Annotated in this window: 46 protein-coding genes, 3 pseudogenes and 1 CRISPR repeat array (1 of these 50 cut by a window edge); of the genes and pseudogenes, 22 read left to right on the forward strand and 27 right to left on the reverse strand. The window is 59.2% G+C overall.

Going from position 1 to position 56,796, the window contains the following annotated elements; genetic code table 11:
• On the reverse strand, window positions 1-414 hold the 5' end (the start) of the coding sequence (locus tag ACVWVQ_RS05005; RefSeq protein ID WP_457507219.1) for an aspartate carbamoyltransferase catalytic subunit. Its footprint begins 567 nt before the window's first position; 414 of the gene's 981 nt are visible here — the first part of the coding sequence; the start codon lies at window positions 412-414; its stop codon lies beyond the left edge, outside the window.
• Between the two features lie 10 nt (window positions 415-424).
• Window positions 425-1,720 carry an adenylosuccinate lyase gene (gene purB / locus ACVWVQ_RS05010; RefSeq protein WP_457507221.1) on the reverse strand — a complete coding sequence of 432 codons (1,296 nt, stop codon included), beginning with the start codon at window positions 1,718-1,720 and terminating at the stop codon, window positions 425-427.
• 134 nt (window positions 1,721-1,854) lie between these two features.
• Here purB and ACVWVQ_RS05015 point away from each other — a divergent pair, with 134 nt between their 5' ends.
• Together ACVWVQ_RS05015 and ACVWVQ_RS05020 are read left to right on the forward strand one after the other, a co-directional pair.
• On the forward strand, window positions 1,855-2,436 hold the full coding sequence (locus ACVWVQ_RS05015) for a Uma2 family endonuclease (protein ID WP_011430559.1): 582 nt from the start codon (window positions 1,855-1,857) through the stop codon (window positions 2,434-2,436).
• A 291-nt stretch (window positions 2,437-2,727) separates the two neighbouring features.
• Window positions 2,728-3,177 (forward strand): tetratricopeptide repeat protein, encoded by a 450-nt coding sequence (locus tag ACVWVQ_RS05020; protein ID WP_457507223.1) that lies wholly within the window; start codon window positions 2,728-2,730, stop codon window positions 3,175-3,177.
• Here the strand turns inward: ACVWVQ_RS05020 and lipB are convergent.
• Together lipB and trxA are read right to left on the reverse strand one after the other, a co-directional pair.
• Complete coding sequence (gene lipB / locus ACVWVQ_RS05025; RefSeq protein ID WP_457507225.1) at window positions 3,174-3,929, reverse strand: lipoyl(octanoyl) transferase LipB; 756 nt, start codon at window positions 3,927-3,929, stop codon at window positions 3,174-3,176. The two genes, ACVWVQ_RS05020 and lipB, sit on opposite strands and share 4 nt — an antisense overlap.
• A gap of 13 nt (window positions 3,930-3,942) precedes the next feature.
• Window positions 3,943-4,263 carry a thioredoxin gene (trxA, locus tag ACVWVQ_RS05030; protein ID WP_011433516.1) on the reverse strand — a complete coding sequence of 107 codons (321 nt, stop codon included), beginning with the start codon at window positions 4,261-4,263 and terminating at the stop codon, window positions 3,943-3,945.
• Window positions 4,264-4,498: 235 nt separating this feature from the next.
• Between trxA and ACVWVQ_RS05035 the strand changes: the two genes are divergently transcribed.
• The gene (locus tag ACVWVQ_RS05035; RefSeq protein ID WP_457507227.1) at window positions 4,499-5,758 is read left to right on the forward strand and encodes a hypothetical protein; all 1,260 of its coding nucleotides are present in this window, start codon (window positions 4,499-4,501) and stop codon (window positions 5,756-5,758) included.
• On the opposite strand, the gene ACVWVQ_RS05040 is transcribed toward ACVWVQ_RS05035, so the two are convergent.
• From ACVWVQ_RS05040 to ACVWVQ_RS05055, 4 genes are all read right to left on the reverse strand, one after another.
• Window positions 5,736-7,550 carry a SulP family inorganic anion transporter gene (locus tag ACVWVQ_RS05040; protein ID WP_457507229.1) on the reverse strand — a complete coding sequence of 605 codons (1,815 nt, stop codon included), beginning with the start codon at window positions 7,548-7,550 and terminating at the stop codon, window positions 5,736-5,738. The genes ACVWVQ_RS05035 and ACVWVQ_RS05040 overlap by 23 nt on opposite strands.
• Window positions 7,547-8,128 carry a rhodanese-like domain-containing protein gene (locus ACVWVQ_RS05045; RefSeq protein ID WP_457507231.1) on the reverse strand — a complete coding sequence of 194 codons (582 nt, stop codon included), beginning with the start codon at window positions 8,126-8,128 and terminating at the stop codon, window positions 7,547-7,549. The genes ACVWVQ_RS05040 and ACVWVQ_RS05045 overlap by 4 nt, the downstream gene beginning before the upstream one ends.
• 56 nt (window positions 8,129-8,184) lie before the next feature.
• On the reverse strand, window positions 8,185-8,667 hold the full coding sequence (locus ACVWVQ_RS05050; RefSeq protein ID WP_414352140.1) for a DUF29 domain-containing protein: 483 nt from the start codon (window positions 8,665-8,667) through the stop codon (window positions 8,185-8,187).
• A 139-nt stretch (window positions 8,668-8,806) separates the two neighbouring features.
• Window positions 8,807-9,523, reverse strand: coding sequence for an MBL fold metallo-hydrolase (locus tag ACVWVQ_RS05055; RefSeq protein WP_011433521.1), 717 nt, complete (start codon window positions 9,521-9,523; stop codon window positions 8,807-8,809).
• A gap of 128 nt (window positions 9,524-9,651) precedes the next feature.
• Here ACVWVQ_RS05055 and ACVWVQ_RS05060 point away from each other — a divergent pair, with 128 nt between their 5' ends.
• A complete protein-coding gene (locus ACVWVQ_RS05060) occupies window positions 9,652-10,032 on the forward strand; it encodes an ArsR/SmtB family transcription factor (protein WP_457385531.1) in 381 nt (126 codons plus the stop codon).
• 49 nt (window positions 10,033-10,081) lie between these two features.
• On the opposite strand, the gene ACVWVQ_RS05065 is transcribed toward ACVWVQ_RS05060, so the two are convergent.
• Both ACVWVQ_RS05065 and ACVWVQ_RS05070 read right to left on the reverse strand, forming a co-directional pair.
• The gene (locus tag ACVWVQ_RS05065) at window positions 10,082-11,029 is read right to left on the reverse strand and encodes a UDP-glucuronic acid decarboxylase family protein (protein ID WP_457507233.1); all 948 of its coding nucleotides are present in this window, start codon (window positions 11,027-11,029) and stop codon (window positions 10,082-10,084) included.
• Window positions 11,030-11,053: 24 nt separating this feature from the next.
• Window positions 11,054-12,460, reverse strand: a complete 1,407-nt coding sequence (locus ACVWVQ_RS05070) for a UDP-glucose dehydrogenase family protein (RefSeq protein WP_457507235.1) — start codon at window positions 12,458-12,460, stop codon at window positions 11,054-11,056.
• Between the two features lie 135 nt (window positions 12,461-12,595).
• Between ACVWVQ_RS05070 and ACVWVQ_RS05075 the strand changes: the two genes are divergently transcribed.
• On the forward strand, window positions 12,596-13,501 hold the full coding sequence (locus ACVWVQ_RS05075) for a cation diffusion facilitator family transporter (RefSeq protein ID WP_457507237.1): 906 nt from the start codon (window positions 12,596-12,598) through the stop codon (window positions 13,499-13,501).
• Window positions 13,502-13,772: 271 nt separating this feature from the next.
• Window positions 13,773-16,132: a CRISPR direct-repeat array (repeat unit 36 nt; unit sequence GTTCCCCCTTCGGGGGGATCCCTAGAAATTGGAAAC).
• 440 nt (window positions 16,133-16,572) lie between these two features.
• On the opposite strand, the pseudogene ACVWVQ_RS05080 reads toward ACVWVQ_RS05075, so the two are convergent.
• Window positions 16,573-17,226: pseudogene (locus ACVWVQ_RS05080) on the reverse strand (metallophosphoesterase family protein); the annotation flags it as partial.
• Window positions 17,227-17,340: 114 nt separating this feature from the next.
• Between ACVWVQ_RS05080 and upp the strand changes: the two are divergent.
• Entirely contained in the window at window positions 17,341-17,976 is a 636-nt protein-coding gene (upp, locus tag ACVWVQ_RS05085; RefSeq protein WP_457444820.1) for a uracil phosphoribosyltransferase, read from the forward strand.
• A gap of 351 nt (window positions 17,977-18,327) precedes the next feature.
• On the opposite strand, the gene ACVWVQ_RS05090 is transcribed toward upp, so the two are convergent.
• The 6 genes from ACVWVQ_RS05090 to ACVWVQ_RS05115 all read right to left on the reverse strand — a co-directional run bounded on the left by ACVWVQ_RS05090 (window position 18,328) and on the right by ACVWVQ_RS05115 (window position 29,448).
• On the reverse strand, window positions 18,328-23,742 hold the full coding sequence (locus tag ACVWVQ_RS05090) for a response regulator (protein ID WP_457507239.1): 5,415 nt from the start codon (window positions 23,740-23,742) through the stop codon (window positions 18,328-18,330).
• 188 nt (window positions 23,743-23,930) lie between these two features.
• Window positions 23,931-26,444, reverse strand: a complete 2,514-nt coding sequence (locus ACVWVQ_RS05095; RefSeq protein WP_457507241.1) for a methyl-accepting chemotaxis protein — start codon at window positions 26,442-26,444, stop codon at window positions 23,931-23,933.
• A gap of 302 nt (window positions 26,445-26,746) precedes the next feature.
• Window positions 26,747-27,265, reverse strand: coding sequence for a CheW domain-containing protein (locus tag ACVWVQ_RS05100; RefSeq protein WP_414375289.1), 519 nt, complete (start codon window positions 27,263-27,265; stop codon window positions 26,747-26,749).
• 112 nt (window positions 27,266-27,377) lie between these two features.
• Window positions 27,378-27,743, reverse strand: a complete 366-nt coding sequence (locus ACVWVQ_RS05105; protein WP_414375290.1) for a response regulator transcription factor — start codon at window positions 27,741-27,743, stop codon at window positions 27,378-27,380.
• A complete protein-coding gene (locus ACVWVQ_RS05110) occupies window positions 27,740-28,117 on the reverse strand; it encodes a response regulator (RefSeq protein WP_414375291.1) in 378 nt (125 codons plus the stop codon). Before ACVWVQ_RS05110 ends, ACVWVQ_RS05105 begins: the two co-directional genes overlap by 4 nt.
• 188 nt (window positions 28,118-28,305) lie before the next feature.
• Window positions 28,306-29,448 (reverse strand): response regulator, encoded by a 1,143-nt coding sequence (locus tag ACVWVQ_RS05115; RefSeq protein WP_414375292.1) that lies wholly within the window; start codon window positions 29,446-29,448, stop codon window positions 28,306-28,308.
• Between the two features lie 243 nt (window positions 29,449-29,691).
• On the opposite strand from ACVWVQ_RS05115, the gene ACVWVQ_RS05120 reads away from it, so the two are divergent.
• Window positions 29,692-29,976 (forward strand): YggT family protein, encoded by a 285-nt coding sequence (locus ACVWVQ_RS05120; protein ID WP_414355918.1) that lies wholly within the window; start codon window positions 29,692-29,694, stop codon window positions 29,974-29,976.
• Window positions 29,977-30,036: 60 nt separating this feature from the next.
• Here the strand turns inward: ACVWVQ_RS05120 and tnpA are convergent.
• Window positions 30,037-30,471, reverse strand: a pseudogene (gene tnpA, locus ACVWVQ_RS05125) (IS200/IS605 family transposase).
• 494 nt (window positions 30,472-30,965) lie between these two features.
• On the opposite strand from tnpA, the gene hisG reads away from it, so the two are divergent.
• The 3 genes from hisG (at window position 30,966) to ACVWVQ_RS05140 (ending at window position 33,503) form a co-directional block, all read left to right on the forward strand.
• The gene (hisG, locus tag ACVWVQ_RS05130) at window positions 30,966-31,673 is read left to right on the forward strand and encodes an ATP phosphoribosyltransferase (protein ID WP_457507243.1); all 708 of its coding nucleotides are present in this window, start codon (window positions 30,966-30,968) and stop codon (window positions 31,671-31,673) included.
• A 103-nt stretch (window positions 31,674-31,776) separates the two neighbouring features.
• Window positions 31,777-32,571 (forward strand): photosystem II manganese-stabilizing polypeptide, encoded by a 795-nt coding sequence (locus tag ACVWVQ_RS05135; RefSeq protein WP_457507245.1) that lies wholly within the window; start codon window positions 31,777-31,779, stop codon window positions 32,569-32,571.
• Window positions 32,572-32,660: 89 nt separating this feature from the next.
• Window positions 32,661-33,503, forward strand: a complete 843-nt coding sequence (locus ACVWVQ_RS05140) for a class I SAM-dependent methyltransferase (RefSeq protein WP_414358263.1) — start codon at window positions 32,661-32,663, stop codon at window positions 33,501-33,503.
• A 6-nt stretch (window positions 33,504-33,509) separates the two neighbouring features.
• Here ACVWVQ_RS05140 and ACVWVQ_RS05145 read toward each other — a convergent pair whose 3' ends face one another.
• Entirely contained in the window at window positions 33,510-34,388 is an 879-nt protein-coding gene (locus ACVWVQ_RS05145; RefSeq protein ID WP_457507247.1) for a mechanosensitive ion channel family protein, read from the reverse strand.
• 217 nt (window positions 34,389-34,605) lie between these two features.
• Here ACVWVQ_RS05145 and ACVWVQ_RS05150 point away from each other — a divergent pair, with 217 nt between their 5' ends.
• Window positions 34,606-35,790 carry an NAD(P)/FAD-dependent oxidoreductase gene (locus tag ACVWVQ_RS05150; RefSeq protein WP_457507249.1) on the forward strand — a complete coding sequence of 395 codons (1,185 nt, stop codon included), beginning with the start codon at window positions 34,606-34,608 and terminating at the stop codon, window positions 35,788-35,790.
• A 42-nt stretch (window positions 35,791-35,832) separates the two neighbouring features.
• Here ACVWVQ_RS05150 and ACVWVQ_RS05155 read toward each other — a convergent pair.
• A pseudogene (locus ACVWVQ_RS05155) lies at window positions 35,833-37,091 on the reverse strand (RNA-guided endonuclease InsQ/TnpB family protein).
• Between the two features lie 166 nt (window positions 37,092-37,257).
• On the opposite strand from ACVWVQ_RS05155, the gene ACVWVQ_RS05160 reads away from it, so the two are divergent.
• The 4 genes from ACVWVQ_RS05160 (at window position 37,258) to chlP (ending at window position 41,551) form a co-directional block, all read left to right on the forward strand.
• Window positions 37,258-38,637: a DUF3084 domain-containing protein gene (locus ACVWVQ_RS05160; RefSeq protein WP_457502945.1), complete on the forward strand. Its 1,380-nt coding sequence runs from the start codon at window positions 37,258-37,260 to the stop codon at window positions 38,635-38,637.
• On the forward strand, window positions 38,634-39,098 hold the full coding sequence (gene ruvX, locus ACVWVQ_RS05165) for a Holliday junction resolvase RuvX (RefSeq protein WP_457507251.1): 465 nt from the start codon (window positions 38,634-38,636) through the stop codon (window positions 39,096-39,098). Before ACVWVQ_RS05160 ends, ruvX (ACVWVQ_RS05165) begins: the two co-directional genes overlap by 4 nt.
• The gene (locus ACVWVQ_RS05170; RefSeq protein ID WP_457507253.1) at window positions 39,070-40,206 is read left to right on the forward strand and encodes an extracellular solute-binding protein; all 1,137 of its coding nucleotides are present in this window, start codon (window positions 39,070-39,072) and stop codon (window positions 40,204-40,206) included. The genes ruvX (ACVWVQ_RS05165) and ACVWVQ_RS05170 overlap by 29 nt, the downstream gene beginning before the upstream one ends.
• A 124-nt stretch (window positions 40,207-40,330) precedes the next feature.
• The gene (gene chlP / locus ACVWVQ_RS05175; RefSeq protein ID WP_457507255.1) at window positions 40,331-41,551 is read left to right on the forward strand and encodes a geranylgeranyl reductase; all 1,221 of its coding nucleotides are present in this window, start codon (window positions 40,331-40,333) and stop codon (window positions 41,549-41,551) included.
• Between the two features lie 7 nt (window positions 41,552-41,558).
• On the opposite strand, the gene ACVWVQ_RS05180 is transcribed toward chlP, so the two are convergent.
• Window positions 41,559-42,407 (reverse strand): hypothetical protein, encoded by an 849-nt coding sequence (locus ACVWVQ_RS05180; protein ID WP_457507257.1) that lies wholly within the window; start codon window positions 42,405-42,407, stop codon window positions 41,559-41,561.
• A gap of 139 nt (window positions 42,408-42,546) precedes the next feature.
• Here ACVWVQ_RS05180 and ACVWVQ_RS05185 point away from each other — a divergent pair, with 139 nt between their 5' ends.
• The 4 genes from ACVWVQ_RS05185 to secF all read left to right on the forward strand — a co-directional run bounded on the left by ACVWVQ_RS05185 (window position 42,547) and on the right by secF (window position 46,468).
• Window positions 42,547-42,705 (forward strand): hypothetical protein, encoded by a 159-nt coding sequence (locus ACVWVQ_RS05185; RefSeq protein ID WP_414421596.1) that lies wholly within the window; start codon window positions 42,547-42,549, stop codon window positions 42,703-42,705.
• A gap of 89 nt (window positions 42,706-42,794) precedes the next feature.
• Window positions 42,795-44,069: an RNA-guided endonuclease InsQ/TnpB family protein gene (locus ACVWVQ_RS05190; protein WP_457507259.1), complete on the forward strand. Its 1,275-nt coding sequence runs from the start codon at window positions 42,795-42,797 to the stop codon at window positions 44,067-44,069.
• A 51-nt stretch (window positions 44,070-44,120) separates the two neighbouring features.
• Window positions 44,121-45,467, forward strand: a complete 1,347-nt coding sequence (secD, locus tag ACVWVQ_RS05195) for a protein translocase subunit SecD (protein WP_457507261.1) — start codon at window positions 44,121-44,123, stop codon at window positions 45,465-45,467.
• Complete coding sequence (gene secF, locus ACVWVQ_RS05200) at window positions 45,464-46,468, forward strand: protein translocase subunit SecF (RefSeq protein ID WP_457507262.1); 1,005 nt, start codon at window positions 45,464-45,466, stop codon at window positions 46,466-46,468. The genes secD and secF overlap by 4 nt, the downstream gene beginning before the upstream one ends.
• 70 nt (window positions 46,469-46,538) lie before the next feature.
• Here secF and ACVWVQ_RS05205 read toward each other — a convergent pair whose 3' ends face one another.
• Window positions 46,539-48,371, reverse strand: a complete 1,833-nt coding sequence (locus ACVWVQ_RS05205) for an FAD-dependent oxidoreductase (protein WP_457507272.1) — start codon at window positions 48,369-48,371, stop codon at window positions 46,539-46,541.
• A gap of 236 nt (window positions 48,372-48,607) precedes the next feature.
• Here ACVWVQ_RS05205 and ACVWVQ_RS05210 point away from each other — a divergent pair, with 236 nt between their 5' ends.
• A complete protein-coding gene (locus ACVWVQ_RS05210) occupies window positions 48,608-49,810 on the forward strand; it encodes an argininosuccinate synthase (protein WP_457507263.1) in 1,203 nt (400 codons plus the stop codon).
• A gap of 92 nt (window positions 49,811-49,902) precedes the next feature.
• Here the strand turns inward: ACVWVQ_RS05210 and ahcY are convergent, their stop codons facing one another.
• Window positions 49,903-51,183 (reverse strand): adenosylhomocysteinase, encoded by a 1,281-nt coding sequence (gene ahcY / locus ACVWVQ_RS05215; RefSeq protein WP_011433351.1) that lies wholly within the window; start codon window positions 51,181-51,183, stop codon window positions 49,903-49,905.
• Between the two features lie 94 nt (window positions 51,184-51,277).
• Here ahcY and ruvX (ACVWVQ_RS05220) point away from each other — a divergent pair, with 94 nt between their 5' ends.
• On the forward strand, window positions 51,278-51,790 hold the full coding sequence (ruvX, locus tag ACVWVQ_RS05220; protein WP_457395477.1) for a Holliday junction resolvase RuvX: 513 nt from the start codon (window positions 51,278-51,280) through the stop codon (window positions 51,788-51,790).
• Between the two features lie 140 nt (window positions 51,791-51,930).
• Complete coding sequence (locus ACVWVQ_RS05225) at window positions 51,931-53,148, forward strand: NAD(P)/FAD-dependent oxidoreductase (protein ID WP_457507265.1); 1,218 nt, start codon at window positions 51,931-51,933, stop codon at window positions 53,146-53,148.
• Here the strand turns inward: ACVWVQ_RS05225 and proC are convergent.
• The 4 genes from proC to ACVWVQ_RS05245 form a co-directional block, all read right to left on the reverse strand.
• Entirely contained in the window at window positions 53,145-53,948 is an 804-nt protein-coding gene (proC, locus tag ACVWVQ_RS05230; RefSeq protein WP_011433348.1) for a pyrroline-5-carboxylate reductase, read from the reverse strand. The genes ACVWVQ_RS05225 and proC overlap by 4 nt on opposite strands.
• Before the next feature lie 5 nt (window positions 53,949-53,953).
• Window positions 53,954-54,529: a cell division protein SepF gene (locus ACVWVQ_RS05235; RefSeq protein ID WP_011433347.1), complete on the reverse strand. Its 576-nt coding sequence runs from the start codon at window positions 54,527-54,529 to the stop codon at window positions 53,954-53,956.
• Between the two features lie 578 nt (window positions 54,530-55,107).
• The gene (locus ACVWVQ_RS05240) at window positions 55,108-55,791 is read right to left on the reverse strand and encodes a YggS family pyridoxal phosphate-dependent enzyme (protein WP_457507267.1); all 684 of its coding nucleotides are present in this window, start codon (window positions 55,789-55,791) and stop codon (window positions 55,108-55,110) included.
• 103 nt (window positions 55,792-55,894) lie between these two features.
• A complete protein-coding gene (locus ACVWVQ_RS05245; RefSeq protein ID WP_011433345.1) occupies window positions 55,895-56,743 on the reverse strand; it encodes a prohibitin family protein in 849 nt (282 codons plus the stop codon).
• Window positions 56,744-56,796 lie beyond the last annotated feature (53 nt).

Raw genomic sequence — 56,796 nt, forward strand, 5'->3', positions numbered from 1 at the left:
CAGTCCATCCCCGGCATTGAGAACGCCCACAGGGGATCCACGGCGGTCGATCTCGGCAGCTAATTGTTGGGGCACTCCTGCCTGGGCATGGCGAACGATTAAGAGATCGGATCCCATGGCCAGAAAGGTGCGGGCCGTATCCAAGAGCGTCTCCCCTTTGCTCAAGGAAGAGGTGCCTGGGGAAAAGTTGAGCACATCTGCCGAAAGGCGCTTGGCCGCCAGCTCAAAACTGGTACGGGTGCGGGTGGAAGGCTCGAAGAACAGCGTCACCACCACCTTCCCCTGCAAGGTGGGCACCTTGGGCAACCGCCGCGTCAACACCTCCTGGAAACTGGCGCTGGTCTGCAAAACCATCTGGTATTCTTCGGGAGTAAAATCCGCCAAGCCCAAGACGTGCTGCCGCTGCCAAACCATAGGGGATCCCTCAAATGCCCAGGCGGGCAAAGATCTCGTCCAAATGGGTTAGGTGGCGCTGGGGATCAAAGCAGTCCTGCAGTTCTGCCTCGCTCAGGTGGGCCATCACTCGGGGATCCGCCAGCAGATTGGCGCGAAAGTCCCCCTGCGGCTGGTTCCAGGCGCGATGAGCATTTTCCTGCACCAGGCGGTAAGCTTCCTCCCGGCTCAAGCCCTTCTCCACCAAGGCTAGAAGCACCTGCTGGCTGAAGATGACGCCGCCGTAGAGGTTGAGATTGCGCTCCATGTTGCCGGTGTGAACCTGCAGGTGGCGCACCAGGTCGGCCATGTTCACCAGCAGGTAGTGGCAGAGAATGGAGGCATCGGGCAGGATAACCCGCTCCACCGAGCTGTGGGAGATGTCCCGCTCATGCCAAAGGGGGATGTTTTCCAGAGCCGGAAGGGCATACCCCCGCAGGAGGCGGGAAATCCCGGTCAGCTGTTCAGATTTGATGGGGTTGCGCTTGTGGGGCATAGCAGAGGATCCCTTTTGGCTGGGGGCAAAGTATTCTTCCACCTCCAGCACGTCCGTCCGCTGCAGATTGCGGATCTCGGTAGCAAAGCGCTCCAGCGAAGAGCCAATCAAAGCCAAAGTCTGCACATATTCCGCATGGCGATCCCGCGAGATTACCTGTGTCGAGGCTGTATCGGGCTTCAGGCCCAGGCGAGCGCAGGCCAACTGCTCCACCTGGGGAGGCACGTTGGCGTAGGTGCCCACGGCGCCAGAGATCTTGCCCACCGCCACCACTTCCCGCAGGCGAGCTAGGCGCTCTTGGTGGCGCAGGCACTCGGCCAGCCACCCTGCCAGCTTAAAGCCAAAGGTAATCGGCTCGGCGTGAACACCGTGGGTGCGGCCGATCATGAGGGTGTAGCGGTGCTGCCGAGCTTGGTCGCGGATAGCAGCGATGAGGTCGGCCAGGCGAGCTTGCAAGATCTCCACCGAGGCCACAAGCTGCACGGCCAGAGCGGTATCCAACACGTCCGAGCTGGTCAGGCCCAGGTGGATGTAGCGCCCTGCCTCGCCCACGTGCTCGTTGAGGTTGGTTAAGAAGGCAATAACATCGTGCTTCACTTCCGCCTCAATTTCCAAAACCCGCGCCGGGTCAAAGGCGGCTTTGGCTCTGATCTCCTGCAGGGCTTCTTGCGGGATCCGCCCCAGCTCCGCTTGCGCTTCACAGACAGCCAGCTCCACCTGCAGCCAGGTCTGGAGCTTGTGGGCAGTGGACCAAATCTGGCCCATTTCGGGCAGAGTGTAGCGCTCGATCAAGGTGCCTTTTCCGTCGGTACAGTTAGGATGAGCTAGGCTATTTTAGCCTTTGGCGTCCCCCCTCGAGGAAAAGCCGCTGGGGGATCCCTGCGGGCTTGGCTTGCGGTGTCGAAGGAGCAGCAAGGAGTTTGCAGATGACCGTCGGAGCTGTGCCAACTCAGGGAAAAAGAGCTTGGACAGCCGAAGAATTCATGGCGTTGTCCAGGGAGGGACATCGCTACGAGATTGTTGATGGGAAGCCAATTGATATGGGAAGCGCGGGGGCACTCCATGGTTATGTCTGCAGCCTCCTATTGGCAGCTTTGACCCCCTACGTTTTGTCCAACAAGCTGGGGATCGTTTTAGATTCCAGCACTGCTTTTAAGATGAAGAGTGGAAATTGGCGCTCCCCTGACATCTCTTTTTTTGCTAAAGAACGCTTGCAGGGCATGGCTGAACTGCCCACAGGATTTTTGGAAGGCGCTCCAGATCTGGCTGTTGAAGTGCTTTCCCCCCGCAATACGGTTGAAGAAATTCATGACAAGCTGGTGGAGTACTTTGAAAATGGCAGCCGCCTGGTTTGGCTGGTTCACCCCAGCGAGCACTACGTCCTGGTGTATCGCAGCTCTCAAGAGCCTGACCGCCTCCTGAAATCGGTTGATCTTCTAGAAGGTGAAGAGGTTATTCCAGGATTTGCCCTGCCGGTGGCTCATCTATTCCAGAAGCTTTCCTTGTAACATCCCCCCGCCCTCACTCTAGCCAATAGAGCTTGGGCCTCCCAACCTTGCCATTGGGCATTCCTGCCCCGCGTCACAGAACGACTTGGCAGAGGAGTCGGTATCTCGACCCTGACTTTCCCGCCAGAGCGCGGAACTTGTAGCTCCCCGCACCCCTTGCAAGTTAAGTGCAGGGGGTTGCCCCTCTCGCCGACGGTCTATATTGAACTAGTTCGGGATCCGAAGAGGACGTCATTAGCGGTGCGGAGCACAATCAAGTGTCGATGGGGAAGGATAGCTCTGATAGGTTTCTTGGCAGCATTCCTCGCTCCTGCCCCTGCCATCTCTTTGCCTGCCTTCTCACCTCCTCCTGAGAAGACCTCGGCCCCAAACACCGCTTCCGAGTTCAACTGGCAGGGATCCCTCAAGTTGCTGCGGGGGGATCCCGTGGCTGCCCTGTCGGATCTGGATCGGGCGGTGCAGTTGGATCCCACCTATGCGCCGGCCTATGTGAACCGCAGCTACGTCTACAACCAGTTGCGCCAGCCCCAAGAGGCGTTGGCCGATGCGGAGCGGGCCATCCAGTTGAATGCAGGGATCCCAGAAGCCTACTTTAGCCGCGGGGTGGCCTATCTTCAGTTGGGGGATCGAGAAGCGGCGATGGCCGACTTTCGCCAGGCGTTGGCTCTCTTCTCCAAGAGTGGCAACTTTGCCGACCGAACCATCATGCAACAACTGCTGCGCCAGTTGGGGGTGGATTAGCCTTGAGTCTTTAGAGACTTGCGTTCTCCCAACCACTCTGATAAGGAAACTTCCTGAGCTTGCAGCCCAAAGACCTGACAAAAGGACTTCACCACCACCGGGGCCACTGCCGCCATCGTTACTCGGGGACAAAACTGAACCAGGGATCCCACCGAGCGATCAGGGATCCCACAGGGCACGATGGCCTCGAAGGCAGCTAGATCCGGGCAGACGTTGAGGGCAAAGCCGTGGTAGGTCACCCAGCGGGAGACCTTGATGCCGATGGCCGCCACTTTGCGCCCCTCCACCCAAACCCCTGTGAGGCCAGGGATCCGCTCCCCCCGCAGGCCAAAGTGGGCCACAGTTTCAATAAGCACCTGCTCCAGTTGGCGCAGGTACCAGTGGAGATCCAGACGGTGGCGCCTGAGGTTGAGGATCGCATAACCAACCCACTGGCCTGGCCCGTGGTAAGTGACTTCGCCGCCGCGCTCTACCCGCAGGATTTCTGGCCCTTGTCCAGAGAGGAATTCTGGGCGGGCAGCTGGGGATCCTATCGGCTGAGAAAGGCTCTTGAGAAACTTGGGATCGGCTCCTGCCCCCAAGGTGTAAACCGCAGGATGGGTGAGCAGCAGTAATCCGTCCGGCAACTGGGGATCCCGGATCATATGGGCCAGTCTTGCCTGCTGCCAAGCCCAGGCAGTGCGGTAGGGCACTTCACCCGGCAGGTGAACCTGCAGAAGCGGCAGTTGCACGGGGGATCCAGAAAAGTTCACCTAGCTTACAGGTTTAGTTAACCTGCGCCCGCAACCGCTCCAACAGGGCCCGCGGCTGCAACAGCCCCTCAATGCGGTCAATCGGCTTCCCATCTTTGAAGAGGATCAGCGTTGGCACCGCTTGAATGCCCCAGCGAGCAGCGATGGTTGGGTACTTTTCGGTGTCAACCTTCACAAAAGTAACCGCATCCCCCACCTGAGGTTTTACCTGCTCCAACACTTGCGCCATAACCTGACAAGGGCCGCACCAGGAAGCATAAAAATCCACCAGGATCGGGGTTTTGGATCCCTGAATCATGTCGGCAAAACTTTTGAATTGCTGTTTGTGCGCCATAGGAAACTCCCAGAGTGTTCTGAAAAGCCTGAAATGAAATCTATTTGTAAGCTAACTGTTTGAGACTAAAAATTAGGTAGGGATCCCGCTACGGCCTGCTTCAGTTTCCCGGTAGGATGGCTAGGGTTTGGGAGAAGAGCTAGAGCGTACCTGTAGTCTAGGGTGTTGTGGTGGACAAAGGGGCAGACTTTAGCAGGGTTTAAGCACTTGTCTTTTTTTGAGGAGTGGGATCCCGATGGCAACAAGTAGCAGCATGGTGAATCGTGGCGTGTTGGCCACAGTGCTGGCCGGGGTAGGACTCAGCCTATGGGGGGCTTGGCGTTGGCTGTGGGATCCCTGGGGCTGGGCTCAGGTAGTGGCCGGGTTGCTGCTGAGTTTGGGCAGCTTGCTCTACTGGCTCAAGACCCGCCCCGCCGATCACCTGGTGGTGGAGCCCAAGGGCTGGGGCATAGGCCGCCACACCCCCGAGCACTGGGTCATTCAAGCGGAGTTTGTGGCTCGCAACCTCAACCCCCTTTTGGAAGTCACCTTGGCCCAGGTGGAGCCGCGACTGCATTTGCTCAGCGCCGGATCCCCAGAAGGCATTGACACCCGCCTACGCCTGCGCTCTCGCCATCCGGATCTTCCGCCCCGGCAAGACAACTACTGGCAGGCTTATATCCTCACCCCCCAGAGCCAGACTGGCCTAGAAGTCGAGATCGAGCTGAAGGGGAAAGGGCTAGCGGATCTGCGCTCTGCCTGGCTGGAGTTGGACTACATCCAGTACGGGCGGCAGCGGCGCACCCTCAAGACCAGCCATCTCATCCTGCCGTTGCAAGAGGTGGATCCCTTGCCAGAGCTGAACTGGCAGCAGCAGGGATCCCTCCTTTGGGCCGCTGTTCCCACCCACCTACTGACCCCCAGCGATGACTTGGCCGAGGTGCTACGGCGGTACGTGAGCCCTCACGTCCAGCCTGGGGATGTGGTGGCTATTTCCGAGAGTGCCGTGGCCATTGTGCAGGGCAACTTTCGCCATCCTCTCCAAGTCCAACCCGGCTGGCTGGCCCGCACCCTGTGCTACTTCTTCCCCTCCAAGACCAGTCTTTCAAGCTGCTACGGGATGCAGACTTTGATCGACTGCTCCGGGGCCTGGCGGGTGGTGTGGGCTTTTGTGGTGGGATCCCTGGCCAAACTGCTGGGGATCCCGGGGGTCTTTTATGCCCTGGCGGGGGAGCAGGCCGATCTCATCGACGACGTTACTGGCACCCTGCCTCCCTATGACCAGTTCATCGTGCTGGGGCCGCGGGATCCGGCCAAGTTGGTGGGGGATCTGCATCGGCAGACGGGCTACGAAGTGGCCATCGTGGATGCCAACGATCTGGGGCAGGTCAAGATCCTGGCAGCCAGCCCCGGCGTAGAGCGGGAGCTGGTGGAGCAAGCCCTGGGCAAGAACCCCGCCGGCAATGCCGCTGAACAAACCCCCCTTGTGCTGATCAGGAAGATGCCACCTGACTGAGGCTCTGCTGGGATCCGAGGGCTTGCATCGCCTGGTGAGTGGAGAGGAAGAAGCGCTCAGCGCCCACTTTCTCCACAAACCCAGCCTTTTGGAGGCGATCCATTACCGGCCCCTTCACCTCGGCCATGGCAAAGCCCACCCCTGCCTGCTGCAAACGTTCCACCAACTGGGTCAGCACTTCCAAAGCGCTGCCGTCGATGAAGTTGATGGCGCTGGCAACGAGCAACACCTGCTCCACTGTGGGTCGCGCCGCCACCTCTCGCAGCAGATACTCCTGCAAGTAGGCTGCGTTGGCAAAAAACAGGCTCTCGTCCACCCGCACTGCCAAGATACGGGGATCGGTAATCACCTCATGGCGCTGCACGTTGCGGTAGTGCTCCGTACCGGGCACCTGACCCACGATGGCAATGTGAGGACGGCTAGCCCGCCAAAGAAAGAGCAGGATGGAGACTAACACCCCTATTCCGATCCCCTGCTCCACTCCGATCCCCAGCACACTGGCAAAGGTTACCAACCAAACCAGGGCATCGCCGCGGTCGTAGCGCCAGCTTTGCAGCAGGGGGTGAAAATCCACCAGTGCCAGCACTGCTACCAGAACGATGGCCGCCAGGGTGGTCTGGGGCAAGAAGGTGAACAGGGGCATCAGCCAGATGACCGTCAAAGCCACCAACAGGCCGGTGATCAGGGAAGCCAGGCCGCTGTTGGCTCCCGCTTGAAAGTTCACCACCGACCGGCTAATGCCGCCCGTTACCGGATAGCCGCCACTGCAGGCTGCTGCCAAGTTGGCTGCCCCCAAAGCCACCAGATCTTGGTTGGGATCCACCTTCTGCCGCCGCTGGCTGGCCAAGGACTGCCCCACGGCATAGCTCTCCGTGAAGCCCACCAAGCTAATGGCCAAGGCGGTGGGCAGAAGCGCTGTCCACTGTCCCCAGCTCAACGAGGGAAAGCCCAAGGGGGGCAACCCGGAAGGAATGGAGCCAACAACAGATACCCCTGCCCTCTGCGAGAGGTTTAGGCCCCAGACCAACAGGCTGGTCACGAGCACAGCCGCTAGCGGTGCCCCCTTGGTCAAAATCAAGGCCCAACCTGGAGGCACACCCCAACGCCGCAGTTGGTGGGGCAACTTTCGCTGAGCGTACACCAGCAGGGATACGGCCAGCAGCCCCAAGCCAAAGGTTACCCAGTTTACCTTATCCAGGCTCTGCCACAGCCGCTGCACCAACAGCAAGAAGGACTCCGTATTGGCGATCTTGACCCCCAGGAGGTGGCGGAGCTGGCTGAAGCCGATGATCAAGGCTGCCGCGCTGCCAAAGGCAGTCACCACTGCATGGCTGAGAAAGTTAGCCAAAAATCCCAGCCGCAGCAGTCCCATAGCCCCCTGGACCAGACCCACCTCCAAGGCCAGCCCCAAAGCCAACTGTCCATACTCCGGGCTGCCCGGCAAGGACTCCGTCCCGCTGACGCGACCGGCCAGCGGCTCTAACCCTGCCGCCACCAACAGGGAGATGATGGCCACCGGCCCCACCGCCAGGGCACGGCTGGATCCCAGTAGTCCATAGACGATCACCGGCAAAATACTGGCGTACAGGCCCACTTGGGGGGGCAACCCGGCCAACAGGGCATAGGCCATGCTCTGAGGCACCAGCAGAATAGCCACCACAAGGCCGGCGATCAGATCTCCCGGCAAATCTGATCGCTGATAGTGGAAGACCCAAAGGGACTCCTTAGCAAAGGGCAGGTACCGCGCCAGGATCCCTTGCCCCCCAGAGGAAGTAGAAGGGATCCCACTCATAGCGCCTGACCTCGGTTCCAGGGCATGCGAGCCAGCAACAGAGCCATGCCACAGGTGTTGGTGATCCCGGCAAACACCAGCCCGGCGCCCACGAAGCCACTCAGCAGCAGCCACCAGGGGTTGACAAAGGCCCCCAGAAGGGTTCCGGTGAGCACCAGGGATCCCGCCGCAATCTGCACCTGCCGCATGATGGAGATGGGCGCATTTTGGGTGCGGGTAACGGGCAGCTTGGCCGCTTTCCAAGCCTCGATCCCGCCCTTAAGGCTAATGACCTCCGGCCAACCGCGGTCTAGCAACTGGCAACTGGCCCGAATGGAGCGGCTGCCCATGCGGCACTGCAACACCACCGGCTTCTCTGGCGTGGAAGCAGGCACTTTGGCCGGGTCAAAGGTAGATAGGGGCATGTTGATGGCCCCCGGGATCCGCTCATCGGCATATTCTCCCGGCTCCCGCACATCAATGAGCTGGACTCGCCCCTGATCCAGCCACTGTTTTAAGGTCAGGGCATCGATCTCCTTGAGACGGGGATCCCGTTCTTGCGAAGCGGAAGGGATAGGGTTTTGTTGGGTTACGGTCATGGTTGTCTCCTTGCTTCTAGCGTTGTCTAAAATGCAAAATGCAGCGATTTTTGGGATTAATCCCCCTCCTCAAGCAAATGACTGGGCTCACCGGGGTAAAACCGGCTATCCAGGATTTGCTCTGAGGAATAAGGGCAGGTTTTGGGGAAAATCTTTCTGGGCAGCTTGGTCTCCTCCAGGGCCAGCTTCAGCGCCCCCAAGTAAGACTTGGAGATGGCCTCTGGCAAATAGGGCTTGAGACTTGGGCTTTCTTCAAGAAGCTCCAGAACTTCCTGCCGCTGCAGCTGGAGGGTGAGGAGCCAGCTTGCGGATCTCCCCTCTGGCTGGTACTCCCACTTGAGGAGATGCCCAACCAAAACTGCAAGTCGGTTTCGCAGTTCCTGCCGCTGTTGTCTGCCCAACGATTCAATCTCCTCGACTAAATTGGGCAGATCCAGCTTCTCCCAGGCCCGATCCCGCAGAAATTGAGCTTGTTGCTGGATCCAAGCGTAGAAATCGCTCTCATAGAGACTTTCTCGATCCACGCTCAAACTCTCCATTTATCCACGCTCAAACTCTCCATTTCTGGCAAGCCAATTGAGAGAAGGTTACCCAGAGCAGCGGGCCCTCACCATCGGAGTTTCACATGGGCTCCCCAGCCGGCGGGGGCTTACCCTGCACCTCGCTGCCCAGAAGGAATTAAACCGCTGCTGCCACTTGGCCGCACTGCTCGTTGGCCGGCACCGCTTCCTGGATCTTCTTCGGCTGGGGCAGGTTGAGGCTGTTCATCAGGGCAATGAAGCTCTCACGGGAACGCAGGTTGCCCGTTTCCGGATCCACAAAGCGCGGGTTCCAGCGCTTCTCCTCGCCAATGGTGGAGACGGTGTGCCCGCGATAGTCGTGGCCAGGATAGACCAGCGTCTCATCGGGCAGCGTAAACAAGTGCTGGGTAACATGGTCGTACATCAGGCCGGGATCCCCGCTTTGGAAATCCGTGCGCCCACAGCCGCGGATCAGCAGGGCATCTCCGGTAAGGACGCGATCCCCATTCACGCGGTAGGTCATGTGGCTGTCGGTGTGGCCCAGGGTAGCGATGGCTTCAATGACGACGGATCCCACTTGCAGCGTTTCCCCATGACCGATGAAACGATCTGCACATTGAGCCTTGGCCTGTACTGGCACCACCCCTTGGCAACCGGTCAGTTCCCGCAGCTTCCCGGTTCCCGTGATGTGATCCGCGTGAACGTGGGTTTCCAGGCAGTACTTCAAGGTTAGACCCAATTCCCGAATCAGCTTCAAATCCCGCTCCACCTGCTCCAGTACCGGATCCACCAGCGCGGCCTCGCGGGTTGCCGGATCCGCGATTAAATAGGTGTAGGTGCTTGTTTCTGCGTCGAACAGTTGGCGAAATAGCATAGTGCCCTCCTGTCTGGTATCGAAAGCCCGACGTGAACTTGGACTTTCTAGGAACACTATATAACTATCTAGTGTTAAAATCAAGTTGCATGGACGGCGCAAGCAGGTTTGTTGATGGGAGAAAGCCGGTGAGCAGAGCGGATGTGAATGAGTGTCGCACGATCCTGACGCCGCAGGTTCTCGACAGCGTGGCAGAGTACTTCAAGGTTTTGGCGGAACCCAGCCGCCTGCAGATCCTGTGTCAGTTGCGCTCTGGGCCGAAGAATGTAACCCAGATTCTGGAAGCCACCGGCATGGGCCAGGCCAATGTTTCCAAGCACCTGAAAATCTTGGCGCAGGCAGGGATCGTCAGCCGTCAGCCCAAGGGGGTGAGTGTTTATTACCAAATTGCGGATCCCATGTGCTTTGAGCTGTGCGAAGTGGTATGTCGGCAGTTGGTGAGTCGGCTACAACAGCAAGCCCGCCAACTGGAGCCGCTGGCAGCCATTCACCCAGGTCAATCGAGCTGAGGCGAAAATGGTTCTCAAACGGGTTGGGGTTGTCGGGAGCACCTGATGATTAGTCCAGCCCCAGCCGCTGACGAAAGTAAGGGATGGTCTGTTGCAGCCCAACTTGCAGCGGGATCCGAGGCTCCCAACCCAAGAGGGCGCGGGCTTTGCCAATATCCGGCTGCCGTTGTCTGGGATCGTCCGTCGGCAGAGGCCGGTAAACGATGGGAGAAGGGCTGCCGGTGAGGGCGAGCACCTGCTGGGCCAGCTCCAGGATCGTGAACTCCTCTGGGTTGCCCAAGTTAAAGGGTCCGGGGTAGGGGCTGTTCATCAGCCGGATCAAGCCCTCTACCAAGTCGGAGATGTAGCAAAAGCTGCGGGTCTGGGATCCATCCCCATAGACCGTCAGGGGATCCCCGCGCAGGGCCTGGACGATAAAGTTGCTCACCACGCGGCCATCGTCCTCCCGCATGGCGGGGCCGTAGGTGTTGAAGATGCGGGCCACCCGGATCTCCGTTCGGTATTGCCGCTGCCAGTCGAAGGTGAGGGTTTCCGCCAAGCGCTTGGATTCGTCGTAGCAGGCCCGCGGGCCGATGGGGTTGACGTGGCCCCAGTAGTCTTCCGGTTGGGGATGCACTTGGGGATCCCCGTACACTTCTGAAGTCGAGGCCAGCAGGAACCTCGCTCCCGTTTTCTGGGCCAGTTGCAGCAGGTGATAGGTGCCCCAGAGGCTGGTGCGGATGGTGCGGATGGGATCCGCTTGGTAGTGGGGGGGAGAAGCGGGGCAGGCCAGGTGGTAGATCTGCTGGATCCCGGCCTCTGCCAAAGCGGGCGGCAGGGGCTCGGCAACGTCGTGCCAAATAAACTGAAAGGCTGGGTTGTCTAGATGAGCTTGGACATTCAGCTGCCGGCCTGTGGAGCCGTTATCCAGACAAATGACCCAGTGGCCTTCTTGCAGAAGGCGGGTTACCAAGTGGGATCCGATAAATCCCAGGCCACCCGTAACCAGGATCTTCATGATTTCCCCTGATTTCCCCAGCACCTACCAGCCCACTCCAATGAGGGTTATGCCCGCCTGCCGCACCGCCTCCCGATCCAGACAGTTACGGCCATCGATGAGCAAGGGCCGCCGCATCAGCTCTGCAATTCGTCGGTAATCCAGCGACAAAAACTCCGGCCACTCCGTCACCAACACCAGGGCATCGCAGTCCTGGGCCAGCCGGAACACATCCGTTTCCACCACCACATGGGCTAGCCCCTCCCGCATCCCTGAAGCGGACACAACGGGATCATACGCCTTCACCTTTGCCCCAAGGCGGTGGAGCTGCTCGATTAAGGTCAGGGAAGGGGCATCCCGCAGGTCGTCGGTGTGGGGTTTAAACGTCAGACCCAGTAGGCCAATGGTTTTTCCCTTGAGCACCTTGAGGGCTTGCTGCAGCTTTTCCACCAAACGTTGCCGCTGTTCTCGGTTAACCTCCACCGTGGCCTGCAACAGCTTGGCCTCATAGCCATAGTCAGCAGCGGTTTGGATAAGAGCCGCCAGATCTTTGGGGAAGCAGCTTCCGCCCCACCCTATGCCAGCGTTGAGAAAGGCGCGGCCAATGCGCCTATCTAGGCCGATCCCTTCCGCCACCTGGGTGATGTCGGCGCCGGTGCGCTCGCAGATGTTGGCCATTTCGTTGATGAAGCTAATCTTGGTGGCCAGGAAGGCGTTGGCGGCATACTTGATCATTTCGGCAGAAGCCAGGTCGGTCACCAGCAAAGGCACGGGATCCCCTTGCAGGCCCTGCTGGCGGTTGAGGATGGGTTCATACAGCTGCCGCATGATTTCAATGGCGCGGGGGCTGTTGGAGCCAATCACAATGCGATCCGGGTAGAAGGTATCTTGGATGGCACTGCCCTCCCGTAGGAACTCGGGGTTGCTCACCACGTCAAACTGCGGCGTCCAAGGCGAGAGCTCCAAGGTCAGGGATCTGGCCTCTGGATCTCTCCCCACTTCTCGGCTGCTCAGCCGCTGCTTGGCGGCTTCGGCGGCCCCGTCCAAAATGAGCATGCGCACCCAGTCGCCGGAGCCAATGGGCACGGTGGATTTGTTGACAATGACTCGGTAGCGCTCGTCCAGGTGCTGGCCAATTTCCCGCGCCACCGCTTCCACATAGCGCAGATCCGGCTCCCCGCTGGGCAGAGCGGGGGTGCCCACGGCAATAAACACCACCTCGCTGGCCCGGATCCCAAGGCCCAGATCGGTGGTAAAGTGCAGCCGACCTGCCCCAGTTTCCTCCCGCACCAGCTCCTCTAGGCCGGGCTCGTAGATGGGCAGGCGACCCCGCTGCAGCCCTTCAATCTTGGCGGAGTTGTTGTCCACACAGATAACGCTATTTCCTAGGTGAGCCAGGCAAGCCCCTGTTACCAGGCCCACATAGCCAGCGCCTACCACAGCAACGTGCATACTCAGAGTTCGCTCCCCAATCGGCGGCCACTTGACTAAGCCTTAGCAGCTTGCTTTTAGGGTACCCTCCCTTACCCCTATTGAGGTCGGTGACAGAATAAAGCAGGATATCTGTGGATCCCCGCCCGAGCTGCAGTGAGCTTTCTGGATTCTGCTGCCATAGCCAGCCGCCGTCAGCGCCAAGTGCAGAGGGTGCTGTACGTCACGCTAGGGCTAAATGTCCTGGTGTTTCTGATCAAGTTAATCCTGGGGCTGACGACGGGATCCCTGAGCCTCATTGCCGATGCCCTGCACAGCTCCACCGACAGCGCCAGCAACATTTTGGGCTTGGTGGCCGTGCGCTTTTCTTCGCCAGAGCCCGATGCCGACCATCCCTACGGCCATCGCAAGTTTGAAGCCATTGGAGCGCTGGGGATCGCCGCCTTTTTGGGGATGGCCAGCCTGGAGATCCTGCGCACAGCCGTGGAGCGGTTTTGGGAGCCCCAGCCCCACCTGCAGATTGACGAGCTAACCTTGGGGATGATGGTGGGCGTGCTGGGCATTAATGTCTTTGTCACCCTCTACGAGCACCGCTGGGGCAAAGCGCTATCCAGCTCGCTGCTGTTGGCCGATGCTCGCCATACCCTCAGCGACGTTGGGGTAACGCTGACGGTGTTGCTGGGGTTGGCCGGCATGCATTATTGGGGGATCCCTTGGTTGGATCAAGCCCTGGCTTTGCCGGTGGCGCTGCTGGTGCTCCGAAGCGGCTGGGAAGTGCTGCAGGAGAATCTTCCCTACCTCACCGACCGGGTGGCGATCCCTGCCGAGGCCCTGCGGGATCTGATCCTGAGCGTGCCAGGCGTGCTCGACTGCCATGACATCACTTCCCGCGGGATTCCAGGGGAAATGGTCTTTATCGAGATGCACCTGGTGGTGGAGCCACAGGACATTGAGTCCGCCCACCACCTTACCGAGGAAGTCGAACACCTCGTGCAAGGGCGCTACGGGCCGGCGCGGATCCTCATCCACCTGGAGCCCCGCTCCCATATCGAACAACCCTAGCGAGAGCTTGCCACCTGCCAACAGATAGCCTAGCCAAACCTCAGGGATCCCGATGTTTCCAAAAGAACACCAAAACGGTATCAACGCCTCTGCGAGCGTCCCTCAAAATCTCGGAAAAGCCCATTCTTTCGTCGGATCCCTCGACGCCTTGTGCCACAAGGCTTTCCGGCCCCAAAACCCCCTCGCCGAAACTCTTTTTGCCCCCTTTTTTCCGGATCCCTCGCAAACGGGTCTTGCATCCCTTGCCCTGCTTGGCTTTAATAGGGGTGGAGTTCCCCCTTCGGGGGGATCCCTAGAAATTGGAAACTCAACAGCTACAGCAGCTTAACTAGTCTAATCCCAAGTGTTCCCCCTTCGGGGGGATCCCTAGAAATTGGAAACCTGGCAAAAGAAAGTACCGTAATCAACCCAGTCGCCAAGTTCCCCCTTCGGGGGGATCCCTAGAAATTGGAAACATTTTATTTTTAGGCAGAGACGCCTGTATACTCTGCCTGTTCCCCCTTCGGGGGGATCCCTAGAAATTGGAAACTGTAAATTGTGCAAACTATGTCCTTAACACCCTTAAAGTTCCCCCTTCGGGGGGATCCCTAGAAATTGGAAACATCCACCTGGGGAAACCGTTCGGATTGCGGGAGTTGTCTGTTCCCCCTTCGGGGGGATCCCTAGAAATTGGAAACTTTGTAGGGAGGAACTGTGCTTACTTTATCTACTCAGGTTCCCCCTTCGGGGGGATCCCTAGAAATTGGAAACGATCATGATAGCCATAGCAACCTCCTTAGGCAGGGAAGTTCCCCCTTCGGGGGGATCCCTAGAAATTGGAAACAACTAGGATTCTTGTTTCCCGGGGTTCTACATGTTGATGTTCCCCCTTCGGGGGGATCCCTAGAAATTGGAAACACGGCGGACCCGTAAGACCATTGCCGACAAAATAATTAAGTTCCCCCTTCGGGGGGATCCCTAGAAATTGGAAACAGCCATGTAGGCAAGTTCGTCCGGCGTCCAGATAAGGCGGTTCCCCCTTCGGGGGGATCCCTAGAAATTGGAAACGAGAGAAGACTAACCTCCCCCACCAGCACCCAGGTATGAAGTTCCCCCTTCGGGGGGATCCCTAGAAATTGGAAACGTACACATATAGTGCATACTTAACAAACAAAAGAAGTTGTTTAGTTCCCCCTTCGGGGGGATCCCTAGAAATTGGAAACATGCGGGTTGTTATTGTCGCACCAGTCAGTCTGCAATCGGGTTCCCCCTTCGGGGGGATCCCTAGAAATTGGAAACAGTTACAACTCCCTTCGGTACCAAGGGCACCATCTGGGAGTGTTCCCCCTTCGGGGGGATCCCTAGAAATTGGAAACATCTCGGAAGACCAACACCCCGAGAGTTTGGGGATTTGTTCCCCCTTCGGGGGGATCCCTAGAAATTGGAAACAGCCCTGCAAATCCTCCAATTCGATTACAGAGTGGTAGTTCCCCCTTCGGGGGGATCCCTAGAAATTGGAAACAGTTTTGTACTCTAATACGTGACTTGTTAACAAGTTTAAAGTTCCCCCTTCGGGGGGATCCCTAGAAATTGGAAACTACCGAAGTTATAGGCATAACGGCAGATGATGGTGCTAGTTCCCCCTTCGGGGGGATCCCTAGAAATTGGAAACAAGAAGACTCATTGAGGTCGTCGATAGAAAAGTTTGTTCCCCCTTCGGGGGGATCCCTAGAAATTGGAAACTTCCCTGGTCGTGGGCTTCGGCCAGGCGAAGTGATTGTTCCCCCTTCGGGGGGATCCCTAGAAATTGGAAACTCTATAATCATTAAGCGTGCGCCGCACCAAGATGGGTCTGGTTCCCCCTTCGGGGGGATCCCTAGAAATTGGAAACATATATTCCAGAAGCTAACAAAATTGCATACTATATGTTCCCCCTTCGGGGGGATCCCTAGAAATTGGAAACCCGCAACCAACATACCTGGGTTGCACCACTCGTTGTGTTGGGTTCCCCCTTCGGGGGGATCCCTAGAAATTGGAAACCACCCAGCGACCCCTATGTGGGATCGCGATAATGTAGTGCCCATCGTTCCCGGCAGTTCCCCCTTCGGGGGGATCCCTAGAAATTGGAAACACCGTTGCTCTCCTCGAGAACGAGGAAGTTTTTGTGGAAGTTCCCCCTTCGGGGGGATCCCTAGAAATTGGAAACTAGGAGTTAAAGCGCAACTCCCACTCAGTTGAGCAGATGGGTTCCCCCTTCGGGGGGATCCCTAGAAATTGGAAACAAGCGGTACCTATGTATACATAAGAGATTGAAATGTCAACGTTCCCCCTTCGGGGGGATCCCTAGAAATTGGAAACACGCTGCAGCATACTTGATGATCTGGTCCCGGGTAGTTCCCCCTTCGGGGGGATCCCTAGAAATTGGAAACCAGTTTAGGAGGTATTCATCCCTATCAACGAAAGTCAGGTTCCCCCTTCGGGGGGATCCCTAGAAATTGGAAACGGCCAAAAACCTCCGCCACAGCCCTGTTCAAATCTTCGTTCCCCCTTCGGGGGGATCCCTAGAAATTGGAAACAGCTTGAGATCTGGCGTTTTCCCTTGAACTCAAGTTGAGGGTTCCCCCTTGGGGGGGATCCTTAGAAACTGGAAAAGAGAAAATCGAAATCAAACGAAACTGGGCCTGGTTATCAGGCGGGCAGCGAAAACAACGGCTGAAACGCTCCAGAAATCGGCCTGCTGGCTGGGGAAAGTCTGGGAAAGTGAGGTCTGGATCCCCGGCAGCCACCGCTGCCCAAAAGTAGCGCAATTGTGGGGCCAAGGCTTGTGCCTGTTCCAAAGGCAAATTCAGCGGTGCGGAGGTTAAAAACTTAACCACCGCTGGTTCACTGCGCTGGGCCATCCATTCTCGCGAGAACGCCTGCAAATCGGGCCAATCCGGCAGGGATCCCACCCGGTAGCTTTGGATATGGACTTGGATCCCGGTCTCTCGATCCGACCGGATCTCGACAAGGCGGTAGGGGTGGGGAAAGCTGACCAAAGAGCCGGTGGTAATGTCGTAAACCCCCCCTCGTCGGGCGATGTGCTGGATGTGCAGATGTCCGGTGAACACCAGTTGCACCCCATAAGCTTGCAGCAGCCGCCGCAACTGAGAGGCATTCTCCAGCATGTAGCGACGCCCCCAGGGATGGAGAGACTGGCCGCGCAGATGCTCGACCACATTATGGTGCACCATCAGCAGCACCAGCTCTTCCTCGGCTGCCGCCAATTCTTTCTCCAGCCAGGTCAGTTGTTCTGGGGTTAGACACCCCACCAATTGACCCTGAGCATCAAAATGGTTGGAATTGAGGCCGATCAAACGGATCCCTGGCCGCAGAACCCGGCTGTAATCCAAAGACTGCCCATCCTCGTAGCCAAAAGCTCGGTAGTAGCGGGGAAAATCCGCCAAACCAATAGAGCGCCCGCTGGCCTCGGGCTGGGGCACATCGTGGTTGCCGGGCACCACAAAAGCCGGAAAGGGCAGTCGAGCCAGCCGCTCTGCCAGCCATGCATGGTTTTCCGGCTCCCCATGCTGGGTCAGATCCCCCGGCAACAGCAGAAAATCCAGAGGCAACTGCACCAGATGCTGCAAAACCTGTTCCAGAGCCGGGATGCTCACCTCTACCAGGTGAAATCGGCTGGGGTGATCCCAAAGGGTGGAAGGGAGGGCGACGTGGGGATCGCTCACCACAGCAAAGCGGATCTGCACGGATTACTCCCCTTGACAACAGCAAGCAGATAGAGCCTTCGGCCCACCGGGGGGGCAAGCGCTTCTGCTATTCTGGCATCCATCACGGGATCCCGATTATCTCAGGAGCACAGCATGGTGGCCCAGGTGATTACCATCGATCACCCTCTGGTGCAGCACAAGCTCAGCCTCATGCGCCGTGTTGAAACTACAACCGCCGACTTCCGAGCGCTGATGCGGGAGATCAGCCTCTTGATGGCCTACGAGGTGACCCGCGATCTGCCCCTCAAGCTACAGCCCATTCAAACCCCGATGGCCCCAATGTTGGCGCCGATGTTGGCGGCAGAGAAAAAGTTGGTGCTTGTCTCCATCCTGCGGGCCGGCCAAGGGCTCCTCGACGGCATGCTGGAGCTGATCCCATCAGCACGGGTGGGGCATATCGGCCTATATCGGGATCCCCATACCCTGATCCCCATCGAGTACTACTTCAAGGTGCCCACCGATATCGAGGATTGTGAGGTGCTGGTGGTGGATCCAATGTTGGCCACCGGCCATTCGGCAGCAGCGGCTGTAGCGCGCCTACGCCAAACCCGACCCCAGTCGATCCGCTTCATCTGCCTGGTGGCCGCCCCAGAAGGGATCCGGTATTTCCACGAACAGAACCCAGATGTGCCAATCTATACCGCTGCTGTAGACGATGGCCTAGACGAGCACGGCTACATCCTCCCCGGCCTGGGAGATGCAGGGGATCGCCTGTTCGGCACCCGCTGATGGGAGAGCATGACTCTAGTCAATGATAAGCTCAACTATACTGAAAATAATGTATAATATGTTCAGTACGGATTACTACCAGTTGATCTTTCTGTTTACTTTCGAGTCTGCCAACATGGTAGCCAGAGCAAAGCAGAAAATTGGTAGTAGGACGACACGGAAACTGCGCTTTGGGTATTCTACTCAAAGCTTTGCGGGATACCGCCATTCTGTTTGGAAACAAACAGAATGCTATCGCTGCATAGTTGAACAGTGATGTTCAGCAGTGTTCAGCGTAAATGTATCAGTGCCATGCCTACAGCACCCTATGTTGCTGCGCCACACTGAACGGGAACCGCACCGCTGTCGCGATTAGGAAGTTGGGTTGGGCGCCAACAACTGTTCCCCCCTCAACATGCGGGCAGCAGCGCTGAGCAGCTCCTCTTCCAGATAGGGCTTGGTGAAGTAGGCAGTTGCTCCCAGCTCCCGTGCTGTTTGCCGGTGCCGTTCTGCCCCCCGCGAGGTGAGCATGGCAACCGGAAGATGCTTGAAGTTGCTGTCTTCCCGCAGGCGGGTGAGCAGTTCTAGGCCGTCCATCCGCGGCATCTCGATGTCGCAGAAGATGAGGTCGCAGGGCAGGCCGCCGCGCAGCTTTTCCCAGGCATCCTGGCCATCCCGCGCCTGTTCCACCCGGTAGCCCACCTTCTGGAAAGACATCGAGAGCAGCTCCCGAACGGTGATCGAGTCGTCCACGATCAACACGGTGGTCTGGCGCACCTCTTCTGGGGTTGGCTCCTCATCCCGGTGATCCAGCCAGAAGCGGTTGAGATCCCGACGGCGACCGTGGGCTATGTCCACCAGCTCGATGATGTCGGCAATCGGCAGCACCCGCCCGTTCCCCAACACCGTTGCCCCAGAAATGCCCGGCGGCTTGGGCACAGGCCCGCGCAGTTGCTTGATCACGATTTCCTGCTCTTCCACAAAGCTGTCCACCTGCAGAGCAACATACTGACCGGCACTTTGCAGGATGACAATGGGAATGATGCCCTCATCCTGAGTGATGCTGTACACCTCAGAACGGCTGCGGCTGTGGCTGCGGCTGTAGGCCAGCAGATTCGAGAGGGGCTGGAAGGGAAGGCGCTGATCCCGCCAGAGAATTGAGGGCCGCCCCTGCTCATCCGGCTGAACTTCGTCGGCAGGAACATCCAGCATCTCCTCCACGCCATCCAGGGGGAAGGCGATCAGGGCTTTGTCGCTGACACACACCATGGCCTTGGAGATGCTCAGGGTGAGGGGGAGACGGATGGTGAAGGTGGTTCCTTTGCCCCGCACAGAATCCACTTGGATACTGCCGCGCAGATCGGTGATGTTGCGGCGCACCACATCCAAGCCAACCCCCCGCCCGGCCAGATCGTCCACCTCGCTGGCCTCGCGAACGCTGAAGCCAGGGTGGAAGAGAACGTTGAACACTTCGTCTTCGTCGGCTTGCTCCGACAGCAGCCCCAGCCTTTGGGCCTTGGCCTTGACCTTCTCCACCGGGATCCCGGCGCCATCGTCCGAGACGATGATGATGGTTTGGTTGCCCTGATAGAAGGCCTTGACGGTGATCTTGCCCTCAGGGGGCTTGCCCGCCCGCCGCCGCTCCTCAGGGGTCTCGATCCCGTGTACCAGGGCGTTGTTCACCAAGTGGGTCATGGGGTCATAGAGCTCCTCCAGGATGGCCTTGTCGATGAGCGTGTCACGGCCTTCCACCACCAGGCTGGCCTGCTTGCCCGTTTTGATGGAGAGATCCCGAATGGCGCGGGGCAACCGATCGGCAACTTGCGAGAAGGGCACCATGCGCGCCCGGTTCAGGCCCTCTTGCAGTTGGGTGGTTACCTGCCGGAATTGGCGGGTGATCTGCTCGGCCTCATCCACGGCAAACTCGATGTCGGAGGAGGACTCGCGCACCCGCACGATGAGCTCAATGATCTCCTGGGCCAGAGCGTGGAAGGCCGTAAACTGGTCCATCTCCAGCTTGTCGAACTCTTGGCCGGAGGAATGGCTCCGCCTTCCTCGGCTGGATCCCTCCCCATTTCGACCGAAGCCCACCGTTACCGTGCCGCCATAGGCTGAGCTGCTGCGGCTGGAGAACAAAGCCGATTCCAGCAAGGAGCGGTCATACTGATCCCGCATGCGCTGGCCCAGATCCCCTAGCTGTTGCACACGGCCCAACAGGCCATCCAGAAACTGGCGCAGACGGGTTTGGTTTTGCTCCATGCTGTTGCGGATGACCACCAACTCTCCCACCAGGTTGTTGATGGAGTCGAGGTGGCGCACCTCCACCCGCATCACAGGGTTGCTGAGGGCAGCAGTTCGCCGTGAAGTCGGCCCAGTTGCCGCCGGAGCGGGAGCAGCAACAGATGGTGAAGGTGTAGGAGCAGCGGCAGGTGCTTGGGCAGGAACCTCGAGATCGCCCAGGAGCGATTCCAGCTGGGCTGCAAAGTCGTCAGCAGCCTCGCCGCTCGCGGCTGCAGGGGATCCCACAAGGGGGGCGATAGCCTTTTCTAGCTCAGGGGTTACCGCCGGCTCGGCAGCGTCGAAGAGGGCGGCCAAATCGTCCAAACGGGGAGCCGGAGCAGCTTCCAGCGCCTCTTCCTCTGGGGTCTCGGCCTCGCCAACAGGAACGGCTAAGGATTCATCCTCTGCAAACAGGCTGGCCAACTGGCTTTCCAGATCGTCCTCCGCAGGCTGGAGGGCATTTCCTTCCTCCAGTGCGGCAACCGGCGGCTCTGGCTCAGACACGGGCACTTCCGCCAGGCTGCTCGCTTGCAAAGCTTCTGTGTCCTCCAGGAAGGTGGCAAGATCCAAGGGGGGTTCTTCTTGGGGCGCTTCCCCTTCTGCAAAGAACTGGCTCAACTCATCCAGATCCACCTGGCTGTCGCTATCCATGGCCGAGAGGGATCCCCTGGCCCCCAGGCTCAGTTCTTCTGGGTCGGATTCCTGGGTGAATAGGGCATCGAGACGGTCGAAGGAGAGCTCGGGGGAAGGGGCGACTGCCTCCTCAGCCGTGGGTTGCAGGTCTGCGAAAGACTCCTCCTGGACCGGGAACAGGTCCTCCAGAAGCGCCCACTCCTGGGCTTCTGCTGTGTCCCCAGCTGCTGATTGGGTCAGGGGGATGGAGTCCCCATCGGACGCCTCCTCGAGGGTCTCGCCGGCGAAGAGATCCCCTAGGCTCAGCTCGGCTCCGAAGTCTGGAATTGGCGATTCCCTCGGCTCGTTGGCCATGTCGGGCGACGTGGGGAAGGGTTCGCCGATAAAGAGATCCCCCAGTTGCTCAGCTTCGGCAGCATCAGCCTCAGCGATGTCCAGGGATGGGCCAAAAGAGGGATCCAAAAATACGGAAGGTTCACTTGCTTCCGGCATCGACCAAGCCGGATCGGCTTCTGCCGCAGGGGTGGAAAAAAAGCTCTCCAGGCTGTCTTCGGCAGTATCAAAGGCAGCAGAGTCGGCGGACTCTAAGGATCCCACCTCGTCGGATCCCGACTCTGCCAGATAATCTGCTGGGATGGAAAAATCCTCCGGCTGGATATCTGCGGGAAATTCAGCCCAAAGGTCTGCTGCGATTTCCCCGTCCTCAAGGGCTTCCTGAAGGGGTGGGGACGGTTCAGCCGCCCAAGGATCGGCCTCCAGCTCACCAGCGGGAACGGCCTCCAAGTCCGGAAGCTGAGACCCTTCCTGCCGGAAAGCACTCTCTACGGGAAGTTCCTCCAGCTCAAATAGGGCCTCTACCCCGGCACTTGCGGCTTCGTCTGGGACAAAGCCGGATCCCTCGCCCATTTCCGCAGCAACGCTCTGGGCAGTCGGCTCCTGTTCAGCATCCCAGGCAGGCTCAGCAGAGACAAACCCCTCTGCCCCTTCACCCACCACTTCGGCAAACAGCTCCGCCAGATCGGCCTCAGCTCTCTCCTCATCCAACCTTGGGCTCAGATCCTCAAAGGTCTGCAAGAGGGGCTCAGGAGAGGAGGGGATCAGCTCCGTTGGGAACTCTTCGATATCGGATAGCGCTTCTGCGTTGGCAAACAGCTCGTCAAAGGCTGAGGTGGCTTCTTCCTCCAGATCCAAGGGAGTGGCATAGAGCTCCGCTCCGCTAACGCGACCGAAGTCGTCCGCAACAGAGGCCAAGTCAGCTCCCTGCCCGTCCTCTTCTGGGCTTTCTGCCGGCACGGCAGCTGTCCTCCAGTCTTCCTCCCAAGCCGCTTCGGCTCGGATCCCTGGCCAACTCAGATCCAGATCCCCCTCTTCCGCGGGAGCAGATCGGTGCTCTGAATCTGTTCCCGCCAGCGGGACGGAGTCCTCAGCAGTGCCCACTTCCCATAGGGATGAGAGCTGTTCCGCCGCCAGATCTCCGCTTGCCTCTGCGCTCTCCTGCTCCGGCGACAGGGCAGCTCCGGGCTCATCCTCTTGAAAGGATGTCTCAGCGAGGGTTACCGCTTCCCAGCTCAGATCGGGGGTAGCGCCTTCCTCCGCAGGGATCCCAGCAGCCGCAGCCCAATCCTCTGGGGCACCCCCAGGTTCTGGGAATGACGGCTCTGCCTCAGACCCCCAAGCAAGGCCAAGGTCGAAGGGCTCAGGGACTTCTGGCTCTTCAGGGGCTGCCGGAACAGGGCGGAAAGCCAGCAACTCAGCCGAGGGTCGGATGGTGTTTGCCGCTCCGCCGGCCAGAGCTTGGTGCGCTTGCTTCAGATCTCGCAGCACCGGCAGGGCCAGTTGTCGCAAATCCTGGCCGGGATCCGCCAAAATCTCGCCGATCAAGCGGGTCAAATCTGTCCAGCCCCCCAGTTCCAGAGCCGAGGATTGCCCCAAATCCTGCAAAGATTGCGCCAACGCTTGCAGGGCCGGTCGAGTGGCTGGGTCGTCGGGACGTTTGAAGAGTTCCAACATCTGGCGCAACAAGGCCGGGATCTGCTGATGCACCACCACCTCAAGGGGATCCGGCGGGGCAGGAGGGGCGGCAGGGCGAGCCAATTGTTGCAATTCTGAAGAAGGGGCAACCTGCTCAGGCTTGCCGGCCAAGATAAGCTGCTGCCCTTGCTTCAAATCCCGCAAGGCAACCAAAGCCAAAGTTCGCAGGTCGGCATCGGGGTTGCCCAGGGCTTGCTCGAAGGTTTCCGTCAACTGTTGCCAGCCCGCCAGATGATGGACTTGCCCGATCTCCTTGAGAACGGCGTTCGCCGCCACCAAACGCTCTCGGACATCTGCCTGATCCCGTTGTTTAAACAGCTCCAGCATCTGGCGCAACTGCTGCGGCACCACCTCCGCCATGTCCTGCTGCAGGGTGCGAACCGCCGGCGGCGAGACGGGAGCTGAGACAGGGCCCTCGCCGAGAAGATTTTGAATGTGCCTTTCGGTCTCTTGAAAAACCGGCTCCAATTCCGCCAGGGTGGTGTTGCTGACTTCCTGGGTGAGGCCGCGGGGGCTCTGCAGCTCCTCCAACAACATCGAAAGCCCATCAAAGGCCCGCAGCAGCAGGGTTTCCAGGTGCTGATCGACGGGCACTCCGCCTGGGCGAGAGCGAAAGATATTAAAAAAATCTTCCATGCGGTGGGCCGTCCGTTGGATACTGGTGAGACCCAGCATGGCAGCTCCCCCCTTGATGGAGTGAGCAGCTCGGAACAGCTCGTTGATCAGCTCGGGATCGCTCATGCTGTCCCGCAGGCTGAGGAGCACTTGTTCAATCGTTGCCAAGTGGTCGCGGGCTTCTTCGATGAAATAACTGAGGATCCGCTTCTGTGCTTCTTCATTCATGGCAGGAGGCCCTTCCTACAGCCCACAAGTTTTCATTCAGTAATAACAGACCGGACAGGGTGAGGCTCGCCTGGGCGAAAAGTCCGGCCAACAGTTGCAACAGGGGGATCCCACTGCCATTGAAGAGCGGGGACTTCTCCTTCATGGGGATCCTTGCCCCTAGAATGCCCTCAAAACAGCAAATTTGCTCATTCATCCCCAACCCGGAACCGACCGACAGAAGTTTGCAGCTCACGGGCAATGCTCACCAACTGTTGTAGCGAAGTTGCCACCTTCTGCGCCTCTTTAGAAGTCTCGTTGGCGGTCAACTCCACCGATTGCATCACCTGCGCCACAGAGCGAGAGGTTTCCGTCTGTTGCACAGTGGCCTGAGAGATCGCCCGCACCAGCTCGTCGATCCGGCGACTGACCTCGATGATCTCGTCCAGGCTGTTCTTGGCCTGCTCTGCCCGCCGCGTCCCCTCGATCACCAGTTGGGTGCCCTCTTCCATGGCCGTCATCACGTTGCTGGTTTCCGATTGAATCTGCAACACAATCTGCTCGATCTCCTTCGAGGCTTTGGCGGCTCGGTCGGCCAGTTGTCGCACTTCGTCGGCCACAATGGCAAAACCCCGTCCCGATTCCCCGGCTCGGGCCGCCTCGATACTGGCGTTCAGGGCAAGCAGGTTGGTGCGAGAGGCAATTTGAGAGATCAAAGCCACGATTTTGGAAATTTCCTGCGAGGATTCCGCCAATCGCTTCACTTTGCGGGTGGTTTCTGCCACGGTTTCGCGGATCTCCAGGATGCCACTCACCGTGCGATCCACAGCTTCTCCGCCTCGAGAGGCTGCTTCTGTGGCCTGGGCGGTCACGTTGGCCGCTTCGCGGGCGTTGCTGGCCACCTGTTGAATGGAGTCCGTCATCTCCTGAATGGAGTTGAGGGAGTTGGAGATCTCCTCCGCCTGGCGCAAAGCATCGGCAGAGAGGCTGCGGGCAAAGTCCTCGTTCTGCAAGGCGGCATCGTTCACGGCGGCAGCAGCCCGCTTCACCTGGCTGACAATGTCTCGCAGACTGCGAATGGTCAGGTTAAAGGAGTCGGCCACAGCCCCTAGCACGTCGGCAGTCACCTCTGCCCGCACGGTCAGGTCTCCACGGGCAGCTCCTTCCACGTCGTCCAGCAGGCGAATCACCTGGCGCTGTAGGTCTTCCTTAGCTTGCCCTTGCTCGGCAGCCCGCTGGTTCAGTTCGGTGAAGTTGGCTTCGATGGCAGCCGCCATCTGGTTAAAGCTGTCGGCCAAGCGCCCCAGCTCATCGTGGGTGTTGACTGTGGCTCGTACTGAATAATTCCCCTGAGCCAAGGCGGCAAAATGACTGGCCAGCTCTTGGGCGGTGGAGCGAACTTGTTTGGCACTGCCGGCTCCAAGGATAACCCCTGCTCCTGTGCCGATCACCCCACCTCCGATCACCCCGGCAATCAAGCGAGCTCCCCCGTTGGCCGGGATCCCAAGGCCAATCGCCAGCCCGGCAGCCAAGCTCACCGCTCCTTGGATAAGCGCTATGGCCAATTGCCGATCCGCAATCGGTCGGTTGGCGATCCCGGCAGAGGTTCTTGCCCCTTGTTCGCCTGCACTGGGGATGGGGAGTGAGGCCGTGGGCAGACGTTGAGGCTGCAGAACTTGGGCCGCTCCGCTACCGGTCTCCGCCATTGGGCTCATCCCCCCGGTCGCCCCCTCATCTGGGCGGAAGGCACCCACCGGCTCACCGCCATCCATGCCGGCAAGTTCGCGATCCAGGCTGTCTAGCTCGTCAAGCTCGAAGAGGGCAGAGCCGGGACTGGCAGTATCTTCATCGGGGGCAGGGATCGGCTCACTCATGGGGGCAGCCAATTCGGTCGGCAGGCTTTCTTCCAGGGATCCCCCTTCCTCTTCCTCAAGACCGGGCAGGGAGAAGCCCATCTCATCGGGAAAATCGGCATCGCCGGCCAACTGCGTAATGGAGTCGGAGTCGCCTTCTAGGGCTTCCAGATGCTCTCGATCGAACTCGTTGAGGAAGGCAAAGTCATCTTCGACCACCGGATCGGTTTGAGGCCCGCCCTCTTCCGAGCCTACCCGTCGCGAGGTGGCCGGTGGTGTTACCCGAGAATGGGTTGGCATCTGGTAAGATGAACCCAATGGATCAGCTCCCGGCATTTGCAGGCCGGTCTCAAAGGGATCCCCAAATCTCTCTTCTCCCATGAAGACTTCGCCATCGCCGCTAAGGCTGTCCGCCTCCAGCGGAAACGGATCTTGAGCGAAGGGATCCGACTCTTCTTCCCCCATCCCCTCGAACTGCAAGAAGGGATCGGCAGCAGGGAAAGCCTCTTCCGAAAAGGCATCCGACCCAGGTGCAAACTCATCTTGAGGGCGAAACTCGTCCGCTCTTGGGGAATCGGAAATGTCCGCCAGCTCCGGCGCCATTTGCAACAGCTCCTCTAGACCCTTCCGGGCCGACTCCAGCTCATCGGGATCGCTGGCCGTTTGTAAAATGGTGTTGTAGGTTTGGCGAGCTTCCAACAACTGCCCAGCTTGTTTTTGTGCTGAAGCCAGCAGCAGCTTGACAGCAGTATCTTGCGGTTGAGCAGCAGCCACTTGGTTGAACAACCGCACCGCCTGGACGTAGTCTCCCTGCCAAAAGGCGGCCACCGCATCGGTGTAGTCTCTCTGACTGTTCGCGCTCGGAACCATGGATCCTCCCTTCACTGCTTGGCTACCTCTGTTCACGCTTCAACACAGATGCAAACGGAACGCCCCCAACACCTCAGAACCTCTTAGAATAATAGATGCAGGCTATCTCTCCTTCTGCCCCCATTCGGTCAAGAATGCACTTTTCTGCCGCCCTCTCAAGGTTTGGCCACTATGCAATCTCACCCTTACGCATCAGCAGGGGATAGCATCAGTCCAGCTTTCCCCATTGTGAATGGAGTCAGCTTGGATCTTTGATAGGAACTATACACTTTCCTCTCGCCGAACTCACAGGGGGCCGCTTGTCAACCCCAACGATGGGATCTCAGAATGGCCGACTGATCCAGCAAGGGCAAGCGCGATCCCGTTCCGGGCACCACCCATTCCCCTCGCAAAAAAGGAGCCATGGACTCAGGAGCCGTGAGGGCAGGCCGCACCAGTTCAGTCTTCAGCCACTCCATACCCACAATTAAATCCACAGCCAAGCCCATCAGCAAATCCTGTTGATCCATTACGGCCACCACAGGGATCTCAGCTCGGTCGATATTCAGGGGCGGGCTGATCCCCAAAAACTGCCCCAGATCCGCAACCCAGACGATCTCGCCCCGCAAATTCAGCGTGCCCAGCAAAACCGGAGCGACATTGGGCATGGGGGTGATTTTCTCTGGGCCAATGCTCATCACCTCCACAACCGATACCGCTGGCAGCGCGAATTCCTCCCCGGTGGCAATCTTGAACTTTAGGAATAGCTCACCTTCGGGAGCCTCCATCTCCCGCAGTTCCTGGGTTTCATCCCCCATCAATAAATCCAGATCCCCCAGCATGATGCGCCCCCGCCTGTAACAGCTTTGTGGAGAGTTCGTCTCCGCCCACGCCCCCTGCCAAAATACAAAGCCCCCCAACTTTCCCAGAAGTCTCGAGGCAGAAAAGCGGTTCTCAACCTCTCAGCAATTGTTTAATCGTACCCACCAGCTCCTGGGGCTGGAAAGGTTTGGCAATGTAGGCATCCGCTCCCTGGCGGATCCCCCAGTAGCGGTCAAATTCTTCGCCCTTGGAGGAACACATGACGATCGGGGTTTTCTGGGTGAGGGGATCGGCTTTCAGAAGGCGGCACACCTCATACCCATTCATGCGCGGCATGACAATATCCAGCACGATCAGATCGGGTTTGCTCTGCTTCACGGCTTCGATGGCTTCCACGCCATCCCCCACCACCGTCACCTCCAAGCCGTTCTCCTGCAGCAGCTTGCTGATCATCTCCCGCTGGGATTGGCTGTCTTCCACCACCAAAACGCGACTCATTTCCGATTCATCTCCCGCAATTGATGTTTGATGGTCGCCAGGAGCTCTTGGGGCTTGAAGGGCTTGGTTACATAGGCATCCGCCTGATTGCGCCTGGCCCACTCGATATCAAAGGTCTGGTCTTTGGTGGAACACACGACGATGCGAATGTGCTTGGTGCTCTCATCCCCCTTCACTTCCCGGCACACCTCATAGCCGTTCATGCGCGGCATGACAATATCCAGCACCACCACATCAGGCTTTTGCTGACGAATGAGCTCCATCGCCTCTACGCCGTCTGTTGCTGTGGAGACTTCCAAACCGTTCTCGGAAAGCAAGCTGGAAATGGTCTCCAGGTAGGTACGGTTGTCATCCACCACCAGCACTTTGCTCATCGCCGTCTTGCTCCTTTTGCACTCCCGCGCAACCGTCGGGCTGCTTTGACTGAGATTTCGCCTTCTAACCTCACCCGGCTCCATGGCTCCAAGTCGGCCATGCTACCCCTATTGTTTCGGTGAGGCCACTCTTCTGTCCAGTACCCCGCCCACAGTCCTCTGTGCCAACATTTTGGCTGCCCCAACGCCTATTCGCCACCGCCCCGTTTGGGGGGAGGGCCTACGTAGGATTCAACAATGGTCAACAACTCCTTTTCCGCAAAGGGTTTGCTCAAAAACTCGTTGGCTCCGGCCATGCGGGCCTTAATCCGATCGGTGAAGCCATCCTTGCCGGTCAGCATGATCATGGGGGTTTCGCGAAACTGGCTGGACTTGCGCAACATGGCGCACAGCTCATACCCATCCAATTTGGGCATGGCCACATCACAGAGGATCATATCTGGGTTGAGGAGAAACACCTGTCCCAAGGCTTTGAGAGGATTGCCGATGGTGGTGACCTGGTAGCCCTCGTTTTGCAGGATGAACTCTACGGTTTTTTGGATGGCCATAGAATCGTCGATGCAAAGGATGTGGCTGGGCTTATCGCTGGGTTTGAGGGGACGGCTGGGCTTGGGCTCCACGATCAAGACGGGCTCGGACAGTTGAATGACCCCTTGGCGGACGTAGGGATAGATGGCCTTGGCCACTGTGAGGGTATCTCGGCCCAAGTAGCGGCTCATCTGGCGAATGCTGGTTTTGCCATCCGACCATTCGCTTAGGGCCTTGAAGACGGGGGCCGGCAAGTGTTGCTGCAGAGGAATGGGGTTGAGAATGGTGGGAGCTTGGTTGGGAGCTTGGATGTAGGGGTGCAGTTTTTTCCACTCCTGCACTTGGGCTACGATCTCGGTGAGCAGGGGGGTGACGGGGAAGGTGGTCAACTGGGGGGCCAGGGGGGATCCAGCCTCGAAAATGAAGGAGCCGTGGTGGAGGCTAAGCAGGTCGAAGAGGACTTCCCGCACCATGCCCAGCAGGATTTGCTTGCCTTGGTTGGGGTTGAGCTTGTGGTTTTCCAGCAAAGACCAGAGGCGGTTGTATTCGGGAGCGTTGACTGCAGCTTTGTGGGGAATTTGAATTTCCTCAAGGGCAGCTTCCACCTTGAACCGGCGCAAGTAGTCTTTGAGGCGGGCGATGTTCCCTTCTGCTTCAGAGGCGTAGATGATTCGTCCATTCAGGAAAAAGACAAACCAGTAGGCAGAGGGGCTGGCCTCTACGAAAAGCTCACCGGTGCGCTGGCCCAGCTCGATGAGCTGAAGGATGCTGCGGATATCGATCTCTTGTAGTTTTCCCTGCATGGGATCCCTGCCCGAAGTCCAGCAAGATACGACTATTATGACGCTAGTCTTCACGGTTGCCGCCCTGCGGCAAGGCTATTTTCGGGAATATTCGGGAACGCAGTTAAAGTCTAAAAAAGTTGTGGGTTGACTCGGGCCGAGCGTCTGCATTCCCCAGAGCATCTTCGGGATCCCGACAGGTTGCTCCCAGCCAGAGCAGAATGGATCCAGAGTATTCCCTAAAGCCTGGTTGCTGCAAAATCTATGCTGCCGATATTCACTGCCTGGGTGCTTGGCCCGCTGCTGGCGCTTTACACCATCTTGTTTGTGCTGCGCATCTTTCTGTCGTGGTATCCACAACTGGATACTTCCCGGTTGCCCTACTCGCTAGTGGTCGGCCTGACGGAGTTTCTGTTACGCCCGACCCGCCGCCTGATCCCGCCGCTGGGAGGTGTGGACATGGCCCCTGTGGTTTGGGTGGGCCTGGTTACCCTGTTGCGGGAGGTGTTGCTGGGGCAGCAGGGGCTGCTGACGATGGCTCTGCACTGAGAGCGTTTGTGTTAACAGTCTTTTATCAGAAAACTGGGTCTAAAACCCCGCCCTTAAGGCCTAGGGCCCGCTGACGCGACAGGGCGGCTCTTCTTGGTTTTGAATGTAGGCAACTAAGACTTGCAGGGGAGCACCACCCACACCTGATGCAAAGTAGCTAGGACTCCACAAGGCGGTTTTGCCGTAGGGCTTGGGAAACTTAGCCTGCCCGTACCTGCGGCTGGAGACTCCCTTGAGGGCGTTAACCATCTGGAAAAAGACCACTTAGGTGGGTAGAAAATCAAAAGATGAACATGGTCTGCTCCACCGTTAAACTCTAAAATCCCAAAATCCATCGATTGGGCAACGCTCTTAAATGCTGCCGCAATTAAGTCCAAACCTTAGTATCCTGCGTTTGTATTGGGTGACAAACACCAAGTGCGCTTGCAAGCTGGAAACGCTGTTGCGGTCTTTGCCACTCGGGTGGTGGTCTGCGATGGTTGTGGAGCAGTCCATGACCGGGATGAGGTGGCTTCTGAAAATATCGAGCAAGTCGGGATGGGGCAAAGCGCTCCGCGCCGCCAAGGCGAGCGCCCGACTCTAAAACGGAGGTGGAGACTGTTCGCGCCAGCGGGACGGAGTCCTAGTAAGACCAGCTTGCTGGCATCGGTCTGTGAAGCGTCAAGAATCCCCTGCCTTTAGGCAGGGGAGTATGTCAACATCCCAGGCATTCTGGAGAACCGGTGGGGCTTTCAAGAGGCTGGGGAATCGCTGCCGGGATTCCGATCCCCTACAATCAAGGGGGCTTGCTTTTCTGGGAGAGCCCGCTTGCTGCCGGCCTGTCTCTGGGCATTCTCGCTGATGTTTCCCCCTAGGCCCCTCGTTCTAACCCGTCTCTACCAGGAGTCCACTCGGCAGGCGGGGATCCCGAGATTCTTGTGTTTGTTCATACCAATTACTTCCGGCCCAAGATCAGATCAAGGTCAGATGTAGATGTAGATGCTGAAAAAATGCTGGATGGCCGTCCCGACAGCCCACCCATCACGATTGCTCTGGCCAAGGGGGCCCTGCTGCCTGAGGCCATTCAATGTCTGCAGCAGGTGGGGATCGATTTCAGCCGTTTTTTGGATCCCGGCAATCGCCTACTGCGGATTGAGTCCCCCACCCGGCTGAACGGGCAACGCTACGAAGCGCTGCTGGTGCGCACGCACGATGTGCCGGTGTATGTGGAGTATGGGCAGGCGCAATTGGGCATTGTCGGCTACGACATCTTGCGAGAGCGCTATGCCGGCACCGCAGCGCGGGTGGCCCACCTGTTGGATCTCCAATTTGGCCACTGTCGTATGTCGGTGGCTCTTCCCCAAGATAGCCCCTACCGCTCGGCAGCTCAGTTGCCTGCTCATGCCCGCGTGGCTTCTAAGTTTGTCGGCTGCGCCCGGGAGTATTTTGACCGCCTGGATTTGCCGGTGGAGCTTATCTCTCTCTATGGTTCGGTGGAGTTGGCCCCCCTCACCGGCATGGCCGATGCCATCGTCGACTTGGTAGCCACAGGGCGCACCCTGAGGGAAAACGGCCTGATTGAGCGAGACTGCCTATTCGAGAGTACAGCTCGCCTGATTGCCCATCCCATCAGCTACCGTGTCAACCAACAGCCTATCCGCGAGTTGATCACCCAGATTCGGGAACGCTGGCTGGGATCCCTGTTGGTGGGTGGCTAATTTTGAGGCACTTCCTCTGAGGGGGATCACGATTGCGTACAATGGGGGCATTCGGGCTTATTTCCCCCAGCAGCGTTCAGAAAAAGGTTTTTCGAGGTTGATTATGCGGTACCGTCCACTGCTCGCCATCTTGTTGGCGCTTTGTTTGAGCGTCTTTGCCTTTCCGGCTAAGGCTGCCAAGGCGCCGCTGACCTATGACCAGATCCGCAACACCGGCAAGGCCGCCATTTGCCCTTCGGTCTCGGACAACGCCCGGGGCCGTATCGAAGTGCCTAGGGGGGGATCCCTGAAGCTGACGGATGTCTGCTTCCAGCCGGTGCAAATTGAGGTGGAAGAGGAAAAGCGGAACGGCGAGAAAGAGTTCATCAAGGCCAAAAACATCATGATCTCAGCGGCCACTCTGGGGCCGATTAAAGCTGAGGTGACTCCCAAAGACGGCGTGCTGGAGCTCAAAGTGGTGGATGGGATCACCTCTCAGCCGACCACCGGCCAAATGCCCCGCCGCGAGCTGGTGCCGTTTCTGTTTAGCGTGAAAGACTTGGTCGCCACTGCCCAGGGCTCCGCCATTGACCCTTCGACCGATTTTGAAGGGGAGTTCTTGGTGCCCGGCTATCACAGCAGCACCTTCCTCGACCCGCGCGGGCGGGGATCCAACACCGGCTACGACACTGCGGTAGGTCTACAGGCTGCCAAAGATGATTTTGCCACCAACCGCAAGGTGGACGAGGTTTCCCAGGGGAAAATGTCGCTGCGGATCGCTCGCGTGGATCCCAGCACCGGGGAGATGGCGGGATCCTTTGTTAGCATTCAGCCTTCCAGCACCGAGCAAGGGGCGATGGAACCCCACACTGTTCGCGTTCAAGGCTTGTTTTACGCTCGCCTGGCGCAGGAGTCTTGAAGAGGCTTGAGGAAAGCCGAGAAGAGATCCAATTTCGGGCTTGAGATGGGCAGAGATCCCGGCGATCCCTGCCTATTTCTGTTGATACTATGTCTGTCTGGGTTTGCCCGTTGGGGAAGTGTGCAGCGATGGTGGGATCCCACAGCGTCTGTTTTGATCGGGCCGCCGATTTTTACGATGCCACCCGCAGCTTTCCTCCCGGCGTAGATGAAGCGATCGCCGATGCAATCTTGGCCGCGGTGGAAGCCACCCCTGAGACCCACTTTCTCGAGGTGGGCATTGGGACAGGACGCATTGCCTTGCCGCTGATCCGTCGCGGCTATTCCTATTCCGGCATCGACATTTCCGAGCGCATGCTGGCCGTCTTGCGGCACAAAATTCAACAAAGTCTGGGCCAAATGCCGCCACAGGTTCATTTGCAGATGGCCGATGCCACCAACCTGCCTTTTAGGGAGCAGTGTTTTGATGCGGTGATCACGGTGCATGTGTTGCACTTGATCCGCGAGTGGCAGCAGGCGATTGGCGAGATCCGTCGCGTGCTCAAGCCAGGTGGGGTCTACCTCTACGGCTATGGAGAGCGGGTGATGAGCGCCCGCCACTCGTTCGAGGCCCGGTGGACAGGCATTCTGGCAGAGCTGGGATTTGAATCCCAACAGGTTGGAGCCGATGCCGAGCAGGTGGAAGCGTTGTTGCAGTCTCAAGGGGCTCACGTGGAACAGAGGACAGCGGCAGAGTGGCAGACGGCCATCGCTGCCCAAGCTTTGTTTGATCTGTACGCTCAGCGCTGCTACAGCAGCTCCTGGCCGATCCCAGAGGAGATCTTCCAGGCGGCCATTGCCCGCTTGCGAGCTTGGTTTGGCGAGACTTATCCCGATCCCAAGGCAATTCTGCTGGGGGAGAGCCGATTTCAGATGCTGCTGGCCCGCTGGTAGGGATCCCTAGGCGACCTTGGGATTAGGGATGTGATCCTGAAAATCGTGCTGGTCGAACACGTAAACGGTGCGAATCGGGTAGGGGATGACCAATCCGGCTCGGTCGCAGGCCTGTTTGAGAGCCATCATCACCTGAGTGCGGACGCGCCGCACCTCCGGCTTGCGGGGCCGAGTCCAGTAGCGCACCACAAAATCAATGGAACTGTCTCCGAACCCCATAATGTCCAACTCAAAGGGGGGATCCGCCAGCACCCCCTCGACCCCCTGCATGGCTTCCCGCAGCACCTCCAGAGCTTTGGGCAGAGGTGTATTGTAGTCGAGGCCAATTTCCAGATCGGTACGGCGGAAGGGGCGATCGGTCAAGACCGTGATCGGGCTGGTAAACACAATAGCATTGGGAATGACCACGCGCTCCCCCTGATAGGTGCGAATCTGGGTGGAGCGAATGCTGATTTCTTCAACGGTGCCTTCGAATTCTCCGACGATAATTTGGTCGTTGAGTTGAAAAGGCTCGTTCAAAAGCAGCAGCACACCCGCCAAGAAGTTCTTGAAAATGTCTTGAAAAGCAAAACCAATGGCTACCGACCCTAACCCCAGTAGCCCGATGAGGTCACCCAAGCGCAGATCCGGGAAAGCCACCACGCTGGCCGCGAGGATCCCGACCACCCAGGCGCCCACTTGGCCGATCTGCACCAGCAGCATTTGCAGGGAAGGGCTGGGGATCCACCGATTGGCTGCGGATCCTACCAGACGCCGCACGGCTCGAACGCCATAGCGGGTAGCCCAGAGGATGACTGCGGCGATCAAAAAGCCCGGCAACAGCTCAATGCCTCGCCCCACCATCTCCAGGAGACTGCGGTTGATGGTTTGAAGTAGTTCGTTCATACCCTCATCCTTGCTATGCAATTGGCTACGATGAACACAAATGGACTTTGGCAGACTCTGAACCCGAGGAGACTCTCAATCTGGACTCAAAGAAGCCCTTTGCGAGTTCCTCTTCAGCCAGTATCGGCCACCGGTGCAGGCTTAGGTTCTGCTGCGCTTGCTACCCTGAACGGAGCCACTTTGCCGCAAGATGAGGTTCAGGGCAACGAGGGAAGCGATGGCCAACTACGACTGGATCGTGATCGGTGGCGGGATTACCGGGGCAGCTCTGAGCTATGAGCTGGCCCGCCAGGGGGGATCCGTTCTCCTCGTGGAGAAAGAAGCGGTGCTGAAGGGGGCAACCCGCTACAGCTACGGGGGCTTGGCCCATTGGGCGGGCAAAACGCCGATGCTCAAAGCTTTGGGGGAAGAAGGGATCCAACGCTACCGCACCCTGTCAGAGGAGTTGGAGGCAGACATTCAATTTCGTGAGCTGGACCTGCTCATGCCCATTGCCCCCGGCTGTGATGTGGAGGCTGTCGAGGCGGATCTGGCCGACTGTCGCATCCCACCCCGGCGGATTTCGGTGGCGGCAGCCTGCGAGCTGGAGCCGCTGCTGGATCCGGCAGCTCTGGAAGCAGTGCTCTGGGCTCGGCATGGCCACATCAACCCCTTGTTGACGGCGCTGGCCTTTCAAACAGCCTTGCAACGATTGGGGGGATCCCTCTTGATCACAACAGCAACGGCCCTGCGGCGGCAGGAAGCGCGTATCACGGGCGTAGAGGCTGGAGCCAACTGCTATGGAGCAGGCCAGGTGGTGGTGTGTGCCGGCGGCTGGACGCGGGCTTTGTTGCGCCAAGCGGGGATCCGGGTGCCCATCTACTTCACCCATGCCGAATCCCTGGAGCTGGAGCCCTCGGATTTGCAATTGAGAGCGCTGGTGATGAGCGCGCCTGTGCAACGCTTGGAACTGGAGCGGCAAGCCGCCCATCCCGATCGGGATCCCCTTTGGGACGAGCCAGGGCACGAGCTTTGCCCGCCGATTCTGGATGCCGGGATCCTGCAATTTGTGGATGGCAGCATTCGCATGGGCCAGATCAGCCGGGTATTGACAGATCCCCATGCCGAGGTGGATGCAGCCGCCAGCGAAGCCCAGATCCGGGAACAGGCTGGTCGCTACCTGCCCAAGTTGGCCCACCTGCCCGGACGGTGGTATCACTGCTTGGTGGCCTTTAGCGCCGATCACCAGCCTCTGGTCGGATCCCTGCCCGGTTGGGAAGGCTTGCAACTGTTTTCCGGCTTCAGCAACCCCCTGCCCATCGTGCCCGCTTTGGCCCGTCGCTTCGCCCAACAAGCCTATGGACAGGCGGATGAATGGATCCCTGCTCTGTCGCCGGCGCGGTTTGCCCAGGTTTTGAGTTGATGCCTTGCCTGCTCTCGATGCTCCTCGCCGAGCAAGTGTAAACTACCCGCACCACTCATGCTGACGCAAAGCGCTCGGCGCCGCTAAAGCGAAAGAGTGCGGGCTTTCAGTAGCCCTGAGCCTGTTATGCTCTGCCAGAGAACAAAACAAACCCGTTCGCGAAGCGAGCCGTAGGCTTAACCTCTAGGCTGGTTTACAGCAGCCCCCAAAAGCGCAATCACATTCGCACCATTCAAGTCCGCATCCCCTTCCCATCCACAGTGCCCACACTTAAACTGCTTCCCACTGCGGTAGGACTGTTCAGGGTCGGGATGAATGCGCAAACACCGGTGGCAAGTTTGACTACTGTAGCGGGGATTCACCAACACCACCCTAACTCCTGCTTGCAGAGCTTTGTAGCCAATAAAGGTGCGCAGTTGGTAGAACGCCCAACTATTTGCACGCCTACGCTCTGTCTGACTGCGCGGCTGTTGATTGACCCTTTCCCGAATCCCTGTCAAGTCCTCTAGAGCAATAGCGCTGTTCGTTGCTTTTGCCCTAGCCACAATAGCTTTGGAGATGCGATGATTGACCCACGCTTGAAAGCGCCTCTCCTTGCCAGACAGCCGTTGCAGCAGCTCTCTGCACCTGCGCCGGGAACTGCGGCTGCCCTTACTGGCTTTTTGCTGGAGTACCGCTCTCAGCTTGGAATAATGCTCTCGTATTTTGCTCAACTGCTGTCCATGCCAGTTCTCTCCCTCCGATGTATGGGCAATGTCTGTTCTCCCCAAATCCACGCCTATTACTCGCTCTTGGGGTTTGGTAACAGGTGTTTCTGTCTCTAGGCAAATTTGCAGATAGAACCCACCACCACGACGCTGAACCAGAGTCGCTGCTTTGGGTTTTGTCCCTGCTAACTTCCTGCGTTGATAGTTGCCGATGGCTAACTCAAACCGTTCCCTGCCATCAACGGTAGTGATGGACACTGTCCAATCTTTCTCTCTGAAGGAAAAGATGCGGGCATCGTAAGTAACAAACGGTTTCTTGAACTCCTTGACGGGTCTATTTTTCCGTTGTGCTCCTTTGCGACTACCTGCGACTCTGCGGCATACCTGCTGAGCCAAGTTACTGGACAAGCCAAATCGCGACCTAAGTTCGTAGTAGCAAAGGGATTGGAGCTTGATGGCATTGACTACCTTTGCTGGGGTGTTGGCATTGACCCAGTTCAAGGCTCCTGTGAAAGCAGAAAGGGTAGCAGAGAGTTTTGCCGCTTGAGCTTCTGCTACCCTGAGCTTGCAGGAAAGGGTCAGGACTTGGGTCATAGCTCTACCATACTTCATCAAGACGCATTCCTCCCGACGCTGACCCTACGGGTACAGCGCGGGGCTCCTGCGCGAGTAAGCTGAATTCCTATTTCCCACCTCCCCAACAACTCCCAAAATCCTCAGGGCAACCTTGCTAAGATTTCCATGGCAGGGATCCGCGAATATGCAAGGCGTACTGCTGATCCTCTACATGTTGGTTGTCAGTGGCCTGATTGCCGTCGTTGGGGATCGGGTGGGCTACCGCATTGGCAAAAAGCGCCTTACCTGGTTTAACCTGCGCCCCCGTCATACCGCCATTCTGGTGGCTGTGGTGACCGGCGTGAGCATCTCCGCCCTGACTTTGGGCACACTGCTGCTCCTCAACCGCTCCCTGTCGGAGGCCCTGTTCAGCTACACCAACCAAATTGCCCAGGCGGAGCAAGAGCTGCGGGCCCTCAACCGCCAAAAAGCCCTCTTGGAAGCGGAAAATGCCGCTCTCAGGGTTGAGCGGGATCACCTCAAGATGGATCTCGACCAATTTCGCAGCCAGCAGTCGGCAGCCCAAACCCGCCTGAGCGAAGTGCGCGATCAACTGGCGGTGGCGCTGCAGGAGCGGCAGGAGGCGGAGGCCAAGCTGGCGGCAGCCAACGAGCAACTGGCCAAGGTGCAGCCCAGTTTGGATCGAGCCCATGCCGAGTTGGAGGCGGTGAAGGCAGAGGTGGAGTCGGCCCGCCAGGTGATCGCCACCCTGGAGTCGCAAAAACAAGCCCTGCAACTGGATCGAGATCAACTGGAGCGCTCCCTGGATGTGGTGCAGGCGGCCTTAACCCAACTGGAGAACCAGAAAAACCAGCTTGAGCAGGAGATCGAGCAGCTCAACCAATTGGCGGTGCGGCTGCGGCGGGGGGAACTGGCCATCTTGGCGGGGGAAGTCTTGGCAACGGGGGTTGTGGAGGCTCCAAGGGGGGCAAAGCCAGAGGCGATTCGGCAGCAGTTTGAGCAACTTTTGGCCCAGGCGGAACAGCGAGCCCTTGCCCTTGGATCCCAGCCCATGCCCCCTCTGGAAAACGCGATCTTGATCCGCCGCGAGGATGCCGATCAAGCCTTGGAGAAGTTGCAAGAGCCCGGTAGCTGGGCGGTGCGCATTCTCTCTGTTACCAACCGGCTCAAGGGGGAGCCTGTGCCTGTGCTCGTGCAGATTTACCCCAACCAGCGGATTTTCGCCAAGGGATCCGTGCTGGCCCACGGGGTGATTCAACCGGGTTTGAGCGAAAATCAGATCCAACAGCAACTGCTGGGGCTGCTGAACCAGGCCAATCAGCGCTCGCAAGAGGAGGGGCTTCTCTCCGATCCCATCACCGGCACTGTGGGGGAGTTCTCCCAGGTCAAGTTTCTGGAGGTTGTGCAGCATCTCCGCCAGAGCACCACCCCTCTGGATGTGAAGCTAGTTGCCGACACCGACATCTACACAGCGGGGCCATTGCGGGTGAGTTTTCTGATGGCAGAAGCTTCCGGTCAACCCGGCTCTTCTGGGGCTCAGCAGGCGGGGCGTCCTGAGGGATGACGGATCCACTCCATTCGGCAAGGCTGAAGAGCGAACGAGTGCTGATCGGTTTCGACCCAGGGCGCGACAAATGCGGCATTGCTGTGGTGCAGGTGTTTACGCAAACGGAGCTGAAGGTTTTACACCGGGAGGTGGTCCCTTCCGCGGCAGCGCTGTCTAGACTACAAACGCTCCGGCAACAGTTTCAGGCGGAGCAAGTGATCCTGGGCAATCAGACGACGGCCCAAGCCTGGAAGTCTCAACTGGAATCGATCCTCCCCCCGCAGCAGATTGTCCTGGTGGATGAGCGGCACAGCTCCCAAGAGGCCCGTCAGCGCTACTGGGATTTTCACCCACCGCAGGGATGGGAGCGGCTGTTGCCCAAGGGGATGCGGGTGCCCGCCAAGGCTTACGATGATCTGGTGGCTCTCATTCTGGTGGAGCGGTACTGTCGTGGGCGAGATACGGCTGAGCCGACGTGAGCTTCTACAGGGGATCCTGCTGGGGCTAATGGCGGCAGGATGTGGGGGGCCGGATGCACACCTGCCTCTTGTCGTGGCGCTCAAGCAAGGGATCCCTGCCAGTTTGCTCAACGAGTTTCGCCGCAGGACTCAGGCCCGCTTTCGGCTGCAACTGTTGGATAGTCGGGATCAGTTGTTGGCCTATCTCCGGCAAAGTGTTCAGCCGGCTGATCCGGCCTGGTGGGATCCGGGGGGATGGTTCCGGCGGCGGCTGCCGGTGGCGGCTTTGAGTTTGTTGGGGGCCGACGCTTTGGATCGGGCCATAGCTGCCGGTTGGCTGGCTCCTCTGCCGGCAAGCCTGTTGGGAGAACGATGGCAGAATCTGGATCCCCGTTGGCAAGCTGCGGCACTCCGGGAGGGGCAGATTTGGGGTGTGCCCTGGCGCTGGGGGGTAACGGCCATTGCCTACCGCCGGGATCGGGTGAGGGAGCCCATTCGGGACTGGGCGGATCTGTGGCGGCCTGAGCTGGCCGGCAAACTGACTCTGCCGGATCATCCGCGGGAGGTGATTGGGCTAACCCTGAAGAAAATGGGCCGCTCCTACAACGATCCCCTCAACCCTGAGGATGTGGAATTACGGCAAGAGCTGGGATCCCTGCATCGCCAGGTTTTAACTTACACCTCTTCCGACTACCTGCCCATCTTGCGCTTGGCCGATAGCTGGGTGGCCGTGGGCTGGTCGCAGGATCTCTACGCCACCCAAGCCAACTACCCTGAGCTGGCAGTGGTGATCCCGGCCTCCGGATCCGCCATCTGGTGGGATGCCTGGGTGCGACCCCACGTCGAAGACAATGCCCACACAGAATCAACCCAGACCGATTCCGGATCCCTGTTGGCTGACTGGCTTGATTTTGTCTTGAATCCTGAATTTGCCCCCCGCTTGGTCAATCTGAGCGGGATCCCTTCGGTTTTGCCGCTGGATTTGGCTCAACTTGCCCCACGCCTGCAACGCAGAGCCGACTTGCAAATCTCCACTTGGCAACGCTCGGAGATCTGGCGCCCCCTGAGCTCAGCCGAAGCCGAGTCCTATCTCAACCTCTGGGATCAAATGCGGCGGGGCCTTTTGTAGAAACACACCGAGCGCGAGCCCTCCACTCTGCAACACTTCGTCAAGGTCCGCAATGCTTCTGAGGAGCTGTGGTAGGATGCCTGCTGTCTGATGAGCCAGTTGCACTTGCATCGAGGAGAGCACCTTGAGTCTGAGAGTTGCTGTTGTGGGGGGCGGCCCAGCCGGAGCCTCTGCTGCCGAAGTTCTGGCCCAAGCTGGAATCGAGACCTTTTTGTTTGAGCGGAAGCTGGACAACGCCAAGCCCTGCGGGGGCGCCATTCCCCTCTGTATGGTCTCCGAGTTCGACCTCCCCGAGGGGATCATCGACCGCAAAGTGCGCAAGATGAAGATGATCTCCCCTTCCAACTATGAGGTGGATATCGCCCTCGAAAAAGAAAACGAGTACATCGGCATGTGCCGCCGCGAGATCTTGGATGCCTTCTTGCGCAATCGTGCCCACCAAAAAGGGGCGGAGCTGATCAACGGCAAGGTAATGCATCTGGAGATCCCCCAGAATGGCCGGGATCCCTACATCCTGCACTACAACGATTTTTCCGACGGATTGAGGCAAGGGGTGCCGCGTTCTTTGGCTGTGGATGTGGTGATCGGGGCGGATGGGTTCCACTCCAAGGTGGCAGAAGCCATTGGTGCTGGCGACTACAACTATGCGCTGGCCTTTCAGGAGCGCATCCGGCTCCCGGACGACAAAATGGCCTACTACGCAGAGCGGGCAGAAATGTATGTGGGGGACGATGTTTCTCCAGACTTCTATGCCTGGGTGTTTCCCAAGTCCAACCATGTGGCTGTGGGCACCGGCACCATGAAGGTGAACCAAGCCCACATCCAAAAGTTGCAAGCTGGGATCCGCGCCCGTGCTGCCGAGCGTATCCGCGGCGGCCAGGTGATCAAGGTGGAAGCCCATCCGATCCCAGAGCATCCCCGTCCACGCCGTGTGGTGGGCCGTGCTGCTTTGGTGGGAGATGCGGCGGGATACGTAACCAAATCCAGCGGCGAAGGGATCTATTTTGCCGCCAAGTCAGGCCGCATGTGCGCCGAGACCATCGTCGAGACCTCCAACGGCGGCAAGCGCATTCCCACAGAGGAGGATCTAAAACTGTATCTCAAGCGCTGGGATCGCCAGTACGGCCTGACCTACAAGGTCTTGGACATCCTGCAGCGAGTGTTCTACCGTTCCAATGCCACCCGCGAAGCCTTTGTGGAGATGTGCGCCGACCGGGACGTGCAGAGGATGACCTTTGACAGCTACCTCTACAAGACGGTAGTGCCCATGAGCCCTTGGGTGCAGTTCAAGATCACGGTCAAAACCTTGGGCAGCCTGATTCGTGGCAACGCTTTAGCCCCCTGAGACAACCCTACTGCCACTGGAAGGTCACCGTGACGCGATCCCAATTGGCCTCGGTTTTCAGCACACTGGCAGAGGCCCTTTGTCCGGGGGGCACGTCGCTGGGCTCAAACGCTGCCACTCGCGTATCGACAACTTCCTCCCCCCGGTAGAAGGTGAAGCGGGCGCGGGCGTTGAGAACCGTGCGGGTGCTGCGGTTGATCGCTTCCACGCTCAGGCGGCTACCGGCCCCCACTCGGTCTTCCCGAATGGCTCCCACGATTACAAAATCTCCTGGGCTGGCAGCAGACTCGGCTGGAGTGGCGGTCGGGACTGGAGTGGCAGGCTGTGGGGCCGTCTCGCTCTGGCCGGGATCCGACTGCCTCAGCAGCTCCAAAACGCGGGCCAACTCCTGCTGAAAGAAAACAAAGGCTTCCCGCGATTGGTTGGCTACCTGGGCCAAGATCAGCCGATCCGACTCCTCTACCGGAATTTCCAGAAGGGGAGCCGGTCCTTTTAGGGTGACTCGAATGCTGGCGACTTCTTGGTTGATGAACTTATCCAGGTAGGGAAAGATGTTGAGAATGCAGTCTTGAAAGGATCCCATCGGCATGATGCGATTGTTCGTCAGCACCAAGTCGGCCCGCTCACAGCTAGCCCGATCCTCCATATCAATTTCCAGGGGCACGCGAAAGGAGCCGAGGCTGGTGTTGGTGATGGTGACCCCAATGCCGTACACCTCCTGCCGCCAGCCGTGAATGATCTCCAGGCTAGGGCTGGTCACTTCCTCGGTGAAATACTCTCCGGCCCAGGTCGGGGATCCCCACAGAGGCAGGGCCAGTATCAGCACAGGGAAATGGCAGGTCAGTCTCCCCTTCACCTCAACCTTCCTTAACTCAACTCGCGGACTTTGGGGCAGAGCAGCGGTGTTTCTTGCTCCCCCGGGATGGCAATAGCCTAACCCAGGGCTGGCGCAAACCAGGGGGAGTCTTTGAATAATCTTTCCAACAATAACGGCTTTGAACTTCATCCGCTCTGCCCAAAGGGATAGCCCAGTACCCGTCTTCATCGAGCTGGGGGTTGCCTTTGCGGTGGATCCCAAGGGCCATTTTGTCGGGGCAGCGCCACCGGCTTTGCCGTTTTCCGCCTTGCCAAGCAAGGGATCCCGTCTGCGATAGGATCAGAAAGTTCAGCTTACTAGCGCAGGAGCCCCGCCCTCTGTCCGTAGGACGAGGGTCGGGAGGAATGCGGAAGTTACGATAGAACCATGACCCAAGTCCTGACCGTCTCCTGCAAGCTCAAGGTGTCCCAGTCGCAAGCCGCCAAATTGGACGCGACCTTGGCTGCTTTCGGCCAAGCCTTGAACTGGGTCAACCAAAACACACCAGAGAAGGTAGTTAACGCCGTTAAACTTCAATCTCTGTGCTACCGCCAAATCCGGGCCCGGTTCGGCTTGTCCAGTAACTTGGCTCAGCAGGTCTGCAGACGGCTGGCCGGTGCCCGTAAAGTTGCCCGACAGAAAAACCGTCCGGTCAAAGCGTTCAAGAGAGGCTTTGCGACCTACGATGCCCGTATCTTTTCGTTTCGCGAGAAAGACTGGACGGTGTCGCTGACCACGGTTGGGGGTCGAGAGCGCTTTGAGCTGGCGATTGGCCGTTACCAGAGAGAACAGTTGGCAGGCTCCAACCCCAAATCCGCCACTCTGGTCAAGCGCAAAGACGGTTCCTACTCCATTCAAATCTGTGTGGAAGCAGAGCCATCCCCACCGCAACGCACGGGTAGAGTGCTGGGGGTGGACTTGGGGAGGACGGATATTGCCCATACGTCAGAAGGGGATAACTGGAATGGACAGCAGTTGAACCGAGTCCGCGACCACTACTCCAAGCTGAGGGCGGCACTCCAACGCAAAGCCAGTAAGGGCACCCGCAGTTCGCGGCGCAGATGCAGAGAACTGTTGCAACGGCTGTCTGGCAAGGAGAGACGCTTTCAGTCGCGTCAGCGTTGCGTAGCAAAAACGTGGGTCAATCATCGCATCTCCAAAGCTATTGTCTCTAGGGCAAAGGCGACAAATAGCGCTCTTGCTCTGGAAGACTTGACAGGGATAAGGACTCCGTCCCGCTGGCGCGAAAGGACTCCGTCCCGCTTGCGCGAACGGGAAAGGGTCAATCAACAGCCACGCAGCAAGACAGAGCGTAGGCGGGCAAATAGTTGGGCGTTTTATCAACTCCGTCAATTTTTGGAGTACAAGGCTCTGCGTGCGGGGGTTGCTCTGATTCTTGTGCCGCCTGCCTACACGTCGCAGACCTGCCACCGGTGTTTGCACATTCATCCCGACCCTGCGCAATCCTATCGCAGTGGGAAGCAGTTTAAGTGTGGACACTGTGGATGGGAAGGGGATGCGGATTTGAATGGTGCGAATGTGATTGCGCTTTTGGGGGCTGTCGTAAACCAGCCTAGAGGTTCGGGCTTGTTTTGTTCTCTGGTAGAGCATAACAGGCTCAGGGCTACTGAAAGCCCGCGCTACACTGCTAAGGCGGTGTAGGGTCGGGTAGTTTACATCGAGTCTGCCAGCGTTCCTCGTTCTTTCAGACCTATGACCCAATTCTCAGCTTCGTGGCTCAGCCGGCTCGCCTTTTTGCGGGGGTTGATCTTCATCTTGGCCGTGGTGGTTGCCCTCGTTTACCTGGGCTTCAGCCGGGAGGTTCGCCTTGGCCTTGACCTCAAGGGAGGAACCCAGCTCACGCTACAAGCTGTGCCCACCGAGGAGGTGCCTGAGATCACCCCCGAAGTGATGCAGGGGGTAGAGGCTGTCATCCAGCAGCGGATCAACGGGCTGGGGGTGGCTGAGCCTCTGGTGCAGATCAGCGGCCAAGACCGCCTGTTCGTGCAGTTGCCGGGGGTGGCGGATCCGGATCGGGCCATTGCTCTCCTTGGAGATACAGCCCAACTGGAGTTTCGCAAGGGCTTGGTTCCCGTCGGCGCGCTGCCCCGCAACGAGCGGGGAGAGATAACAGCGGGGGAGGATCCGGATACTCTGTTTGAGCGGGTCGGCCTCACCGGGGATCTGCTGCGCAATGCCTATCCCCAAGCCCCTCGCCGCGGATCCCAGAGTTGGGAGGTGCTGCTGGAGTTCAAGCCGGAGGGGGCAGAAAAATTTACTCAGCTCACCCGAGATCTGGCCGGGACAGAACGTCCATTGGGCATTTTTCTGGACGACGTGTTGATCAGTGCCCCGATCGTGGGGCCGGAGTTTGCCCGCACCGGCATCACCGGCGGGACGGCGGTGATCACGGGCAATTTTACGGTGGAAACCGCCACTGACTTGGCGGTCAAGCTCAGGGCAGGAGCGCTGCCGGTTCCCATTCAGGTGATTGAAAATCGCACTGTCGGGGCCACTTTGGGGGAAGTGAGCGTGCGCCGCAGCCTCTATGCCGGGATCGGGGGCCTGGTGCTGGTTTTCCTCTTTATGGTGGCCTACTATCGCCTGCCAGGGCTGATTGCGGACATTGCTCTGCTTATCTACGCCCTCTGTACCTTTGCTCTCTTCCAACTGCTGGGGGTCACCATGACTCTGCCGGGGATCGCCGGCTTTATCCTCAGCATCGGCATGGCGGTGGATGCCAATGTGCTGATCTTCGAGCGCATCAAAGAAGAGTTGCGGGCCGGCAAATCCATCTACAAGTCCATTTCGGAAGGGTTTAACCGCGCCTTCAGCAGCATCCTGGACAGCAATGTGACTACCCTTTTGGTCTGTGGCGTGCTTTTCTGGCTGGGGATGGGACTGGTGAAAGGGTTTGCGGTAACCCTGGGCATTGGCATTCTGGTGAGCTTCTTTACGGCCATCACCTGCACCCGTAGCCTGCTCTTGGCGGCAATGGGGATCCCCAGCTTGCGCAAACCTGAGTTTTACGGCGTTCGGATGGAGGCGGCCCAATCATGACGGCTCAAGAGCTATCCCCTGCAGATCCCGCTTCCTCTCGCTTGCTGGACTACCGCTTTGACATTGTTGGGCGGAGCAGGCTGTGGTTTGGCTTCTCCTTGGCGGTGTTGCTGGTGGGGCTGGTCAGCATGGCCTTTTCCCTGGCTTCTCTGGGAACCCCCCTGCGGCTGGGGTTGGATTTTTCCGGCGGCACTTTGCTGGATCTGAGCTTTGAGCGGCCTGTCACCACCGAGGAGCTGCGGCGGGCGCTGCAGGAACACAACCTGGGGAGCAGCATCATTCAACTGGACACCCAGACGGGCCAGGAAGCCCTGATCCGCATGCCCCCTTTGTCGGAGACGGAGCGCTTGGCCGTGGAAGCCACCCTGCGGCAGGAGGTTGCCCCCTTCCAGCGCAATCTGGTCGAGACGGTTGGCCCGACGGTGGGTCGTCTGCTCCTGCGTTCCGGCATCGTGGCCGTGCTCATCTCTTTCGGCCTGATTGTGGTGTATCTGGCCCTGCGCTTTCAGTGGGATTACGCGGTGTTTGCCATTGTGGCGCTGCTGCACGATGTAGTGTTGACGATAGGGCTGTTTGCCCTTTTGGGCCTGACGGTGGGCATGGAGGTGGATAGCCTGTTTGTGGTGGCGCTGCTGACCATCATCGGCTTTTCTGTCAACGACACCGTGGTCATCTACGACCGCATCCGCGAAAACCTCCGCCTGGTGAGCCGCAAAGTCAGCTTCGCTGAGGTGGTGAACCTGTCTCTAAATCAAACTTTCGCCCGCTCCTTGAATACCACCCTGACGACGATGCTGCCCTTGGTCGCCATCGCCATTTTCGGAGGGGCTACCTTGAAGGGGTTTGCCATCGCTCTCCTGGTGGGATTTGCCTTGGGGGTGTATTCCAGCATTTTTATCGCCAGTCCCCTGTTGGTGTGGTGGCGGCGGCGGCGCTATGGCAGAAGTGGCGAAGATGTCCATGCAGGGAGGGATCCCGATTCCCTTCCCTCTGAGGGCTAGGGTCTCGATGCCGGAAAAATGAGGGCAGGGGGATCTGTCCTTCGCGGCGGCGGGATGGTGTCGTTTGGGATCACCATTGCAGTCTTTGCCCATGGGAGATCAGGTAGCGCTGTAAATCGGCTATTTTGCCTTGCGGTACGATCTGAGCTGGGATCAGGCCGGGAGCTTGACTGCGCAGCCAAGCCACGGTCAGCCCTGCCGCCGAGCCGATGGTCCATTCACCGTAATGCACGCGGGTGGCGGCGTTGACAATGTGGCTGACGGCGATCCCTTTGCCGCCGATGAGCAGGTTATCCACCTTCTGCGGGATCAGGGCTTCCAAGGGAATGAGAATGGGACGGACGGAAAACTCGTTGACTGGCGCGGAGCTGGCCGAAAGAGAGGGCTCCCAGTTGCGGTAGCGACAGCCGTGGATATCGATGGCGTAGTGGGTAACCCCCACCACGGTAGGTCTGAAGTCCCGCCCCCCGGCGGTGCCGACGCGAATATCCTGCTCCAACATCAGGAACTCTGCTTGGCCGTAGGCAGCTCGCCCCAGGATGCGCCGACCTTCGCGGATGTAGGGGTAGAGGCTAAGGCCAGAGCGAGTGCCCAGCAAGGACTCTTCGGCAAACACCAAGGAGAGGGGATAGCCAGAGCGGGATTGAGTTTCCATCAGCCACTCGGCAAACAGCAGGGCGTGGTTTTCTCCATCTTTGATGGCCGAGACATCCAGGCCCCCCAGCCAGTTGTGGCGCTGCCCTGAGGCCACTAGCCGCTCTTCCGTCAGGATCAGGGGCGGGTTCATGATCCCCCAGTCGTTGCCGCGGTTCCAGTTCACCAGCGTCAGGTCGCCTGGAACAGGCGTGCTGTAGAAGGGATCCCGGCGGCCCTTGCTGACGATGCGGCGGTAATTGAAAAAGCTCTGGCCGCTGAAGGTGGGGAAACCCTCCATGTCGAACTCGCGGCGGTGTTCGGCGCGGGAATAGCCCGGCTGCAGCTGGACCAGCTCGGCGCGGGAGCGCCCGCCATCGTCGTGGATGGCCAGCACGAAGGGAAAGGTAAAGGCTTGAGTACACTCCGGGTTGCTGGCGGGGGCGGCATTGGGCTCGCCGGTCACGTCTCGCCCTTCCGAACCCAGCCGATAGGGGATCCCGGCCCAGCCCACCAGCTCGCCGGTATCGGTGGCATCGATAACAAACAGGTTGCGGCCTGGTGGTGCCTGCAGCCTCAACACCCGTTTGGCAAAAACTTCCGTCTCCTGCCAGCCATACCAGCTCACCAGCTCCCGCCACAGCCGTCCCGGCGGCACAAAGTTGGGATCCCGCGGCTGCCGCTGCACAGCGTAAATGCTTTCAATCTGGGATCCATCGGCGCTGAAGGTGGCCCCCTTGAAAGCCGTTTGGGTAGCCCAGCGACTGTTGGGGGCATTTTGAGCTGCCTGTTGCAGCCAGGTTTCCACCGCCTGCAGCCCCGCCTGGGGCGGAAAACACAGCCCTCCCACCCAGCAGCTGTTGATCTCGGATACGCGGGTTCCCGGCGGGATCCCTGTCCAGGCCGGCAGATGCACCGGCTGGCTTTCGATCAAGGCCTTGAACTCCAGCCAGTGGCGGGAAAAATTGCCCCGTTGCCGCATTGGCAGCGATTCATCAATGGCCGATACCCCCTGGGAGGTGATCTGCCCCCCCAGCCAAGGGGTAAGCTCGATGAGACAGGTTTGCACCCCCCCTCGCATGGCGTGGCCCGCTGCCGCCACACCCCCCAAGGATCCCCCCACCACCACCAGCTCGCACTCCCAAATCTCGTCCGGCTGCGGCAAGGGATCCAACAAGGGCCAACCGTGGGCGGTAAAACGGGGCACCTCCGGCTCGGAGACGGCAACAGGGGATCCCACCTCTGGCTGGGAGAGGGCGGCAAACCCCATCCCGGCCACAAAGCTCAGCAGCGACAGGATCCCCAGCCCCACAGTTCGCTTGGGCTCAGATCCCCGGCACGCCGCAGCCGTCTTTTTGCCAGCCATGCTCACTCACACCCCCGGCCTTTCCCCGGCAGGAGAAATCCCCTTGAGAATAGCTGAGGAAACCGACATTGAGGCCAGCCAGGATCCCTGCCACAGGGCATAATGGGCTAGCAACTTTTTAACGGCAACGGCGGGATCCCATGGGACGGGCAAAGAAGGTGGTATTGGCCTATTCAGGCGGGGTGGATACTTCCGTCTGCATTCCCTATCTCAAGCACGAGTGGGGGGTGGAATCGGTGGTGGCCCTGGCAGTCGACTTGGGGCAGGGGGCGGAGCTGGAGGCCATTCAGGCCAAAGCCCTCAGGGCGGGGGCAGAGCAATCTCTGGTGCGGGAGGCTGTCCAGGCCCTCATTACCGACTATGCCTTCCCGGCCATCCAGGCCAACGCCCTCTACGAGCAGCGCTACCCCCTTTCCACGGCCCTGGCCCGACCCCTGATTGCCAAGCTGCTGGTGGAAGTGGCGGAAGAGGTGGGCGCCGATGCGGTGGCCCACGGCTGCACCGGCAAAGGCAACGACCAGGTGCGCTTTGATCTGGCTATTGCTGCTTTAAATCCCCAGCTCAAAGTGTTGGCCCCTGCCCGCGAGTGGGGGATGACCCGCGAGGAGACCATTGCCTATGGGGAGCGCTACGGGATCCCCATGCCCGTGCAGAAGTCCAGCCCCTACAGCATCGACCTCAACATTTTGGGCCGCAGCGCTGAAGCCGGCATCCTAGAAGATGCCAACCGGGAGCCGCCGGAGGAAGTGTATGCCCTCACCCGGCCTATTTCCCAGACACCCGACGAGCCCGCCTACGTGGAGATTGAGTTCGAGCAAGGGATCCCTGTCGGGGTGGATGGGCAGCGCCTCAGTCCCAAAGCCCTCTTCGAGCAGCTCAACTCCTTAGCTGGCCTGCATGGGGTGGGCCGCATCGACATGATTGAAAACCGCCTGGTGGGGATCAAGTCGCGGGAGATCTACGAGTGCCCTGCTCTAATGGTCTTGATCCAAGCCCACCGCGAGCTGGAAAGCCTCACCCTCACCCGCGATGTCATCCATTACAAGTACGGCATCGAGACCACCTACAGCCAGTTGATCTACAACGGCCTTTGGTACTCGCCGCTGCGGGAGGCTCTGGACGCCTTTATCCGCGCCACCCAGAAAAGCGTCACCGGTGTCGTGCGGATGCGGTTGCACAAGGGCCAGGCGGTCTGTGTGGGCCGTCGCTCCCCTTATTCCCTCTACAACCCCGAGCTGGCCACCTACGGCGCAGGAGACCAGTTCGACCACAAAGCGGCAGAAGGCTTCATCTACGTCTGGGGTCTGCCCACCCGCGTTTGGTCGCAGGTTCACAGAATCTAGGAATCCCCTCCTGGCTCGAGGTTGGGGGGAGCACGCTAGCCCTGCTGCTTGGGATCCCAGACTCAGCTCCCGATTGAATTCCCAAAACCCACTTAAGTCCCGGCAGTCCAGGTGTTGCCGTACTCGATCTGCTCGGGGGTGAGGCTGTCGATTTGGATCCCCATGGCCTTGAGCTTGAGGCGGGCGATGGCCTCGTCCACCTCGAGAGGAATGGGGTGAAGCCCTGGGGCCAAGCGGCCCCGGTTTTTCACCAGGTATTCGCAGGCCAGGGCCTGGTTGGCAAAGCTCATGTCCATGACGCTGGCGGGGTGCCCTTCGGCAGCAGCCAAGTTAATCAGGCGGCCTTCCCCCAGCACCACCACTGACTTGCCCGACTGCAGACGGTATTCTTCCACAAAGGGGCGCACCGTCTGTCGGGAGACGGCCCGCTCCTGCAGCGCCACCAGGTCGATTTCAATGTCAAAGTGGCCGGCGTTGCAGACCATCGCCCCATCCTTCATGCGGTCGAAGTGCTCGCCGCGAATCACGTGCTTGTTGCCGGTGACGGTGATGAAGATGTCCCCCAGAGCAGCGGCTTCTTCCATCGGCATCACCCGGAAGCCGTCCATCACCGCCTCCAGAGCCCGCACCGGGTTGACTTCCGTGACAATCACCTGGGATCCCATGCCACGGGCCCGCATGGCCACTCCCTTGGCGCACCAGCCGTAGCCAGCCACCACCACCGTCTTCCCGGCCAGAAGGATGTTGGTACAGCGCAGGATCCCGTCCAGGGTGGATTGGCCGGTGCCGTAGCGGTTGTCGAACAGGTGTTTGGTCTCGGCGTCGTTGACGGTCATCACCGGGAAGCTGAGCACCCCCGCCTTGAGCATGGCCCTAAGGCGCACCAGGCCAGTGGTGGTCTCTTCCGTGGTGCCGATGAGCTCCGACAGTTGCTCCTGACGGTGCTGCACCAGCTCCGCCGTCACATCTCCACCATCGTCGATAATCAGGTTGGGGCGGTGATCTAGGGCAATCTGGACATGGCGGCGGTAGGTGGCCACATCTTCTCCTTTGAGGGCAAACACCGAAATGCCATGGTCCGCCACCAGGCTGGCGGCCACATCGTCTTGGGTGGAAAGGGGATTGCTGGCAATGAGAACGCTATCCGCCCCCCCTGCTTGTAGAGCCAGGGCCAGGTTGGCCGTTTCGGTCGTAATGTGGCAGCAGGCCACCAAGCGCAGCCCGGCAAAGGGCTTTTCTTGAGCAAAGCGCTCCCGGATCTGGGCCAGCACCGGCATCTCCCGCGCCGCCCACTGGATCCGTTGCTTGCCCAGGGGGGCGAGGTTCAGATCTTTCACTTCATGCTTCGGGAGAGACAGGGTAGCGCTGGTCATCGAGTGTTGCTCCAAACAGGGTCATCGAGAGAGGATAGGGGAACGGAAACTGCAAGCCCCAAAGGGGGCCAGGCAGCCATAAAGATCAGCAAGGATGTCGATAAGCCTGAACTATTCTGCCACAAGGGATCCCCTTTCAGCGCTGGGGCTGGATGTAGGCAACCGCCGCATTGGCGTGGCCGGCTCCGACCGGCTGGGGCTGCTGGCTACTGGCCTGGGGGTGATCCAGCGACGATCCCTCTCAGAGGACATTGCCCAAGTGCAGGAGTGGATCCGCCGCCGCCAGGCCACCGTGGTGGTGGTGGGGATCCCCCTTCTGGCGGATGGGTCGGTGGGATCCCAGGCCCGCAAAGTCCAGCGGTTCGTGCGCGCTTTGCAGGTGGCCGTGGATCTCCCCATTGTTACCGTCAATGAATACCTGAGCACCGTGCAGGCGGAGTGGGATCTGCGCGAGGCGGGGATCCCGGCCAAAGCCCAGAAGGGCTTAATCGATCAGCAGTCGGCGGCGGTAATTCTCCAAACTTGGCTGGACGAGCGACGGGCTTCCCTGTCAGAAGTGCCGGCTTGGCAAAGCTGGGGCAACAAAGACTACGCTGGAGAAGTCTAGCCGGGAAAGTTTAAATCAATTCAAGCCCAAGGTGGGCCATCCCTCGTTGCCCCTTCTGCATCAGCAGGGTGTGATTGTTAAGTCGGGGCCTTTCGCGCAACTTTGATAACGTCTGATAACGTCACGTGAACCATCCGAGCATGAATCGCATTTGCATTCTTGGGGGCGGCTTTGGCGGGTTGTACACAGCTTTGGAACTGAGCCGGCAACCCTGGCCAGAACCACCCCAGATCACCTTGGTCGATCGGCAGGAGCGGTTCGTCTTTGCCCCCCTGCTTTATGAGCTGCTCACCGGAGAAATGGAAGACTGGGAGGTGGCCCCCCGTTTTCAAGATCTGCTGCCCCCGGGATCGGTGCAATTTCGCCGCGGATCTGTCCAGGCCATTGACCCTCAAGCCCGCCGAGTGGAGCTGGAAGATGGGCAAAGCTTGGAGTACGACGCGCTGGTGCTGGCGCTGGGGGGAGAAACCCCTCTGGAGAGCGTTCCGGGAGCGGCGGAGTTTGCTTTTCCCTTTCGCACCCTGGCAGATGCTCAGCGGCTGCGCGCCCACCTGAAGGCGTTGGAAGACCGGGATCCGGCTCAGCCTGTGGCTCTGGCCATTGCAGGAGCAGGGGCTAGTGGCGTGGAATTGGCCTGCAAATTGGCGGATCGGCTGGGCTGGCGGGGACGGATCCGCCTCATCGAGTTGGGATCCCAAATCTTGTCCGGCTTTGCTCTCTCCAGCCGGGAGGCGGCCCAAGAGGCGCTGGCCCAACGGCGGGTGCAGGTGGAGTTGCAAACCAAGGTCTTGGGCATCGAGGCCCTTGGCGAGAACGGCGCCCCTCCCTTCCATCTGCAGCTCCAGCGACTGGAGAGCCAGGAGATTGCTACGGATCTTGTGGATGCTGTGCTGTGGACTGTCGGAACCCGACCGGCAGCGGTGATTGCCAATTGGGCTCTGCCCAAAACGGAGCGGGGACGGCTGCAGGTTTTGTCCACCTTACAGACCCCCACCTTCCCAGAGATCTTTGCCTTGGGAGATGCAGCAGCGGTGGTGGATGCGGAGGGCAAGCCGGTGCCGGCCACAGCCCAAGCGGCTTTTCAACAGGCCGGTTATTGCGCCTGGAACCTGTGGGCTTTGCTCACCCAGGAGCGGCCTCTCTTGCCCTTTCGCTACTTTTCTCTGGGGGAAATGCTCAGCCTGGGGGTGGATACGGCGGTGCTTTCTGCCCTTGGCGGCCTCACACTGACCGGCCCCCTGGGCTATTTGGCCCGGCGAACTGCCTATTTGGTGCGCCTGCCCACACTGGAACACCAGCTCAAGGTGGGGTGGAATTGGATCACCCGTCCCCTCTGGCAAGGGCTGCTGGCCCGCTAGGATCCCTGTAACTGGCAAGAGCGCTCGTAGGCCGCTCGCACTGCCTGCATCAGGGCTCCCCGCACCCCCGCCTGCTCCAAGGCTTGGATCCCGGCAATGGTCGTCCCCCCTGGACTGGTGACCCGGTCTTTGAGAACGGCAGGGTGCAGATTTTCTTGCTGCAAGAGGGCAGCAGTACCCGCCAAGGTCTGCAGGGCCAACTGGGTAGCAATGGGACGCGGCAGCCCCACCTGTACCCCTCCGTCGATCAGCCCTTCCAGAATCACCGCCAGATACCCCGGCCCGGAACCCGAAAGTGCCGTCACCGCATCCATCTGGCTTTCGGCCACCGTCACCACCTCGCCCACCGCGCGAAACAGCTTCTCCACCTGCTCCACCTGCATAGGCGTCACCCCTGGCCCGTAGCTGATGGCCGTTATGCCCGCCCCCACCAGCGCCGGCGTGTTGGGCATCGTGCGCACCACCTTTTGTTTGGGAAAAGCCTGCTGCAACTGCTGCAAGGGGATCCCGGCCATAATCGAGATCACCAGCTCTGTGGCGGACAGCCGGCCCATCTCAGCCACCACTGTCGGGAAGAGCTGCGGTTTAACGGCCAGAAACAGAATCTCAGACTCTCCCGCCTGGGATGGATCCGCCAACAATCGGATACCCAGCTCCTGCTGCAGGGCCACAGCCTTATCCAGATCAGGCTCCCGCAAGGCCACCTGCGCTGCGGGATAAACTCCCACAGCTACCCAACGCCGCAGCAGGGCGGATCCCATGGCTCCACCCCCGATAACACTTAGCAGTGGCCGCTCCATAGCAACTAGTGCTGACCTACTGCCTGCAGATGCTCATAGGTGCTGGGCCAGAGGGGGGTAGGGCTTTGCAAAGGGCGCTGCAGCGGCTGCACCACTTGGCTACTGGGGGTGGAAACCATCACCGTGCTGGGGGTGAACAAAAAAATGTTCTCTCCGATGCGCTCTTGGTGGCCATCGATGGCGTAGGTGCCGCCGGCAACGAAATCCACAGAGCGCTGCGCCTCAGCGGGATCCATTAGGGTCAAGTTCATGATCACCGTCTTGCGCTCCCGTAGGTACTGGATAACCTGAGCCATCTCATCGAAGCTGCGCGGCTCCATCACCACCACTTCACTGGTGGGTGGGTTTACGCCCGGTAATCCAATCACGTTGCTCCCCATACTGCCCCCTGCTGAGCGATCCCGATGCTGACTGCGCCGATGGCCCCGCGACTCTTCTCGACCGGCAGAGCCCTCCCCCGCTTCCACTCCCCGTTGCCGCCGCCCTCGCGGAAGGGTACTCACTTCCTCCTCTTCGGGGGGAGCAGCCGGTTGGGAACGGCGTCCCTCGTAGAGCAGTTGGTAATCATCCTGCCCTTCCATTTCAGAGTACTCCTCCAGGCCGTCCACGGGATCATTCAGACCCACAAAATCTCTTACCCTGCTCCAGATTCCATTGACATTCATATGCACATCCTCACTACAGGTCATGGGTTTACGGCGAGCGTAGGATTCAGGCTCCTGATTGGATCCTGAGTGGCTCACTCAAGCTAGGGGGCGTCCTTTTATTCTCGGTCAAAGTCTTTCAATAGGCTGAGACAGGGTTTGCTCAGGAAGCTGCCGAAGCAGGTGGGGGCTAACGTAGGTTAACAAAACCCCATTGATTCGACGACTAGAGTTTACCCAGAAGAAGTGAAGATGTCATCTCACTTGCCAAGCCGTTGTTTGGCAGGATTGAACTCTGCTCCCCGTCTGGATTGAGCCCACGTTAACGGAAGTAACGCAAATGATTACAAATTTCCCCAAAATTTCCCCAATAGGGCAAATCCTGGGCGGGATCCCCCCACTTTTGATTATCCAAGCCGAACTCTCGCCCCAAAGGTGCCCCGCAGGGCGACTGGGGAGTTGCACGGCTTTACACAAAATTTAATCACAATTTAACGGCTTCACAGAGGTCACATCTATTCCTGCTCGGCGTCGGCAAACAAAGCGCGCCCCAGCCGGATCAAGTTAGAGCCTGCTGCCACCGCCAGGAGGTAATCGTCGGACATGCCCATGGAGAGGGTGTGCACCTGCAGATGTTCATAGCCGCTGCGCTGGATGTAATCGGCCAGTTCGGCCAGCTTGCGAAACAGGTCTAGGGCCGCCTCTGAGCTCAAGCCCAAAGGCAAAATGGTCATCAGGCCCACAATTTGCACCTGCAGCAGTTGGTTCAGTTCGGGGAGGCTCTGCAACAGATCGGGGATGAGCCAGCCGAACTTATTGGGATCCGGAGCCAATTTAACCTGCAGGCAAAGCTTGGGGGTGAGGTGCAGCTCCCAGGCTTTTTGGTTGATCAGCTTGGCCAGGCGCAAGCTATCGACGCTGTCAATCCAGGCAAATTGCTTGAGGGCCGGTTTGACTTTGTTGGTCTGCAGATGCCCGATCAAGTGCCAGACGATATCGGTCAGATCTTGCAGTTGCCCTTGTTTGACGGCGGCCTCTTGCACTCGACTCTCCCCAAAGTGGCGGATCCCAGCCCGATAGGCGGCGCGGATGTGGTCGGCACTGTAGCCTTTGCTCACTGCCATGATCTCCACATGGTCTGGGATCTGGGATCGGATGGCCTGAATGCGGTTGTGGATGAGCTGCTCGTCAAGGGGCATCGTCAGGTCAGCAGGCCGGGGATCTCTATCCCCATTCTCGTTCCAATTGGCAACAATGCTCTGGGATAGATTTTTGCAGAACCCAGAGCCAACGGGCTGTCCGCTACCGCTGCCAGGGATCCGGTCGGGAGATGATCACGCGGGTGCCGGGCGCCAGTTTGCGCGCGTAGTCCAACTGCACCACTTCTGGGTTTTGCTTCAGGGCTTCCCCCTGGAGGCGAATGGCTTGGGCTTCTCCTTCTGCCAGGATCACCAATCGTTGTTTTTCCAGCTCTGCTTTTTCCACGAGGAAGCGTTCCCGCTCTTTCTCTTGCTCGGCAATTTGCTTTTGCTCGATAGCCGTTTGGAATTGGTCGGAGAAGCGGACATTGCGCAGCAGCACGTTTTGCAAGATCAGGTCATTCTCAGCAAAAATGCTGGAGAGCTGCCGCTCCACATTTTCCTGGATCTGCTCGCGTTCTTCCGAGAAAACGGCGATGGCGCGGTGCAAAGCCAGTTCATTGCGCACCACCGTCCGCACCTCTGGGCGAATCACTTTGTCCACGTAGGAAGGGCCAATGGTCTGGTGCAGGTGGGCCACTTGGTCGGGATCCAAGCGAAAGCGCACCGAGACATCGAGGGAGATCTGCTGGCCGTCGGCGCTGAGCACTTTCAACGCATCATCCCCCTGGTTTTCGGAGCGTTGGGAGGCCATGGTGTAGGTTTGGGTGCGCACGTCGTAGAAGATAGGCGTTTCCACCAGCGGCAGCAGGAGGTGCAGCCCTTCTCCCAGCGGCTGCGGCTTCAGCCCCGTCAGGGAGTTGAACACCACGGCCCGTGTGCCGGCAGGCACCACCACCAAGCACTGCAGCAAGGTGGCCAAGAGGATCAGCAGCAATGCCCCACCCACCAAGGGAATCCAGGACAAAGCGGGAAGTTCAAAAGCAGGACGACGGGGGTGGGCCGATTTCACAGGTGTGTTACCCAAAAACCTAAAGAACTCGAACAGGTGCCCCGGGGATGGCC

This window comes from Thermostichus sp. MS-CIW-36, from assembly GCF_054059035.1.

What these genes read in the sequence shown, in the direction of transcription:
- ACVWVQ_RS05015 (WP_011430559.1), top strand. Translation starts at nt 1,855, where the DNA reads ATGACCGTCGGAGCTGTGCCAACTCAGGGAAAAAGAGCTTGGACAGCC.
- trxA (WP_011433516.1), bottom strand. Translation starts at nt 4,263, where the DNA reads ATGGCGCACAAACAGCAATTCAAAAGTTTTGCCGACATGATTCAGGGA.
- ACVWVQ_RS05035 (WP_457507227.1), top strand. Translation starts at nt 4,499, where the DNA reads ATGGCAACAAGTAGCAGCATGGTGAATCGTGGCGTGTTGGCCACAGTG.
- ACVWVQ_RS05040 (WP_457507229.1), bottom strand. Translation starts at nt 7,550, where the DNA reads ATGAGTGGGATCCCTTCTACTTCCTCTGGGGGGCAAGGGATCCTGGCG.
- ACVWVQ_RS05045 (WP_457507231.1), bottom strand. Translation starts at nt 8,128, where the DNA reads ATGACCGTAACCCAACAAAACCCTATCCCTTCCGCTTCGCAAGAACGG.
- ACVWVQ_RS05050 (WP_414352140.1), bottom strand. Translation starts at nt 8,667, where the DNA reads ATGGAGAGTTTGAGCGTGGATCGAGAAAGTCTCTATGAGAGCGATTTC.
- ACVWVQ_RS05055 (WP_011433521.1), bottom strand. Translation starts at nt 9,523, where the DNA reads ATGCTATTTCGCCAACTGTTCGACGCAGAAACAAGCACCTACACCTAT.
- ACVWVQ_RS05065 (WP_457507233.1), bottom strand. Translation starts at nt 11,029, where the DNA reads ATGAAGATCCTGGTTACGGGTGGCCTGGGATTTATCGGATCCCACTTG.
- ACVWVQ_RS05070 (WP_457507235.1), bottom strand. Translation starts at nt 12,460, where the DNA reads ATGCACGTTGCTGTGGTAGGCGCTGGCTATGTGGGCCTGGTAACAGGG.
- upp (WP_457444820.1), top strand. Translation starts at nt 17,341, where the DNA reads ATGGTGGCCCAGGTGATTACCATCGATCACCCTCTGGTGCAGCACAAG.
- ACVWVQ_RS05090 (WP_457507239.1), bottom strand. Translation starts at nt 23,742, where the DNA reads ATGAATGAAGAAGCACAGAAGCGGATCCTCAGTTATTTCATCGAAGAA.
- ACVWVQ_RS05095 (WP_457507241.1), bottom strand. Translation starts at nt 26,444, where the DNA reads ATGGTTCCGAGCGCGAACAGTCAGAGAGACTACACCGATGCGGTGGCC.
- ACVWVQ_RS05100 (WP_414375289.1), bottom strand. Translation starts at nt 27,265, where the DNA reads ATGCTGGGGGATCTGGATTTATTGATGGGGGATGAAACCCAGGAACTG.
- ACVWVQ_RS05105 (WP_414375290.1), bottom strand. Translation starts at nt 27,743, where the DNA reads ATGAGTCGCGTTTTGGTGGTGGAAGACAGCCAATCCCAGCGGGAGATG.
- ACVWVQ_RS05110 (WP_414375291.1), bottom strand. Translation starts at nt 28,117, where the DNA reads ATGAGCAAAGTGCTGGTGGTGGATGACAACCGTACCTACCTGGAGACC.
- ACVWVQ_RS05115 (WP_414375292.1), bottom strand. Translation starts at nt 29,448, where the DNA reads ATGCAGGGAAAACTACAAGAGATCGATATCCGCAGCATCCTTCAGCTC.
- ACVWVQ_RS05120 (WP_414355918.1), top strand. Translation starts at nt 29,692, where the DNA reads ATGCTGCCGATATTCACTGCCTGGGTGCTTGGCCCGCTGCTGGCGCTT.
- hisG (WP_457507243.1), top strand. Translation starts at nt 30,966, where the DNA reads ATGCTGGATGGCCGTCCCGACAGCCCACCCATCACGATTGCTCTGGCC.
- ACVWVQ_RS05135 (WP_457507245.1), top strand. Translation starts at nt 31,777, where the DNA reads ATGCGGTACCGTCCACTGCTCGCCATCTTGTTGGCGCTTTGTTTGAGC.
- ACVWVQ_RS05140 (WP_414358263.1), top strand. Translation starts at nt 32,661, where the DNA reads ATGTCTGTCTGGGTTTGCCCGTTGGGGAAGTGTGCAGCGATGGTGGGA.
- ACVWVQ_RS05145 (WP_457507247.1), bottom strand. Translation starts at nt 34,388, where the DNA reads ATGAACGAACTACTTCAAACCATCAACCGCAGTCTCCTGGAGATGGTG.
- ACVWVQ_RS05150 (WP_457507249.1), top strand. Translation starts at nt 34,606, where the DNA reads ATGGCCAACTACGACTGGATCGTGATCGGTGGCGGGATTACCGGGGCA.
- ACVWVQ_RS05160 (WP_457502945.1), top strand. Translation starts at nt 37,258, where the DNA reads ATGCAAGGCGTACTGCTGATCCTCTACATGTTGGTTGTCAGTGGCCTG.
- ruvX (WP_457507251.1), top strand. Translation starts at nt 38,634, where the DNA reads ATGACGGATCCACTCCATTCGGCAAGGCTGAAGAGCGAACGAGTGCTG.
- ACVWVQ_RS05190 (WP_457507259.1), top strand. Translation starts at nt 42,795, where the DNA reads ATGACCCAAGTCCTGACCGTCTCCTGCAAGCTCAAGGTGTCCCAGTCG.
- secD (WP_457507261.1), top strand. Translation starts at nt 44,121, where the DNA reads ATGACCCAATTCTCAGCTTCGTGGCTCAGCCGGCTCGCCTTTTTGCGG.
- secF (WP_457507262.1), top strand. Translation starts at nt 45,464, where the DNA reads ATGACGGCTCAAGAGCTATCCCCTGCAGATCCCGCTTCCTCTCGCTTG.
- ACVWVQ_RS05205 (WP_457507272.1), bottom strand. Translation starts at nt 48,371, where the DNA reads ATGGGGTTTGCCGCCCTCTCCCAGCCAGAGGTGGGATCCCCTGTTGCC.
- ACVWVQ_RS05210 (WP_457507263.1), top strand. Translation starts at nt 48,608, where the DNA reads ATGGGACGGGCAAAGAAGGTGGTATTGGCCTATTCAGGCGGGGTGGAT.
- ahcY (WP_011433351.1), bottom strand. Translation starts at nt 51,183, where the DNA reads ATGACCAGCGCTACCCTGTCTCTCCCGAAGCATGAAGTGAAAGATCTG.
- ruvX (WP_457395477.1), top strand. Translation starts at nt 51,278, where the DNA reads ATGTCGATAAGCCTGAACTATTCTGCCACAAGGGATCCCCTTTCAGCG.
- ACVWVQ_RS05225 (WP_457507265.1), top strand. Translation starts at nt 51,931, where the DNA reads ATGAATCGCATTTGCATTCTTGGGGGCGGCTTTGGCGGGTTGTACACA.
- proC (WP_011433348.1), bottom strand. Translation starts at nt 53,948, where the DNA reads ATGGAGCGGCCACTGCTAAGTGTTATCGGGGGTGGAGCCATGGGATCC.
- ACVWVQ_RS05235 (WP_011433347.1), bottom strand. Translation starts at nt 54,529, where the DNA reads ATGGAAGGGCAGGATGATTACCAACTGCTCTACGAGGGACGCCGTTCC.
- ACVWVQ_RS05240 (WP_457507267.1), bottom strand. Translation starts at nt 55,791, where the DNA reads ATGCCCCTTGACGAGCAGCTCATCCACAACCGCATTCAGGCCATCCGA.